This is a genomic window from Phenylobacterium sp., from assembly GCF_041691455.1.
In the GTDB taxonomy this organism is placed as follows: Bacteria; Pseudomonadota; Alphaproteobacteria; order Caulobacterales; family Caulobacteraceae; genus Phenylobacterium.
Genome location: NZ_JBEPUO010000027.1, coordinates 1 through 45,507, shown reverse-complemented (window position 1 = coordinate 45,507; position 45,507 = coordinate 1). Strand labels below are relative to the sequence as shown.

The following is a 45,507-nucleotide window of genomic DNA, read 5'->3' as shown; positions in this document are numbered from 1 at the left end:
CCTCGCGCGGCAGGTCCATCAGCACCATCCGCGCCTTGCCGGTGTAGACCACCGCGCCGCCCAGATAGTACTTCGACGCCCCCGCCACGCTGAGCAGCGCCGCCGAGATCAGGCCGGCCGACGAGCTCTCGGCCACCGCCACGGTCTCGCCGCGGACCTTCAGCCGCTCGCCCAGGACCTCGGCCAACTCGAAGAGCGTCTGCATCGGGATCCTCGCCTGTTCCCGAACTCTTCGCCCGCCGCGCTCACCCGGGCAACCCGCCTTGCGAGCGAAGCCGCTTGGCGGCAGCGACCATGTTGACCAGGGCCGGGCGCACCTCCTCCCACTTGCGGGTCTTCAGGCCGCAGTCGGGATTGACCCAGAGCTGGCTGGGATCGAGCTCGGTGGCCGCGCGGGCCAGGAGGTCGGCCATCTCGTCGACGCTCGGCAGGCGCGGCGCATGGATGTCGTAGACGCCCGGGCCGATCTCGTTGGGATAGCGGTAGCGGCTGAAGGCGCCGAGCAGCTCCATCTTCGAGCGCGCGGTCTCGATGGAGATCACGTCGGCGTCCATCGCCCCTATGGCGCCGATGATGTCGTTGAACTCCGAGTAGCACATGTGGGTATGGATCTGGGTCTGGTCGCCGACGCCCGAGGCCGTCAGCCGGAAGCATTCGACCGCCCAGCCGAGATAGGCCGCCCACGCCGTCCGCCGGAGCGGCAGGCCTTCGCGCAACGCGGCCTCGTCGATCTGGATGATCTTGGCGCCCGCCCGTTCCAGGTCGACGACCTCGTCGCGGATGGCGAGCGCGATCTGCCGGCAGGTGGTGGCTCGCGGAATGTCGTCGCGCACGAAAGACCACTGCAGGATGGTCACCGGCCCGGTCAGCATCCCCTTCATCGGCCGCTCAGTCAGGCCCTGCGCATAGGTCCACCAGTCGATGGTCATGGCCTTGGGCCGCGCGACGTCGCCGAAGATGATCGGCGGGCGCACGCAGCGGGAGCCATAGGACTGCACCCAGGCGTTCTGGGTGAAGGCGAAGCCCTGCAGCTGTTCGCCGAAGTACTGGACCATGTCGTTGCGCTCGAATTCGCCGTGCACCAGCACGTCGAGGCCGATCTCCTCCTGCCAGCGCACGGCCGCCTCGGTCTCGCGGCGCAGGAACGCTTCGTACTCGGCGTCCGACAGGGCTTGCCGGCCGTGGGCCGCGCGGGCCTTTCGCACCCCTTGCGTCTGCGGGAACGAGCCGATGGTGGTGGTGGGATAGGCCGGCAGGTTCAGCCGCGGGGCCTGCAGCGCGCGGCGGGTGGCGAAGTCGCTGCCACGCCGAGCCATGCCGGCGCTGACCGCCGCGAGCCTCGCCTGCACCGCCGCGTCGTGGATCTTCGGCGAGACCTTGCGCGCCGCCACCGCCGCGGCCGAGGCCGCCAGCTGGTCCGCGACCGCCGTCCGGCCATCGGTGAGCGCGCGCCGCAGGACGTCCAGCTCCTCCAGCTTCTGGACCGCGAAGGCGAGCCAGGTCTTCACCTCCGGATCGAGCGCCGGCTCGGCGGCCAGGTCGATCGGCACGTGCAGCAGGGAGCAGGAGGGCGCCACGATCAAGTCGGCCCGCGCCGCGGCGACCGGCTCAAGGCGGTCCAGCAGGCCTGCCAGGTCCGAGCGCCACACGTTGCGGCCGTCGATCACCCCCAGCGACAGGGTGAGGTCCGCGGGCGTCTGGGCGAGCGCCAGGTCCAGCTGCTCAGCCCCGCGCACCAGGTCGAGGTGCAGGCCCGCGACCGGCAGGCGGAGCGCCGTGGACAGGTTCTCGCCGAGCCCGCCGAAGTAGGTGGCGAGCAGCAGCTTCAGGTCCGGCGCGGACTCGCAGAGCAGGCCGTAGGCGTCGCGGTATTGCCGCAGCTCGTAGCCGCTGAGGTCGAGCGCCAGGCAGGGCTCGTCGATCTGCACCCAGTCCGCGCCGGCCGCCGCCAACTGCCGCAGCACCTCCACGTAGACCGGCAGCAACCCCGGCAGCAGCGACAGGGGATCGAGCCCGGCCTCCTGGCTCTTGCCGAGCTTCAGGTAGCTCACCGGCCCCAACAGGACCGGGCGGGTGTGCAGCCCCAGCGCCTTGGCCTCGAGGAAGGCCGTCACCGGCTTGGCGTCGGTCAGCTCGAAGCTCTGCCCGCGGGCGAACTCCGGAACCATGTAGTGGTAGTTGGTGTCGAACCACTTGGTCATCTCGAGCGCCGGCAGGTCGCCCCCATGGCCGTGGGCGCAGGCCTCGTCGGCCGCCGCGCCATGGGTCCCCCGCGCCATGGCGAAATAGGTCGCCGGGTCGATCGCCCCGCCCTCCGGGCGATAGAGCGCCGGGATCGCGCCCACCATGACGCTGGTGTCGAGCACGTGGTCGTAGAGCGAGAAGTCGTTGCTGGGCAGGTGCTGCACGCCCAGCGCCCGCTGACGGACCCAGGCCGCGGCCCGCAGGCCCTCGGCGCTCTCCAGGAGGTCGGCTTCAGTTGTCTTGCCCGCCCAATGGCTCTCCAGGGCGGTCTTCAGCTCGCGGTGCGGGCCGATGCGGGGAAAGCCGAGGTTGGCGCTGATGATGGCCATAGGAGGTCTCCTGCGGCCGCACGGGGTGCGCACGGCCGGTCTGGTGGATCGGGGATCGATGGGGTTTGGAGCTTAGGGTCGAGCCGCGGTCAGCGCGGATCGACCCAGCGCATTCGTCCGGTCGGCGTTCGGGGCGGTAAGCGCATGAGCCACACCTGTTGAATTCGGAGGCGTGAACCGGCGGACGGGCGCGCCGCGGCGAAGAGCTTCGCCGGTGACAAGCCGCGACCGTCAGGACACCCCGCCCGAGGACGTTATCTGTCGCGGCAGGTCTCCTGGCTCGCGGGTCACGGCCTCCTGCCCTGGCCTTCCCGGCGCGAAGGCCAGTGGCGCGGAATGGGCAGTCGGCTCGCCGCTTACAGTTGCGGGGGCAGCCCCGGCTTGGGCGGCTCGCGCCGCCGCACCGGGTTCCCTCTTAGCTCCCGCCCCCGAGAGGACGGGAGAACCTCGACTTCAACATTGAAGCGCGACCGCGAACTCGCGTCAAGAGGATATAACGATATCCTTATATCTTTATATGAGCATGGCCGCGGACCTGTCGGGGCGGCTCGACGCGCCCTTCCCCCTTGGCGCAAGGGTGCTTCGGCGCCCATGATGCGGCCAATAAGAACAGGCGGCATTTTTCGGGAGGATATTTCATGGACGCCCAATCCCAGTGGACGGGCCTGGACGCCGGGCGCCTGGAGCGCATCGGCGAGCACCTGGAGCGCAACTACATCTCAAACGGCAAGATCGCCGGCTGCCAGGTCGGCGTCGCCCGCCACGGCCACATGGCCTACTTCAAGTCCTTCGGCCAGATGGACAAGGAGCGCGGCAGGCCCACCGCCGACGACACCATCTACCGCATCTATTCGATGACCAAGCCGATCACCTCGGTCGCGCTGATGACCCTCTACGAGCAGGGCTATTTCCAGCTCAACGATCCGGTCAGCCGCTACGTCCCCTCCTGGAAGAACCACCGCGTCTGGGTCTCCGGCGAGGGCGCGGACATGAAGACCGAGGCCCCGACCCGGCCCGTCTCATTCCGCGACGTGCTCTCCCACACCGCCGGCTTCACCTACGGCGGCGGCCTGCCCGGCGTCGGCCTGCAGCACCCGATCGACAAGATCTACCGCGACCTCAAGGTCCGTTCGGTGGGCGGCGCGGACACCATGCAGCAGTTCCTCGACAAGCTCGGCCAGGTGCCGCTGCGCTACCAGCCGGGCACGGCCTGGATGTACTCGCTGGCCACCGACGTCTGCGGGGCGCTGGTCGAGGTGATCTCCGGCGTGCCGTTCGACAAGTACCTGCAGGACAACATCTTCGGCCCGCTCGGCATGAAGGACACCTCGTTCTTCGTCGCGCCCGACAAGATCGACCGCTTCGCCGCCAACTATCAGCGCGGGCCGGACAAGCAGCTGAAGCTGGTCGACGATCCGGCCACCAGCGACTTCACCAGGGACCCTGGCTTCAAGTCCGGCGGCGGCGGCCTGACCGGCACGAGCGCCGACTACCTGCGGTTCTGCGAGATGCTGCGCCGGGGCGGTGAGCTCGACGGCGCGCGGATCCTGGGCCCGCGGACGCTGGAGGTCATGCACATGAACCACCTGCCGGGCGGCAAGGACCTGACCCAGCTCGCCATCGGCGGCTTCTCGGAGACCGCCAACGAGGGCGTGGGTTTCGGCCTGGGCTTCGCCTCGACCATGGGCCAGGTGCAGACGGGCACGCTGGGCGCGGGCGACTACTACTGGGGCGGCGCGGCCTCTACGATCTGCTGGGTCGACCCGAAGGAGGACCTATCGGTGGTCTTCATGACCCAGCTGATGCCGTCGGGGACCTTCAACTTCCGCGGCCAGCTGAAGAGCATCATCTACGCCTCGATCATCGACTAGCCATAGACCGCCGCAAGCTCGGCCGCGTGCCGGGCGATGGTGGTCCTCAGGCTCTCCGGCGACAGCACTTCGCACTCCGCGGCGAGGCTCAGGAGGTCGCGCGCGGCGTTCTGCGGACCCTCGATGGGGATCACCACCCGGAGACGCCCGTCCGGCTGCGGCCGGGCGCTCTGCTCGGCGGCGCGGGCGACCGCGGCGTTCAGGCGGGCCAGCCGCTGCAGGCCGCTGGGCGAGACCAGCAGCACGGCCTCGTCGGTCAGCAGGCTGTCCTCGAACGCCTTGGCCCAGCGCCGCCAATAGGCCGAGAGGTCGAACCCCGGCGGACGGACGGCGGCGGCCTCGCTGACCGTGGCTTGCAGGATGTTGGAGACGCGATAGGTCAGCGGCTTGCCGCCTGCCTCCGCCACCAGGTACCAGACGCCGCCCTTCAGCACGACGCCGAGCGGGCCCAGGTCGCGGCTCACCACCTCGCGCCAGCTTTCGTAGCGCACGGCGATGCGCCGGTCGGTCCACAGCGCCTCGGCGATGGTCTTGAGCAGCGGCCCGGGCTCGACGTCGCGGTACCAGGGCGCAGGATCTAGGTGGAACCGCTGGCCCACGGCGTCCGCCGCCCCCCGCGTCGAGGCCGGCAGGGCCGCCAGCAGCTTCAGCCGCGCCGCCGCCGTCGCTTCGCGCAGGCCGAGGTCCGCCGCCGGCCCCGGCAGGCCGGCCAGGAACAGGGCCTCCGCCTCCGGCTGGCTCAAGCCCGTCAGCTTGGTGCGGTAGCCGTCCATCAGCCGGAAACCGCCCGTGCGCCCCCGCTCGGCATAGACCGGCACGCCGGAGGCCGAGAGGTTGTCGATGTCGCGATAGATCGTGCGGACCGAGACCTCGAATTCCTCGGCCAGGGCCTCGGCGCTCGTCTGGCCGCGCGCCTGCAGGGTCATTAGGATCGAAAGGAGTCGGCTGGCGCGCATATTTGCATCCTAGCCGCAAAACCTGACGCTGGATGTCAGGTTTCGTGGTGTAGAACCGGATCATGACCAGCCCCCTCCTGTCGCTTGCCTCCCTGACCGTCGTCAGCCTGGTGACCGCCGCGGTCCCCGGCCCCAGCATCTTCCTGGTCATGCGGCTGGCCATGCGCCGCGGCCGCGGGCCGGCGATGATGGCGGCGCTGGGCACCACGGCGGGCTGCATCCTGTGGTGCGCCGCCGCCGCGCTGGGTCTCGCCGCCGTGCTGGTCACGGCGCCCTGGCTCTACACGGTGCTGCGCATCGCCGGCGGCCTCTACCTGCTGTGGTTCGCCGTCCAGCTCTGGCGCGCGCCGCAGGAGACGCCCGGCGCCGAGCCCGTCCAGCCCTCCGCGGCCGGCGGGGCGTTCTGGCGAGCGCTGATCGTCTGCTTGACCAACCCCAAGTCGGTGCTGTTCTTCGGCTCGATCTTCGCCGCCTACATGGGTCCCGACAGCCCGCTCTGGGTGCATGGCGCGGCCGTCGCCATCGTCTGCACCACCTGCATCGCCTGGTACGCCGCGGTCGCCTGGTTCTTCTCCACCACGCGGGCGGCCGCCTCCTACGCGCGGGCCCAGAAGCCGCTGGACCGCGTCGCCGGGGCCCTGATGGGCGCCTTCGGGCTCAGCCTGCTCTGGGTCTTCGATTGAGCTCGGCGACGCGCGGCGGTATGAGCCCGCCATGCCCATCGCCCAAGCCGACCTCGAAGCCATCCTGCGCGACGGCTTCCCCGACGCCGAGATTGTGGTCGACGACCTGGCCGGGGACGGCGACCACTACAAGGCCCGCATCGTCTCTGCCGCCTTCGCGGGCCTGCCCCGCGTGCGCCAGCACCAGCTGGTCTACGCCGCCCTGAAGGGCCGGATGGGCGGCGAACTGCACGCCCTGGCGCTCGAGACCTCCGCGCCCGCCTGACGCAGCCGCCTTGACCCCAGGAGCCGGGCTCCCTAGCTCTTGGACCTGAGATTTGCGCCGAAAGGGCGACCGATGACCGAGACCGTGACCGCCAATCCCGTCCACGACTTCATCGCCAAGACCGTGGAAGAGCATCCCGTGGTGCTGTTCATGAAGGGCGTGCCCGAGCAGCCGCAGTGCGGCTTCTCCGCCCAGGTGGTGCAGATCCTCGATCACCTCGGCGCCGACTTCGTGGGCGTGAACGTCCTGCAGAGCGACCCGCTGCGCGACGGCATCAAGACCTACTCCGACTGGCCGACCATCCCGCAGCTCTATGTGAAGGGCGAATTCGTCGGCGGCTGCGACATCATCCGCGAGATGTTCCAGGCGGGCGAGCTCAAGACCTTCCTGACCGAACAGGGCGTGCTCGCGGCCTAGCCGACGCGAGTGAGCGTCGAGGGGAAACCAGGCGGTCTTCTCGAGCCGCCGCCGGGCCGCAAGGTCTTCAAGCTCGACTTCGAGCCGACCCCATCCGACATCGATGAGAACGGCCACGTGAACAACGTGGTCTATCTGCGCTGGGCCCAGGACATCGGCACCGCGCACTGGCGCTCGATGGCGCCCGCCGAGGCGCAGGCGGAGTGGGCCTGGATCGCCCTTCGCCACGAGATCGACTACCGCCGCGCGCTGATGCCGGGCGAGACGGGCCACGCCCGCACCTGGGTCGCCGACCAGGTCCAGGGCCCGCGCTTCGACCGCTTCATCCGCATCGACTCAGGCGACGGCGCCATGTGCGCCCAGGTCCGCACCACCTGGGTGCTGATCGAACAGGCCACCGGGCGGCCACGGCGCGTGCCGCCCTGGATGCTGGAGCTGTTCGCGTAAGGGTCGCCAGGGACCTCAGGCGCCGCCCGCTAAGGAACCAGGTCCGCCAGGATGAGGCGGACCTCGCGGGCGCCGCCGTCCGCGGCCTGCACCGCCAGCCGCACCGCCGAACCGACCGGCCCCAGGAACCGCTGCTTCGCCTCGAAAGCGGCCATCGCCGCGGCCGGCTGGCCGTCGATGGCCGTGACCCGCTCGCCGGCCTTGATCCCGGCGCGGTCGGCGGGCGAGCCGGCGATCACCAGCGTCACCTTGAACGGCTCGGAGCCCACCTTCGCAAGGCTCAGGCCGGCCCGGTTGAACGCCCGCGGCGCCCGCGCGGGCAGCGGATCGAGCCAGACGACGCGGCGGCCATAGTCGAAGGTGACGTCGAACTGCGACAGGATCGGCTCGCCGAGGTTGGCGGCGATGTCACGCATGGACTCCGAGCCCCGCTCGACGACCCCGACATAGCTGACCAGCTCGCCCGGCAGGGCGTGGGGGCCCAGCGCCAGGGCGGCCCGGCCGACGGTCTGGCGATAGTCGCCGCCGACCCCGCTGCCGCTGGTGACCACGCCGGTGGCGAAGCGCGCGGCCAGGCCGTGATCGGCCGCCCAGCGCCCCTCCACGATGGCCGGACCGGCGTTGCCGGTGTCGAGCTCCAGCTCGCCCGGCCGCCCGAGCACGGCGCCCCGCGTCTGGGGCGCGTCCTCGGTGAAACGCAGCGGCAGGGCGGTTCCGGCGCCCGCATGCCGGAAGGCCTTCAAGGGCGTCAGGGTCATGGTGTGGCCACGCCGGTCCAGGTGGACCGCGAACCGCTCGAAGAGCTCCAGCCCCAGGAGGCCGGCGCGGGGCGGCCGGGCTCCCCGGTCGCTGGACGCCGCGTTCAACGGCAGCACCTTGGCCGACTGGCCGTAGAGGACCGCATCCCCGATGCGGAGTTCACGGACCTTGGCGAAGCCCGCCTTCACCACGCCCTGGCCGCCGCCCGTGGAACTGAAGGCCCCGGCAGCGTCGAGGCTGAGCGCCTTGGCCGTATCCGGCGTCAGGATCAGATGGCCGCCGGTGTCCAGTTCGAACGGATACGGGCCCTGGCCATCGACCAGGACCGGGACATAGATCCGATCGAGGTCGGCTTCGTAGACCACGGTGGCCGAACGCGCACCGCCCAGGATCCGGTGATCGGCCGGCGCCGGCGGTCGGGCGAACGCCGCCTCGGCGGGACGGCCCCGGCGCTCGATCGTGGCGAAGGTCAGGGTCTCGCTCTCCTCGTCCTCCGGATCGTCGATGCGCTCGACGGTGGCCACCCGCACGCCGCCCGCCAGGGTGGTCCAGCCGGAGTAGGTGTGGACGAGGCGGTTCTCCGAGAGCTGTTCGACAAACCGCTGCGGCAGCCCGGTCGCCGCATCGATCCAGAGCTCGACCGGCGATCCGCCGCGAGGCTTCACCCGCCAGACCGAGAGCGTCCGGCCGGCCTCGACGATCGTCCTCGGCGGCCCAATGACCGCATCGCCGGCGTCGGGACGGCACCAGCCCCGGCGCGCGATCCAGGCCTGGCTCCGCGCCGTGCGCCGGGCGAAGTCGGAGTCCAGGCCGTGCGATCCGCCGGAGACATCCTGCGCCCACGCCAGGGTTCCATCGAAGCCGGCGGCGGTGGACATGCCGCCGTAGTCCTTGCGCTGCCGCCAGCGGCCGCGGGCGGGGTCCAGGGTGAGCGAGACCGCGCCGTCCAGGCCGCCGCCCTTGATCTCGCCGGCCATCTCGATGACCCCGGCCCGCGGCCAGCCCGCGCAGCTCGCCCGGGGGATCCCCAAGGCCGCCGGCCGCGGGCCGAAGCCGCAGGTCAGCGCCCAGACGGCGAGCGGAAGCAGCAGGGGCGCCTTGCGCATGAGGAGACTCCGAACCAGACCGAAGGCGCCGTCCGGCACGAAGCACAGCCGGGAGGTTTCATGGGCGGGCCGCGGCAGAATCGACCCTGGCGCACAGGGCTTCGGGCGCACGTCCGAGGCGGCGAGGTTCAAGCGCTCAACTCCCCGGCTTCAGCTTGCGCCCGAAGAACTCCATCGTGGCGACCGTCCGGTGCATCAGCGGTTTGGACGTCCAGCCCGTGCGGTGGCGCAGGCCAGGGTAGGTCATCATCTCGAAGGCGATGCCCCGCGCCTGCAGGCCGTAGAGCACCCGCGTCGAGTTTTCGAAGATGACGTTGTCGTCGGCCATGCCGTGGACCAGCAGCAGCGCGCCGGGCTTCATCTCGCCGAGCCGCCCGGTCACCTGCGAGAGCCGGTAGCCCTCCGGATTGTCGGCCGGCGTGCCCATGTAGCGCTCGGTATAGGCGGTGTCGTAGAGCGTCCAGTCGGTGACCGGCGCCCCGGCGACGCCCGCCGCGAACGGCGAGTTGGGGACGGTCAGCAGCATCAGCGTCATGTAGCCGCCGTTCGAATAGCCGGTGACGCCCAGCCGGGCCGGATCGACGAAGGGCAGCGACCTCAGATAGGCCGCGCCCGCCAGCTGGTCCTCGACGTCGGGGCCGCCGGTCCGCCGGTCGATGGCGGTCTTGAAGGCCACCGAGCGGTTGGGCGTGCCGCGGTTGTCGATGCTGAAGAGGATGTAGCCGGCGTCCAGCAGCAGCTGGTCGGCGGGCGCCTCCCATTTCTTTTCCACGAGCGCGCCGGCCGGGCCGCCATAGACCTGCACGATCACCGGGTAGCGCGTCTTGGGATCGAAGCCGTAGGGCGTGCGCATCGACCAGTGCAGGGTCTGGCCGTCGGAGGCCTTGATCGTCCCGAACTCCGGCGCCCGCAGGCGATCGCGGTAGGAATAGAACGGGTGGCCCGCGGCCAGCGGGTTCTCCTCGATCCAGCGCACGAAGCTGCCGTCGGCCTTGTAGAGCCCGGTGCGCGGCGGGGTCTTGGGATCGGAGTAGGTGCCGGCGAAAGTCCCGCCGGTCTTGGCGACGTCGGCGGTCCACCAGCCGCCGGCCGGGGTCAGGGCCTTGGGCTCGCCGGGCTTGGCGTACGAGACCTCGTAGAGCCGCCGCTCGATGGGCGTGTCCTTGCTGGCCGCGAAGACCACCGCGTGGCGGGCCTCGTCGACGCCCTCGATGTCGGCGACCGGCCAGTCGCCGGAGGTGAGCTGGCGCACCAGCTTGCCGTCACCGGCGTAGAGGTAGAGGTGCTTGTTCCCGCTGCGCTCCGAGGACCAGAGAAATCCACCATCTTTCAAGGGCTTCAGGTCTTCACTTAATGGAACCCAATGCGGGCTGGTCTCGCTCAGAATGACCTTGGCGCCGCCCGTCGCCGGATCGACGGCCAGCAGGTCGAGCCGCTTCTGGTCGCGGGTCAGGCGCTGGACGTAGAGGATCTTGCCGTCCTTCGACCAGTCGGCGCGCGCCAGGTAGATGTCCGGGTTCGGGCCGAGGTCGACCTTCACCCGCGCGCCCGTCGCCACGTCGGCGACGTAGAGCCCCACCACCGCATTCGGCCGGCCGACGCGGGGGTAGCGCTGGTGAACCACCGTCCCGCCGGTCGCCCCGATGTCGACCCGGTCGATGACGTCGACGCCGGACTGGTCGACGTGGGCCAGCGCGATCTTCGTCTCGTCGGGCGACCACCAGTAGCCGGTGAAGCGGTGCAGCTCCTCCTGGGCGATGAATTCCGCGGTCCCCCAGCTCTTCAGCTCCGAGCCGCCGGTGCTCAACGCCCGCTCGGCCCCGCCGGCCAGCGGCATCAGGTAGAGGTTGTCGTCGCGGACATAGGAGACGAAGCCGCCCTTGGGCGAGATCTTGCCGTCGACCTCGTCGCCCGGCGTCGCAGTCAGCCGCCGGGTCTGGCCGCTGGCCCGCTCGTAGAGCCACAGGTCGCCCTGCACCGGCGCCAGGATATATTTGCCCTGTTCGTCCCAGTGGTACTCGACGACGCCATGGGTCTTGAGGCCCATCCGCTCGCGGCGGCTCTTCTCGGCCTCGGAGAGCTGGTGATCGCCGGGCGACAGCGCGCGCCCATCGATCAGCATGTGGGGCGCGCCGCCCTTCACGTCGGCGATCCAGAGGTCGGTGACGTCGACGTCGTCGGCCTTGCCCTTCAGGTAGGTCACCGCCGAGCCGTCCGGCGCCAGGGCGACGCCGCGGGCCTGCGGCCCGGAGAGGTCAGGGCTCGCGAACACCCGCTCGGGGGTCAGGACTTCAGCGTGGGCGACAGATAGCGACATGGTGGCGGCGACCGCTGCGATGATGAGCTTCATGGAATCCCCGAACCCCGGATGTGGCCCGACCACACCGGAAAGCCGTGGCCTTGCCAAGCGCTAGGTTCCGGGGCCCGTCCAGGCGGTCAGCGGGTTGAGCAGGAAGAACTGGGCGCGGGGATCGACGCCAAGTTCGGACCAGGGGAACACGATCTCCTGCCGGCCCATGACGAAGGACCGGCACATGTCCACCCGCTTGCGGGCGAAGGCCAAGGTCGCGCTTTCCGGCCTGCGTTCCACATAGAAGGTGAAGTCCGCCTTCCGGGTGCAGCCATTGGAGGCCACGCGGATCGTCAACCCGTCCTTTCCGGCCACCGCCGAATAGAGCGGCTCAAGCTCGGCCAGCGGCCCGCGCGGGGCCGCCGGCGGCGGGGCGAGCGTGGCGCAGCCGCCAAGCGCCAGCGCGGCGAACACAAAGAGCCTGCGATTCATCCCGCCCACTCCGCCATACGTCGCGCCAAAGCAAAAGGCCCCGGATCGCTCCGGGGCCTTCGCAAACGTTCGTCGAGATCCGGCGCCGGTTAGGACGCGTAGAATTCGATGACGAGGTTGGGTTCCATCTTCACCGGATAGGGCACTTCGGCCAGCTCCGGGATGCGGATGTACTTGGCGCTCATGCCCTTGCCGTCGACTTCGATGTAGTCGGGCGTGTCGCGTTCCGGCGACTGCAGGGCTTCCAGCACCAGGGCCATGTTGCGCGAACGCTCGCGCACCGAGACCACGTCGTCGGGCTTCACGCGGTAGGACGGGATGTTCACCCGCTTGCCGTTCACCAGCACGTGGCCGTGGTTGACGAACTGGCGGGCCGCGAAGGGGGTCGGCACGAACTTGGCGCGGTAGACCACCGCGTCCAGGCGGCTTTCCAGGAGGCCGATCAGGTTCTCGGAGGTGTTGCCCTTGCGGCGGGCGGCTTCCTCGTAGATCCGGCTGAACTGCTTTTCGGTCAGGTTGCCGTAGTAGCCCTTCAGTTTCTGCTTGGCGCGCAGCTGCAGGCCGAAGTCGGAGACCTTCTGCTTGCGGCGCTGGCCATGCTGGCCGGGGCCGTAGGCGCGCTTGTTGATCGGGGACTTCGGGCGACCCCAGATGTTTTCGCCCATCCGGCGGTCGAGTTTGTACTTGGCGCTGTGGCGCTTGGACATTCGGTTCTCTTCGTTCGACCCGAGCCGGCGCCCCCGAAACTGGAAGCGCGATTGCAACGGCGGCTATCGTGTCACCCGTCATAGCTCCGCAGCCGCTGGGCGGACCCGGCGGCGAGGAAGGCGGGGTGTATGCCCACCCGCCCCCTTGGAGTCAAGTTCGCACGCCCGTGCGGCGAGCAAGCGCGCGCGAGGCCTCCTGCGCCTCAGCCCACCAGCGGCGCACCTGTTCGCCGGCCTCGCCGGCGCGCGCCAACCCGATCGCCTGTCCGGCCCACAGCGACATCATCTCCGGGTCGCCGGCCTTGGCCGCGGCGGCCCGCAAGGGTTGGGTCAGCCGGTTCTGCACCGGATAGGCGGGCACGTCGTCCTCGATGGCCCGCATCTCTCTCATGAAGCGGTTTTCCAGCCCCCTTGCGTAGCGACCGGAGAAGGCGCGCGTAAGCCGGGTCGGATCGTCCGGCGCCTTGCGGATCGCCTCCTGCCAGATCGGGCCGGTGATCGCCTGTTCGCTCAGCAAGAACGCGCTGCCCATCTGGGCGGCCGCCGCGCCGAGGGCGAGCGTCGCGGCCACCCCGCGCCCGTCCATGATCCCCCCGGCGGCGATCACCGGCAGGCCGACGGCGGCCCGCACCGTCGCGACCAGCGCCATGGTCCCCACGAGGCTCGCCTCGACGTCCGCCAGGAAGTTGCCGCGATGGCCGCCGGCCTCCATCCCTTGGGCGCAGACGCCATCCGCGCCGGCCTCGGCCCACGCCCTGGCCTCGGCGACCGTATTGGCCGTGCCGACCACATAGCTTCCGGCCGCCTGCAGGGCCTGGATCCGCTCGCGGCTGATCATATCGAAGGCGAAGGAGGCGATAGCGGGCGCCGCGCGCAGGGTCGCCGCAAACTGCGCATCGAAGTCGTGGGCGAAGCGGTTGGGCCGCTCGGGCAGCGCGAGGCCCGCTTCGTCGTACCAGGGTCGCAGGCGTTCCAACGCGCGATCCAGGGTGTCCGCGTCGGGTGTCGGCTTGGATGAGACCAGGAGGTTGATCGCGAATGGCGCGTCGGTTCCGGCCCGCACCTTGCCGACCGCAGCCTCGATCTCATCAGGCGCGAAGGCGGCGACGGCGACAGATCCCAGGCCACCCGCCCGGCTCACCGCCAGGGCCATCTCCGGCGACGACGCCCCCGCCATGGGGGCCTGGATGATGGGAATCGCCAGGCCTTCGAGCAACGCCGCCAGGCTCATGTCTTTTCTCCTGTCTTGCCGCTGGCGGCCTTCTTCTCCGCCAGCTTGGCCAGCACGCGCCCTCGCCCCCTGGAGAGCGCTGTCACCACGCCGCGGAAGGTCCTCACCTCCTGGTCGGTGAAGCTGGCGCGGCCGAGCGCGGAGCGCAGGTTCTGCACCATGGAGGGCCGCTTTTCCGGCGGATGGAAGAAACCGGCGTTCTCCAGCTCCCGCTCGAAATGCTCATAGAGACCCAGCATCGCCGCGCCGTCGGCCGGCGGCGGGCCGTTGCGGAAGGCCTGCGGCGCCTCCTGGGCGACGGTCATTCGCCACTCATAGGCGTTGATCGCCACCGCCTGGGCGAGGTTCAGCGACTTGAAGCGCGTATCCACCGGCAAGGTCACCACCGCCTGGCAAAGCGCGATGTCGGCGGTCTCCAGCCCCGCCCGTTCGCCGCCGAACAGCAAGCCGGCCTTCAGGCCTTCGGCGATAGCCCCAGCCAGGTTCTGGGCCGCGGTCCGCGGCGTCAGGACGGGCAGCTGCAGCTCGCGCGGGCGCGCGGTCGTCGCATAGACCAGGCGAAGGTCGGCGACGGCGTCCTCCACGCTGGCGAACACCCGCGCGGCGTTCAGCGGCCAGTCGGCGCCGGAGGCCGAGGCCCAGGCGCGTTCCTGCGGCCAGCCGTCGCGCGGATTGACCAGCCGAAGCTCCGAGAGCCCGAAGTTCGCCATCACGCGGGCGGCCGCGCCAATGTTCTCTGCGAGCTGTGGCGCGTTCAGGATAATGACAGGGGTCGCAGGAGAGGCTTCGGCCATGACTGGGTTACAATCGCTTGGGCGCGTGAGCGCAAGTCTCGGCAGGCGCGATCTGCTGGTCGGGGCCGCGGGCCTGGCGCTCTCCGCCTGCGGCCGGAACCAGCCGCTCACGGCCTCGCATACTCCGCGGCTGGACATGAAGCGGCTCGACGCCGAGGTCGCAGCGATCGCCGCGCGCGCCCTGCCGGGGATCCTCGGCTTCGGCCTGATGAACCTCGAGAGCGGCGAGTTCTGGGTGCGGCTCGGCGACCGCACCTTCCCCATGCAGAGCGTCTTCAAGATGATCGTCGGCGCCGCAGCGCTCTCGGAGATCGACGCCGGCCGCCTGGCGCCGGGCGAAGTCATCACCCTGACCGACAAGGAGCTCTCGCCGCCCTGGTCGCCGATCGCCGACGCCTGGCCGGCGCGCACCGACTACACGGTCGACGAATTGCTGACGCTCGCGGTGAGCATCAGCGACAGCACGGCGGCCGATCTGTTGATGAAGCGCATCGGCGGGCCGGGGGCGGTCACCGCCTGGCTGCAGGACAAGGACGTCCACGAGGTCCGCGTCGACCGCTATGAGCGCGAGCTGCAGCCCGACGTGGCCGGCATGGCGTCCTTCCGGCCGGCCTGGAAGGGCGCGGCGGCCTTCGAGGCCGCCATGGCCACCATCCCCTCCGCGCAGCGCCTGGCCGCGATGCGCGCGGCCATGGCCGACCCGCGCGATTCCTCCACGCCGCGGGGCATGCTGGGGTTCCTGCGGCGCCTGGACCAGGGCGAGCTGATCTCGCCGGCCTCCACGCGCAAGCTGCTGTCGATCATGCTGGGCTCGCCGCGCGGCGCCGAGCGGATCAAGGCCGGCCTGCCGAAGGACGTCCGCTTCGCCCACAAGATCGGGACCTGGGGCGGCGCGCCGGGCGGCCTCAGCGAGGCCTATAACGACGTGGGGATCTTCACCCTGCGCGACCGGCGAAGCTATGCGGTGGCCGCCTTCCTGACCGGCTCGACGGCCCCCGAAGCCGCACGCGCCGCCCTCTTCGCCGACCTCGGCCGCACCGCGGTCCGCAGCGTCGGCTGAGATCGCGCCCCTGCAGCCTTTGCGTCCGCGCCGCCGGAGGCTATACGGCCCCAACCCGTAGAGTTCCCCGGAGCCCCTGCCCTCATGGCAAAGATCAAAGTCGCCAACCCGGTCGTCGATATCGACGGGGACGAGATGACCCGCATCATCTGGCAGTGGATCAAGGACAAGCTGATCTTCCCCTTCCTCGATCTCGAGCTCGACTACTACGACCTGGGGATGGAGCACCGCGACGCCACCGACGACAAGGTGACGGTCGAGGCGGCCGAGGCGATCAAGCGGCACGGCGTCGGCGTGAAATGCGCGACCATCACGCCGGACGAGGCGCGGGTGAAGGAGTTCGGCCTCAAGCAGATGTGGAAGTCGCCGAACGGCACGATCCGCAACATCCTGGGCGGCGTGGTCTTCCGCGAGCCGATCATCTGCAAGAACGTGCCGCGCCTGGTGCCCGGCTGGACCCAGCCGATCATCATCGGCCGCCACGCCTACGGCGACCAGTACCGCGCCACCGACTTCCTGGTCCCCGGGCCGGGCAAGATGACCCTGACCTGGAAGGGCGACAACGGCGAGACTATCGAGCGCGAGGTATTCCACTACCCGGGCTCCGGCGTGGCGCTCGCGATGTACAACCTCGATGACTCGATCCGCGACTTCGCCCACGCCTGTTTCGGCTATGCCCTGGCGCGAAAGTATCCGCTTTATCTCTCCACCAAGAACACCATCCTCAAGGCCTACGACGGGCGCTTCAAGGACATCTTCCAGGAGGTCTATGACGCGGCCTACGTCGACCGGTTCAAGGCCGAGGGCCTGACCTACGAGCACCGGCTGATCGACGACATGGTGGCCGCCGCGATGAAGTGGTCGGGCGGCTATGTGTGGGCCTGCAAGAACTACGACGGCGACGTGCAGTCCGACACCGTGGCCCAGGGCTTCGGCTCGCTGGGCCTGATGACCTCGGTGCTGCTCACCCCGGACGGCAAGACCATGGAGGCCGAGGCCGCCCACGGCACCGTCACCCGCCACTACCGCCAGCACCAGAAGGGCGAGGCCACCTCGACCAACTCCATCGCCTCGATCTTCGCCTGGACCCAGGGGCTGAAGCACCGGGCCAAGCTCGACAACAATCCCGAGCTGACCCATTTCGCCGACACGCTGGAGAAGGTCTGCGTCTCGACCGTCGAGTCAGGCTCGATGACCAAGGACCTGGCGCTGCTGGTCGGCGACACCCAGGGCTGGCTGACCACCGAGGGCTTCATCGACAAGGTGGCGGCCAACCTCGAGAAGGCGCTCGCCGCCTAAGGGGCTCCCGCTCGCGGAATCCGGACGCCATCGCGGGTTCGTTCTTGCTTCGTTCCATATCGCCGCTATCCTGGCGCCAGGAACGAGGGAGACGGACATGACCATCGGCTACATCACCATCGGCTACAACGACAAGGCGAAGGCCGTGGCGTTCTACGACGCCGTGCTGGGCGTGCTCGGCTATGAGCGCGGGCCGCTGGAGAACGGCTGGGCCTTCTATGGCAAGGGCGATGCGCCGGGCGTCGGCCTCTGCAAGCCGTTCGATGGCCAGGCCGCGCGCGGCGGCAACGGCGCCATGACCGGCTTCAAGGCCGACAGCCAGGACCAGGTGAAGGCGGCCTACGAGGCGGCGCTGGCCGGCGGCGGGACCGACGAGGGCGCGCCGGGCTTCCGCCCGCCGGAGGCGGTCAGCGGCTTCTACGGCGCCTATGTCCGCGACGGCGTGGGCAACAAGCTCTGCGTCTACGCGACGCTCTGACAGGCGCGCAAAGAAAAAGGCCGGGCGAACCCGGCCTTTTCCCCTTTTCTCGAGACCGTCGTCGCGCTTAGGCGGTGACCGCGGTGAGACGGCGGCGGCGGAGCATGCCGCCGGCCATGCCGAAGCCGCCGATCATCAGCGCCCAGCTGGCCGGTTCCGGCACGCCGGCCGTAACGGTCTGGGTGAGCGTCGCACGAACGTCGGCGTCGTTCCACGAACCGGAGTTCAGCTCGTTGTTCTGGTGACGATCGTCTTCATTGGCGTTGAACGTCTGGTTGCTCAGGGTGATGTTCAGCGACGTGCCGCCGAAATTCAGCACGAGCGGACCGTCCCAGGTCACCACACCCTCGTTGATCTGGCCGTTCAGGCCGTAGGTGTCACCGGTCACCGAACCGCTTTGGTTGCCCGGCGAAGTGAAATGGAAGTTGACGGTGATATCCTTGTGCTGAAGATCACTGCTGTCCAGCGAGCCTTCGTTCGTCCAGATATCGAACAGGTCGAAACTGGTTGAGGCGCCGTTCCCATTCAGCACGACCGAGAACGGGTTGTTGGCGTCATAGGCGGTCTCGATATCCAGACCGTTACTACCGCCATAGGCGCTGACGCTGTACGTCGCGATGTAGGTCGTCGCGCCAGCCGCTGTCGCCATGAGAGCAGCCGCCGCCGTGGCGGCAAGTGAAAGCATAATACGCATTTTTTTATCCCACCCTTTGTTACGTCGCACACCCCGCACGACGAAAAAACTCACTGCGAGCCGCAACGTTTGTTAACGCCTCATAAGCTGCACCATTCAGCAAAGCGTCCAGATTTGCTATTGCTTTCAACCCACAGGGGTTTTTTTGAGAAATTTTTCTTATGGTATATGGTTACTGCCTCGATGCTTGAGGCGATCGGCCGGCGACCTGCGAACCCGCCCGCCGTCCAGGCCTCGGCGGCGTGACACGCGCAAAGAAAAGGCCGGGCGAACCCGGCCTTTTCCTCGTCTAGATCAGACCTTGGAGTGCTAGGCGGCGACCGCTTGGCGGCGGCGGCGCAGAGCGGCGCCGGCCATGCCGAAGCCGCCGATCATCAGCGCCCAGCTGGCCGGTTCAGGCACGCCGGGAAGGCTGTCGTGAACCAGCTTGAAGGTGGCGTAGACGTCAGCGCCGTTATGCTGTCCCGGCGTGAAGCTGAGGAAGCCGGTGTTGAAGGTCTCGTTGCTTAGTGAGATCTGCAACACGCCGCCGTTGCCGAAGTTCAGCGTCGTCGGGTTGGTCCAGTTGACCGCGCCCTGGTCGAAGATACCGAGGACGATGTTGGTGTCCGTCGAACCGCCCGCCGAGCCGCCGAAGCCGGTCGGCAGCGTGAAGTTGAAGGCGACCGAGATCGGCTGGGCGACCAAGTCGTCGGGATTGACCGCAGTTTCCGGCGTCCAGATGTCGAAGAGGTCGACCGTCGTGGAATTGCCCTGCGTCAGGTTGAAGCTGACCGGGCCGTTGTCCGGCGCCGTGTTGATGATCAGGCCGGAGCCCTGGTTGGCCGTCACGTCGAACGTTCCAACAAAGGCTGTGGCGTTGGCGACGGTCCCGATACAGACCGCAGCCGCCGTCGCCGCTAGCGAAAGCAGTATGCGCATGTTTTTAGCCCACCCTTTTGCTTAAGTCATGTACCCGACATGACGGCGAAACCGGCATCGGATCGCTACGAACTGTTAACCACCGTGCCGCGATCCAGTCCAGCGAAGCTTCGATGTGAGCTAACAGTTTCAACCTACGGGGGATTCTCAGCACACGCTCAGCCTGTGCGAACACCGATTACAGTCGTCGTTCCCACGGTTGCTGTTGTCGTCACCCGCCGAGGGCGGCCTTGATGGCGGCCAGCGCCTCAGCGGTCTTCGAGGCGTCCGGCGCGCCGCCCTGGGCGAAGTCCGGACGTCCGCCCGCGCCCTGGCCGCCCATCGCCTGGACCGCGGCCTTGGCCAGTTCGACGGCGTTGAACCGGCCCTGCGCCGCGCCGGTGACCGCCACCGTCACCGCGGCCTTGCCCTCGGCCGAGCCGATCAGGGCGATGACGCCGTCGGGCAGCTGCTTCTTGAATTCCTCGGCGATCGGCCGCAGGTCCTTGCCGCCGACGCCTTCCATGACGCGGGCCAGGACCTGGACGCCGGCGATCTCCTCCGGTCCGGCCGCCGCCCCGCCGCCGCCCGATCCGCCGCCCATGGCGAGCTGGCGTTTGGCGTCGCCGAGGTCCTTCTCGAGCTGGCGGCGCTGGGCCTCCAGCGCGCCCACCCGGGCGGCGACTTCCGACACCGGCACCTTGAACTGGTCGGCGAGGCCCCTCGAAACCGCGGCCTGGTCGAGCAGCCAGCGGCGCGCCGGCTCCCCGGTCAGGGCCTCGATGCGGCGCACGCCCGCGGCGACCCCCTGTTCCTGGACGACCTTGAAGAGCGCGATGTCGCCGGTGCGCGCCACATGGGTGCCGCCGCAGAGCTCCACCGAATAGGCCCCCTCGCCGGCCAGCGACTGGCCGAGCGTCAGCACGCGGACGGTTTCGCCGTACTTCTCGCCGAACAGCGCCATGGCGCCGGCGGCCATGGCTTCCTTCGGGGCCATCAGCTCCGTCTCGGCCGGGAGGTTCTGGCGGACGACGGCGTTCACCTCGGCCTCGATGCGGTCGACCTCGTCCGGGGTCACCGGGGCGCCGTGGCTGAAGTCGAAACGGATGCGTTCGCCGTCGACCATCTGGCCCTTTTGCGTCACGTGGGGCCCCAGGACGTTCCGCAGGGCGGCGTGCAGCAGGTGGGTCGCCGAGTGGTTGGCGCGCGTCTGGGCGCGGCGGCCGGCGTCGACCGCCAGGCGCACGCGGGCGCCGGGCGCGAGCGTTCCTTGCAGGATCTCCAGGTCATGGACGAAGAGATCGCCGGCCTGTTTCTGCACGTCGCCGACCCGCGCCCGGCCCGGCCCCCCGTCAGGCATGTCCCACGCCGCCTCGCCCTGGTCGCCGGCCTGGCCGCCGCTCTCGGCGTAGAAGGGCGTGCGGTCGAAGACCGCCTGGACGCTCGCGCCGGCCACGGCGCCGTCGATCTCGCGGCCGTCCTGCACCAGCGCCAGGACCTCGCCCGTCGCCTCGACATGATCGTAGCCGACGAACTCCGTGGGGCCCAACCGGTCGCGGATAGCGAACCACTCGCCGGCCGCGGCCACCTGGCCCGAGCCCGTCCAGGCCTCGCGCGCCTGTTCGCGCTGGCGGGTCATGGCGGCGTCGAAACCGGTCAGGTCAACGGTCAGGCCCTTGGCCCGCACCGCGTCCTGGGTGAGGTCGAGCGGAAAACCATAGGTGTCGTAGAGCTTGAAGGCGGTCTCGCCGGAGAGCACCTCGCCCTCCTTCAGGCCGGCGGTCGCCTCGTCCAGCAGGCCCATGCCGCGGCCGAGCGTGCGGCGGAACCGCTCCTCCTCCTGGCGCAGGGTGTCGATGATGGCGGGCTCGGCGCGCTTCAGCTCCGGATAGGCCGCGCCCATCTGCTCGACCAGGGTCGGGACCAGGCGGTGCATCAGCGGATCGGCGGCGCCCAGAAGGTGGGCGTGGCGCATGGCGCGCCGCATGATCCGGCGCAGGACATAGCCGCGGCCCTCGTTGGAGGGCATGACGCCGTCGGCGATCAGGAAGCTCGACGAGCGCAGGTGGTCGGCGATCACCCGGTGCGACGGGCCGTTGGAGGCCCCGCCCGTCCCGCCCACCAGGTCGCGGCTGGCGGCGATGATCGCCCGGAAGAGGTCGATGTCGTAGTTGTCGTGCACGCCCTGCAGGACCGCGGCCACGCGCTCCAGGCCCATGCCGGTGTCGATCGAGGGCTTCGGCAGGTCCGTGCGGTCGCCGCCGGCCATCTGCTCGTACTGCATGAAGACCAGGTTCCAGATCTCCACGAACCGGTCGCCGTCCTCGTCCGGGCTGCCGGGCGGGCCGCCGGGAATGTGGCTGCCGTGGTCGTAGAAGATCTCCGAGCAGGGGCCGCAGGGGCCGGTGTCGCCCATCGACCAGAAGTTATCCGCGGTGGCGATGCGGATGATCTTCTCGTCCGGCAGGCCGGCGATCTTGCGCCACAGGTCCGCGGCGTGCTCGTCCTCGGCGTAGACGGTGATGAGGAGCTTGTCGGCCGGGAGCTCGAATTCCTTGGTGAGCAGCTCCCAGGCGTATTCGATCGCGCCTTCCTTGAAGTAGTCGCCGAACGAGAAGTTGCCGAGCATCTCGAAGAAGGTGTGGTGGCGGGCGGTGTAGCCGACGTTGTCGAGGTCGTTGTGCTTGCCGCCGGCGCGGACCGACTTCTGCGAGGAGGCCGCGCGGGGCCAGGGCGCGGCTTCGGCGCCGGTGAAATAGTTCTTGAACGGCACCATGCCGGCGTTGACGAACAAGAGGGTGGGATCGTTCTGCGGCACCAGGGGCGCGGAGGCCACCACGGCGTGATCCTTCGACTGGAAGTAGTCCAGGAAGTGGCTGCGGATCTCGTTCAGACTGGGCATTGGCCTTGGCGCTTTGACTGGAACAGGGCGAAGGGTCGTCCCGGCGCCCGACATCTAGGAACGGCCGCTCGTTTACGAAACTTGTGGGGGACCGCAAAGGAAAAGGACGCCCGGGCGAACCCGGACGTCGCGCCTTGCCAAGAAAGAGGACGCCCGGCCGAGGCCGGGCGTCCGGGTTCCCATGTCGAGCGCCGGCGCGGAGTGGCGCTGCGGGCTGTTGGCGGGGAAGCCCGCCGCGGATGCGGCGCTCGCCAGGGGAAGGCTTGGCGGGCCCTGAGGCCCTCAGGGCCGCTATTCGTCCTCGGGCTCGGGACCGCCGACCAGCAGCTCTTCCTCGATGACCGCCTTGGCGCCGCGGACCGCCTTTTCGATGTCGGCGGCGATGTCGGGGTTGGCCTTCAGGAAGTCGCGGACATTGTCGCGGCCCTGGCCGATGCGCTGGCTGGCGTAGGAGAACCAGGAGCCGGACTTCTCGATGACCCCGGCCTTGACGCCCAGGTCGATGATCTCGCCCAGCTTGGAGATCCCCTCGCCGTACATGATGTCGAACTCGACCTCGCGGAACGGCGGGGCGACCTTGTTCTTGACCACCTTCACGCGGACGTTGTTGCCGATGATCTCGTCGGCCCGCTTCACCGAGCCGGTGCGGCGGATGTCGAGGCGCACCGAGGCGTAGAACTTCAGCGCATTGCCGCCCGTGGTGGTCTCGGGGCTGCCGTACATGACGCCGATCTTCATGCGGATCTGATTGATGAAGATCACCAGGGTATGGGTCTTGGAAATGGACGCGGTGAGCTTGCGCAGCGCCTGGCTCATCAGCCGGGCCTGCAGGCCCGGCAGGCTGTCGCCCATCTCGCCCTCGATCTCGGCGCGCGGCGTCAGGGCGGCCACCGAGTCGATGACGATGATGTCGACGGCGCCGGAGCGCACCAGGGTGTCGGTGATCTCCAGGGCCTGCTCGCCGGTGTCCGGCTGGGAGACCAGCAGCTCGTCGAGGTTCACCCCCAGCTTGTGGGCGTAGGAGGGATCGAGCGCGTGCTCGGCGTCGACGAAGGCCGCGGTGCCGCCGGCCTTCTGGACCTCGGCCACCACGTGCAGGGCCAGCGTCGTCTTGCCGGAACTTTCGGGGCCGTAGATCTCGACGACGCGGCCCTTGGGAAGGCCGCCGATGCCCAGCGCCATGTCGAGGCCCAGCGAGCCGGTGGACACCGACTCGATCTCGACGATCTTGCCCTTGTCGCCCAACCGCATCACCGAGCCCTTGCCGAAGGCCCGATCGATCTGCGTCAGCGCCGCTTCCAGAGCGCGCTGCTTGTCGCCGTCTTCCTTGCCCACGAGCTTCAACGCCGTTGCCATGTCATCCACCCTCTATCCCACGATTCCGCCAACCGGACGCCAATGCGTCGCCCCCGGCACGGACTCAGATGTACGCATTTTGTTCCGGGTTGGCAAGATGTTCTCTTTTGGCCCTGTTTGGCGCTGGGCGGCAGAGCCAAGCGCCGCTAGGAAGGCCGCATGACCCAGTCCCGACCGCACATCCTCGTCACCGGCTCCACGCGCGGGATCGGCGCGGCGATCACGGAGGCGTTCGCGGGCCGGGGCGTCAGGATGGTCGGGCATGGGCGCGCCGGTGCGGCCGGGGTGATCGGGGCGGACCTGGCGGAGGCCGGGGCGGCGGATCGGCTGTGGGACCAGGCGCTGGCGGCGCTGGACGGGCGGATCGACGTGCTGGTGAACAACGCCGGGGTGTTCGAGGCCGTAGCGGTCGAGGCGCCCACGGCCGAGTGGCAGGCCGCCTGGGGGCGGACGATGCAGATCAACCTGCAGGCCTCGGCCGACCTTTGCCGGCGCGCGGTGCTGCACTGGCGCGAGCGCGCGGCTCCCGGGCGTATCGTCAATGTGGCGAGCCGCGCGGCCTATCGTGGGGATTCGCCGGCCCACTGGCACTATGCGGCCTCCAAGGCTGGGATGGTGGCCATGACCAAGTCGATCGCCCGCGGTTCTGCGGCCGACGGCGTCCTGGCCTTCGCGGTCTGTCCGGGCTTCACCATGACCGGCATGGCCGAGGACTATCTGTCGAGCCGCGGCGGGGAGAAGCTGCTGGCCGACATCCCGCTCGGCCGGGTCGCCGCGCCCGAGGAGGTGGCCGGCGCCGTCGCCTGGCTGGCGCTCGACGCGCCCGCCTCGATGACCGGGGCGGTGCTCGACATCAACGGCGCGAGCTACGTGCGCTAACACCCCCCACCTGTGGCGTTTTGGCCGCGGTCGGGGATTACGGCCGTACATTTCAGAACCGACGCCAAGCGGCCAGAACGCCGCCACAATCCAGCGTCGCAATACCCTCTCTGGCGGGGGCCGGTCCCACCCTTCTGAGTAGCGAAGGGCGCCCCCGGCCGGACCGCTGTCATGCCGTCGAAGACCGCCACCAGAGCGGCTCGCGCGGACAGAGGGAGACGACGTTCTCATGCTGCGTAACAAAAGTGTTTTCGCCACGCCCTGGTTGACGGGGGCCTCGGCTCTGGCCCTGATCTGCGCCGCCGGTTCGGCCTGGGGCCAGGCCCCAGCCCAGGCCCAGACCGGCCAGGCCCGGACTGGCCAGGCCCGGACCGGCCAGGCGACGCCCGCCGCCGACACGGTCAGCGAACTGGTGGTCACCGCCCAGAAGCGCGAGCAGAGGCTGCAGGACGTGCCGGTGGTGGTCACCGTGCTGTCGGGCGCGAAGCTGGCGGCCAACAACGTGACCTCGGTCGCCGACCTGGTGACCCTGACGCCCGGCCTCACCTCGACCACCAACGGCACCGAGGGCACGACCATCGCCCGCATCCGCGGGGTCGGCAACGTCGCCGACAACCCGGGCCTGGAGGACGCGGTCGGGCTCTACATCGACGGCGTCTACCGGCCGCGCAACGGGGTCTCGTTCAACGACCTGGGCGAGCTCAACGACATCGAGATCCTGAAGGGGCCGCAGGGCACGCTGTTCGGCAAGAACACCATCGCCGGGGTGATCCAGATCACCACCAAGCGGCCCAGCTTCACCTTCGAGGCGCAGGGCGAGGCGACGGTGCAGAACTACAATGGCTACGGCGGCTCGATCTCGGTCAGCGGGCCCATCGTCGCCGACAAGGTGGCGATCCGGCTCTATGTGGCCGACCGCCAGCGCGACGGCTTCGTGCCGGTCGTGCAGGCGCCCGACACCCACATCCCGGCCCAGAACGACGAGCACGTCTTCACCACCCGCGACCAGCTCCTGCTGCAGCTTTCCGACGATCTCGACGTCAACTTCATCGCCGACTACAGCCAGCGGCGCGACCACTGCTGCATCGCCGTCGACTTCCACAACGGCTCGCCCGCGACGGTGCAGAACCTGGTCTTCCCCGGCACCGTGCCCAATCCGGTCGATCCCGAGAACAAGACCGCCTTCCTCAACCGCACCAACCAGGACCTGATCACCGACCAGGGGATCTCGGCCGAGGCGCACTGGAAGACCCCGTGGCTGGGCAATGCGACGCTGACGTCGATCACCGCCTATCGGGACAGCAAGGAAAACGTCGGCGGCGACACCGACACCACCTTGGCCGACATCCTGGACTCCGACCCGGCGTTCAACTTCACCCGCTTTAGGCAATTCTCTCAGGAGTTCCAGTACCGCGGCTCCACCGAGCGGCTGAACTGGCAGGTGGGCTTCTTCTATTCGAACGAGCGCCTGGACACCCAGAATTTCCTGCAGAACGGCCCCGCGCTCGGCCCGTATCTGAACGTGCTGAGTGGCGGGGTGCTGCCGGCCAACGGCTTCCCGGTCGGCCAGGGCGCCACCGACCTCTATCACCAGAAGGAGCACTCCGAGGCGATCTACACCCAGGAGGAATTCAAGCTCACCGACCAACTCTCGCTGATCGGAGGCCTGCGCTACACCTGGGAGCACAAGGACCTGGCTTCGCTGCACGGCAACAACGACACGGCCAACCTCTGCGCCAACCTGCTGCAGGCGGCCACCGGCAGCCCGACGCCGATCCCGTTCTCGGCCTATGGCGCCTTCTCCAAGGCGACCTTCGGCACCGCCTGCCTGATCAACCCGGCGTTCAAGGGGGTGAACACCCACCAGTCGCTCGACGAGGGGGCGCTGACCGGCACCGCCAAGCTGCAATACAAGTTCAGCGACGAGGCGATGACCTACGTCTCCTATTCGCGCGGCAATCTGGTGGGCGGCTTCAACCTGGCCGAGACCACCCTGCCCTTCGGACCCGGCGGCGCGCCCAACACCTCGCTCGCGCCGGCCACCGACACCTCGTTCCCCGCCGAGAACGTCAACGCCTACGAGGCGGGCGCCAAGACCCAGTGGTTCGACAAGCGGCTCTCGCTGAACGCGGCGCTGTTCTACCAGAGCTACAGGGACCATCAGCTGAACGCCTTCACCGGCACCCAGTTCGTGGAGTTCACCATCCCCGAGGCGCAGACCGCGGGCGCGGAGCTGGAAGGCTATTTCGCCGTCACCCCGGACTTCACCCTGAACGGCGGGGTGACCTATGCCGAGACCACCTACCCCAGCGACGCCAAGAACAAGGCGGTGCTGCAGGCGCCGGGCTCGAACCTCTTCCTCTTGCCCGGCAGCCGGCTCTCCTACGCGCCCCTATGGTCGGCGACGCTGGGCGGCAGCTACCGGCATCAGGTCGCCGAGGGCTGGGACGGCTTCGTCAACCTCGATGCGAAGTACACCTCCAGCTACCAGGTCGGCTCCGACGAGGATCCGGTGAAGATGCAGCCGGGCTTCGGCCTGGTGAACGGCTCGATCGGGGTGACCAGCCGCGACAAGCACCTGGAGTTCAGCGTCTGGGGCACGAACCTGTTCAACCAGTTCTACAAGCAGACCGCCTACGACGGCGTGCTGCAGACCTTCTCGGCCCCGCCGGCCGCCAACCCGGGCGAGAACAACTACTACTACTTCCCCGGGGCGCCGCGGTTCTATGGCGCGACGCTGAAGGTCCGGTTCGAATAGCGGGGCGGGGCGGTTCGGCGACGCCGCCGGGCCGCCCTACCCGCCCGACCGCTTCAGCAAATCCGCCAGGTCGTCCTTCCAGAACGCCGCCCAGGTGTGGGTGCCGTGGCCGTGGGTGTCGGGGCCGGCGGGGATCAGCACGAACCGCCCGGCCTTGATGCGCTTGACCTCGACCTGGGCGAGGCCGAGCTCCGGCGGGTTGATGAAGTCGTCGCCGGAATTCACCCAGGTGAGCGGCGCCTTGATCTTCTCCAGGTCCGGCGAGGGGTTGTAGGTCCGCGAGGCGTCGAGCTGGTAGATCAGGTCGTTGGCGTCGAGGCTGGCGAGGTGCTTGGGGAGTTCGGTGGCGTACCAGGCGTCGACCTGCTCGCCCTTCGGCATGGCGAGCTGCATCGGCCAGGGCGACTGGCCGGCCAGCAGCAGCAGGTTCTCCGCGCCGCGCAGGCCCAGCATCGGCTGGGCCGCATAGTCGCCGCCCTTCCACGCCGGGTCGGCCTCGATAGCGTCGATGGACATCTTGCGCCACAGGCGGTTGCGGCCCGCGAGCGCCACGGTCTGGCAGGCCAGCGGCATCGCCGCCCGCGCGCCGTCCGGATACATCTCGGCGTACATGAAGCTGTGCATGCAGCCCATCGACGTGCCCATCACCAGGCGCAGCTGCCTGACCCCCAGGGCCTCGGTGACGATGGCGTGCTCGGCCTCGACCATGTCGGCGTAGTCGTAGCGCGGGAACTTCATCCGAAGCCCGTCGGAGGGTTTCGAGGACGCGCCGTGGCCGATGTCGTCGGGCATGATCAGGAAGTACCTGGCGGGATCCAGCAGGCCGCCCGGCGCGAACAGCACGTCGGCGAACTGCGGGGCGGTGAACTGGCGCCCGGAGCCGCCGGTGCCGTGCAGGATCAGGACCGCGTTCACGACCTGGCCCGAGGCGTCCTTCTTCGGCTGGCCGAGCGTGTAGTAATGCAGCTTCAGCGCCGGCAGGGTCTCGCCCGAGCGGAAGTGGAAGTCCCGAATCGCGAAGTCGTGCGGGACGAAGGGCGGCTCGGCGGCCAGGGCGCCGGTCGCAGCGGCCAGTCCGGCCAACAGGCCCACGAAAAATCCACAAAGCCCACGCATCCGCCGCTCCCCGTTTGAGTCTGCAGCCTAGTCGTCTCCGGTTAGGCGCGGAACCTCTGAGCGCCAGCTTTCGTTGTGTGACCCAAAGGGAGGGACAGATGTCCCGGACCCAGGAGCACCCCTATGCGTAAGAATCTTCTGCTCGCCGGCTTTGCCGTCGCAGCCCTCATCCCGTCGTTGGCCATGGCCCAGGAAACCTGCGAACAGCGCAGCAACAACCGTGCGGCCGGCACAGTCGGCGGCGCGGTGGTCGGCGCCCTGCTCGGCAGCGCCGTCGCCGGACACGGCGACAAGGGCACCGGCGCGGTCGTCGGCGGCATCGGCGGCGCGGTCGTCGGCAACCAGCTTTCCCGCGGCGCGCGCGATTGCCAGCACGCCTATGGCTATTACGACAACAGCGGCCGCTGGCACGCCAACTCCGTCGATCGCACCGCGGCGGCCGGCTACTACGACCGCAACGGCAATTGGGTCGACGGCCAGCCGAACGGCTACTACGACAGCCGCGGCATGTGGGTCGCCAACTCGGCCAGCGCCTACGGCCGCAACGTCTCCTACGACACCCGCGCCAACAGCTGGGATATCGACACCCAGATCAGCCGCATCGCCGACCGCATCCAGCGCGGCCGCAACGACGGCAGCCTGTCCCGCCGCGAAGCGCGCAGGGCGGACATGGCGTTGAACGACATCCGCAATGAAGAGCTGCGCAGCACCCGTGACCGCCGCCTGGACGATCGCGAGCGGGCGAGGCTGCAGGCCCAGATCGACGATCTGTCGACCCAGGTCCGGATGGATCGCCACGACGGCGACAACGCCCGCCGCTACTAGGTCTCGCGTCTCGAAACCTTCAGGCCCTCGGCTCGCGCCGGGGGCCTTTTGGCGTTTTAGGGTCAGGCCTTGCGGAGTTTGCGCACGCAGGCGCGCAGCAGCTGGGCGCGCTCGGTGCTGAGGTCGGAGGCCTTGAGCTCCTCGATCGCGCCGGCCAGGGGCTCGCCGCGATGGCGCGCGCCGAGTTTCCAGACCTCGGAGCGCACGTCGGCCTCGCTGACGCCGCCCGTGGTCATCCAGGAGAACAGGCTCATGCGCCGCGCCGGGCGGCTGCGGGCGGACAGGACAGGCGGATCATCATCGGGGCCTTTCGCCGCCGCGCGCCTGCCGGGCTCAAGGACCCAACGCGGCTTCGACGTGAAGCGACCCTAGCACGTTCGGCGCGCGGCGCGGGCTTTGACGCCGCGGCGCGGATGGAGTTGGCTTGCGCAGCACGTTCGGAGGCCGCCATGCCCGTCCATATCGCCCCCCTGACCCCCACCATCGGCGCCGTGATCGAAGGCGTGGACCTGTCGCAACCGATGTCCGACGACCTGGCCGCCGCGGTCCGCCAAGCCCTGCTCGACCACAAGGTGATCTTCTTCGAGGACCAGCAGCTGACGCCGGTGCAGCATCGCGACTTCGCCGCCCGGTTCGGGCCGCTGCACACCCACCCGCTCTATCCCGGGGTGCCCGAGGCGCCGGAGCTGTTCATCCTCGACAACCACACCGGCAACCCGACCGACAACGACGCCTGGCACACCGACATCACCTTCATCGAGACCCCGCCGATGGGCTCGATCCTCTACGCCAAGCACCTGCCGCCGCTGGGCGGCGACACGGTGTGGTCGGACATGCGGGCGGCCTATGAGGCGCTATCGCCGCCGCTGCGGGACTTCCTGGCGAGCCTCGACGCCGTCCACGACTTCGCCCGCGGCTTTCCGCTGCGGGGCAAGGTCGCGACCCTGGCGGGGGAGCAGAAGCACGCCGAGGAGCTCACCAACCATCCCCCCGTGTTGCATCCGGTGGTCCGCACCCATCCGGAAACCGGCGAGGACGGGCTCTTCGTCAACTACGGCTTCACCGAGCGGATCAAGGGCCTGAGGCGCAAGGAGAGCGACGCGATCCTGGGCATGCTGTTCGCCCACATCCAGCAGCCGGAATTCCTGGTCCGCTGGCGCTGGACGCCGAACGCGGTGGCGTTCTGGGACAACCGGGTGACCCAGCACTATGCGGTCAACGACTACCTGCCGCAGCGCCGGATCATGAACCGCGCGACCGTGCTGGGCGACCGGCCCTATCACCGCTCGCGCAGGCCGCAGCGCGTCGCGGCGGCCGCGGAATAGGCGCTAGGCGGCGGAGGCCAGCATGGCCTGGAAGGCCGCGAACAGGCGGTGCATGGCGGGTTTCTTGTAGGGGAACACCGCCTCCGGATCGAGGTCGTGGACGATCATCGCCACGTCGACCTCGAAGACCAGCAGGCGGCCGTCCGGCGCCTCGGCGCAGTCGATCCCGAAATAGTCGAGGCCCAGGCGGCGGTGCAGGGCCTCGAACGCCACGGCGTGGCGCGCCGCGAAGTCGGTGTCGAAATCGGCCATCCAGGCGGCTTCCTCGGCGCGGCGCTCCGGACGCTCCGCCATCTCGGCGCTGAGGTAGTGGACCATCCAGTGCGGCTGGACGGCGTAGTGGCTGGGGAAGGCGCGGCCGTCGATGAAGGCGATGCGCTGCTTGCGGAAGAGGCCGTCGGGGCCGCTGTAGTCCACGAAGGGCGAGACGTAGAATTGCTGCTCGTCGCGGCCCTCGAGATAGGCGGAAGCCGCCTCGCGGCCGTCGAGCTTCTCCATGCCTTGGCCGGCGTGGGTGCCGATCGGCCGGGCGATGATCGGCCAGGCGAGGTCGGCGCTGAGTTCGGAAGGCTGCTGCAGGCCGATGGCGAGGCGGGCGAGGTCGTCGCGGCCGACGCGGTGGGCGGCCGGCGCATAGAGGCTGGGCTCCCCGGCCAGCAGGTCGCTGACCCCGTCGCGGGTGAGGCCGGCGATGCGCGCGGCGTCGCCGTTCAGCACCTTGCGGCCGGCGAGCAGGCGCGCGCAGTTCGCGAGCACCGGCCGGTTCTCGGCGGACTCGCCAACCGCCAGGAAGGCCACGTCGCACTCGGGGATAAAGCTCAGGTCCGGGGTCTCGGCGTCCACGAAGCACAGGCGCAGGTCGATGTCGGAGCCCTGCAGCAGGAAGTCGATCGGCGTATTGGCCATGAAGTCGCCGAGCGTGACGAAGGCCGCCACCTTCAGGCCGTCGCCGCGCCCGTGCGGGCGGCGGTAGACGCGGTCGAACTGCAGGGCCGCGGCCTGCAGCTCCAGGCTCTGGTCGCGGTTGTTGGAGGCCTGGGCGATGATCGACATGTCCATCAGCGCCGCGGTGTCCGTCGGATTGGCGGTGACCCGGGCCAGCAGCTCGGTCCACAGCGGCCACAGGCTGGAGCCCTCGTAGGCCATCCGCAGGATCGCGGCGAGGCCGACGGTGACGTCGGAGCGCGGTTGCGGGCTCGGGGACTCTGGGGTGTAGACGGCGCTCATCGGGCGGCTTCCATGGCTAGGGCTTGCAATGCGCCTCGTCCGCGTTCGAGCACGGATTCCACGAGGCGTTCGATGTCTTCGAGACGGGTGCGGTGGTTGACGATCGCCGCGCGGATGGCCTTGCGGCCGCCGACGGTGGTGAGCGAGGGCGCGACTTGGCCGGCGGCCTGCAGGTCGGCGACGATCTCGGCGTTGAGGGCGTCCGACGCGCCGCGGGCGTAGCGGAAGCAGACGATGTTGAGCGCTACGGGGGCCAGGCGCTCGAGCTCCGGCTCGGCGTCCACTCGCGCGGCCAGGGCCTGGGCGAGCGCGCAGTTGGCGGCCATGGAGGCGCCCAGGGCGTCGGCGCCATAGGTCTGAAGCGTGAACCAGGTCTTCAGCGCCCTGAAGCCACGCGAAAGGTCGGGGCCATAGTCGCAAGGCCACCAGTCGCCGCCCGCCAGGCCGCGGTCGGCGCGGGCCAGGTAGGCGGCGGGATTGTCGAAGGTCGCCCGGTGCAGGGCGCCGTCGCGCACCACGATGTAGCCGGCGTCATAGGGGACGTGGCCCCACTTGTGGAAATCGAAGGCCAGCGAATCCGCCCGCTCGATCCCGGTCAGGCGCGGCGCGAGCTCGGGCGAGAGGATAGCGAGCCCGCCCAACGCCCCGTCCACATGGAAACTGATCCCCTCGGCGGCGGCGATGTCGGCCAGGCCGTCGAGGTCGTCGATGGCGCCGACGTCGACCGTGCCGGCCGTGCCGACGATCAGGAACGGCGTCAGGCCGAGGTCCCGGTCCCGGGCGATGGCGGCCTTCAGGGCCTGCAGGTCGATGCGGTGGTCGGTGTCGACGTCGATGAGCCGCAGCGCCCTCGCGCCGATCCCGGCCATGTCCAGGGCGCGCGGCACGCAGCCATGCACCGCCTTCGAGGCGTAGGCCACGAGGCGCGCGCCGTCGGCGCCCAGGCCCGTCCGCCGGGCGTCGAGGCCCAGCGCGCGGGTCCGGGCGATCAGCACCGCCAGGAAATTGGCCTGCGAGGTGCCGGTGACGAACAGGCCGCTGGCGCCCGCCGGAAAGCCGAACATCTGCCGGACCCAGGCGAGGATCTGGCGCTCGACCTCGATCGGCATGTGGTCGCGCCCGCCGAGGTTGGAATTGAGGCCCGCCGCCAGCATCTCGGCCAGCATGCCGACCGGGGTCCCGGCGCCCTGCACCCAGCCCATGAAGCCCGGGTGGGCGTTGCCGCTGCCGAAGGGGAGGATGTCGCGCTTGAAGGTCTGATAGGTCTGCGCCAGGTCGCCAGCCGCCGTGGGAAGTTCGCCGCGGAAGCCGGCGCGGGCCTCGGCCGGCGGCGCGCGCCAGACCGGTCCGTCGCGCAGCCCTTCCAGATGGTCGAACATGTCGTCCAGCATCCGGTGGCCCTGGGCGCGGATCTCGCGCCAGTCCTGCGGATCCAGGCTGGTGTCCAGAGGCTCGACTCTGGGGGCGGGTCGCGCAGCTGCCACTGAAGCTCCAGGTCCGGCGCAACGGGCCGGCGTTCTTTGGATGAGGTATCCGGCGTGGAGCTTCTTCACGGCGCCGCGGGCCGCCCACAACCGATGCGAGCGTCCAGGCGAACAGCAAGGCGCGGAAAGTGGGTAATGGACGGTTAATCGCCGACGATTTCGCCTATCCCGCGGGGGGATTCAGCGGGTCAATAGCGCTGTTCGACCGGGGCGACGCCCCACTTGGGCGGCGGCGGGACGTAGGCGCGGAAGGCCTCGATCGCCTCGGCCGTGCCATCGGCATAGATCAGCATGTCGGCGTACTGCTGGGTGGTGAAGCCGCTGTCGGCCATCTGCTGCACCAGGGCGCGCATGGCGTTGTAGTAGCCGTTCACATTGACGAAGCCGCAGGGCTTGGCGTGGAAGCCGAGCAGCGCCCAGGTCCACTGCTCGAAGATTTCCTCGAAGGTCCCCGGTCCGCCGGGCAGGCACAGGAAGCCGTCGGCGAGCTCGGCCATGGCCCATTTTCGCTCGTGCATCGAGTTGACGATTCTGAGCTCCGTCAGACCCTTATGGCCGATTTCCTGATTGACCAGGTCCGCGGGCATGACGCCAACCACCTTGCCGCCGGCGGCGAGCGCCGCGTCGGCGACCGCGCCCATCAGCCCGACCTTGCCGCCGCCGTAGACCAGCGTCAGCCCCGCCTTGGCGATCAGCGTGCCCGCGACGACCGCTTCCTCATGGAAGGCCGGGTCGTTTCCGGGGGCCGATCCGCAGTAGACACAGATGCTGTTCAAGGGCCGTTTTCCCACCTGCACGAGAGGAAATGGAGGGGCGCTCCAATAGGCCGATTGCGCGCTTGTGTCACGGTGCGGCTGGCCTACCGGCTTTTCGCCCGCTACATAGCTTGCACGGCTCGCCAAAATCGGCGGCCGGGCGCCTGCGTTTTTGCCGGCGCAAGACTCTATCTCGGTTAGGTCAGGCGAATGGCGAGCGGCACAGTCAAGTGGTTCAATACCGCTAAGGGCTTTGGTTTCATCCAACCGGACGACGGCGGAAGCGACGTCTTCGTCCACATCTCAGCGGTCGAACAGGCAGGCCTTCGCGGCCTGAACGAAGGCGACCTGGTCAATTTCGAACTCGAGCAGGACCGACGGTCCGGCAAGCTTTCGGCAGGCCAGCTGGTGGTCACGGGCCAGGGCGCGGCGCCTCCGCGCAGCGGCGGCGGTGGCGGCGGTGGCGGCGGTGGCGGCTTCGACCGTCCGCGCGGCGGCGGCTTCGGCGGCGGCGGCGGCGGGGGCGGCTTTGACCGTCCGCGCGGCGGCGGGGGTGGCGGCGGTGGCCGACCCTCCGGCGATCCGGCCGGGGCCGGCGCGGGCACGGTGAAGTGGTTCAACCCGACGAAGGGCTTCGGCTTCATCCAGCCCGACGACGGCGGCCAGGACGTGTTCGTGCACATCTCGGCGGTCGAGCAGGCCGGCTTGCGCGGCCTGAACGAAGGCCAGCAGGTCGCCTACGACCTCGAAGCCGACCGTCGCAGCGGCAAGACCTCGGCGACCAATCTTCGGGTCAACGACTAAGACGCGATGCGCCTCCCCCGTCCGCGGGGGAGGCCGTCCGCCTAGAACAGTCCCGCCGTCAGGTTGATGGTGAGGGCGACGATGATCGTGTTGAAGGCGAAGGCCACCAGGCTGTGGACCGTGCCCAGCTGGCGCAGCCCCTTCGAGGTGAAATCCGCGTCCGCCGTGGCGCAGGCCACGCCGATGACGATGGCGAAGTACATGAAATCCCAATAGTCGGGCGCCTGGGTGCCGGGGAAGCCGATCCCGCCGGCGTCGCTCGCGCCGTCGTCCTCGTCGACGCCATAGAACTCGTGGGCGTAGTGCAGGGTGAAGATCATCTGCACCATCAGCCATGAGGCGACGACGGTGACGAAGGCCAGCACGATGTGCTCCACCTTCAGGAAGCCGTGCGCGTCCTTGGCGAGCGAGAGTTCCACGCCCACCGCCCAGACGCTGGCGGCCGCGGCGATCAGGGTCAGGCCCAGGATCGCGCCCCGCCCCTCATCGTCCAGGGCCGCCTGGGTGCGGATGTCGGTCGGCGTGTGGTCCAGCATGTGGAGGAACATCGCGCCCAGGAAGGTCAGGGAGAGCGCATCCCAGCTGAGGATGAGCTTGGTGGAGACCTCCATGTGCGGCGCGAACCAGGCCAGGGCCGCCCCCACAGCCAGGCCGACAAGGATCGAGATCGTCAGGCGCGGACGAGGCCCGAGCGGCCCCAGCATCCGCCGCCATCCCAAGGGGTTGGTCTCCGCCATCCGCCGCTCCCACCACGAAGTTGCAGCATCGCGCGAGTCCGCCCCCCACCGCTAGCCGCGCGCGTCAGAGCCGCACGCGCCGTCCTAGGGCTTCGCGGTCACCGGATTGGGCCGCGCCACGCCGCCGCCCGGCAGCCGCGCCTCGTAAGAGCTGAAGCGCGTGTCGGGGCGCATGTAGTCGGTGGAGACATACTGGGCGCCCGAGGCGAAGGCCGCCTCGCGCGGGGCGGTGTCGTTCTTGCGGGCCTCCCAGGTGTCGGCGTCGGCGCGGGTGCGCACGATGAGGCCCGACTTCACGGCGGCCTGGATGCGGCTGTTCTCCTTGATCGGCTCGTTCAGGGTGATGTAGCCGGCGGCCGGCGAGGCTTCGTCGGTGTTCACGAACATCGCCCGGCCCTCCAGGCTCTTGCGCGCGCCGCGGTAGACCGCGACCACGTCGGGGGACTCGTCCATCGCCAGCATGATCTTGCCGCGCGCCTGTTTCAGGGTCGGCCAGGCGCCGGCCTGGACCGCCTCGCGCAGGGTCTTGTGCTTGCCCTGCACCTGGTCGGGCGTGATCAGCTCGCCGGGCTTGAAGACCGAGCGGATCTCGGCGTCGACCGCGTCCATCGCCTTGGCGTCGAAGGGCAGCAGCGGGACGGCGCCGGGGACCTTCAGCTGGTCCTGCTTCAGGTTGAAGATGATCAGGATCGGCACGTGGTCGGGGTGGGCCTTGGACCAGGCGCGCACCTCCTTGAAACAGTCGACCAGCAGCGGGCAGACCGAGCGGTAGTCGATGTCCGGGACGTGGATCACCTTCATCCCCGGCTTGCTCATCGAGGTGAGGTCATAGGGCGTTGTGTTGGGGGCCATCTTGCGGCCGAGCGGGGTCGAATAGCGGCCGCCTTGGGGATCGTAGACGAAGTCGAGCTCGAGCTCGCGGGCCCCGTCGTTGAGCTGCTCGGTCAGCGGAAGGTGGCTGTAGTCGAGGGTATCGGCGGCCTTGGGATTGCGGGCGCGCAGATTGGCCATCTCCAGCGGCGCGATGGCGATCTTGTAGCTGTTGTGGGTGCCCATGGCCTGGAGCTGGTTCATCTTCAGCGCGTCGACGGCCGCCCGGGTGCAGCCCGCCTGGCCGGACGGATGCTCCAGATTGCAGGACGCGGAGAGGGCCAAGGCGGCGGCGAACAGGGGGGTGATCATCGGGACACTCCAGCAGGCGTCGATGACGCCACTGTGAAGCCTAATCCCAGGCGGCGCCAGAAGCGGTCAGAACGACAATGCGCACTGGACACCGGCCGCGGCGCCTTCATGGCCCATCGGCCCCACGTCGCCCGCCGCGCGGACCTTGCAGCCATTGTGCGGCAGCCGGCCCAGGTAGGGCATCGGATCGGTGACGTAGCGCCCCGTGGGGTCGAGGTTGAGGCGAGCGGCCGCCTGGCGCTGGGCGCGCAGGGCGTCCGCGCCCAGCCGGTCCTGGCAGCGCCGGCGCTCCTCGGCGGACTGGCCGACCAGGGCCGTGGGCTCGCACCCGAGAAGGCCGCGGAGCGCCGGGCGGACGCCCTCGCCCTGTCCATTCGAGGGTTCGGCGGCCGGCCGCGCCTCCTCGCGGGCGTCCGGCGCGGCGGCCGGCGGGTGGTCGACGATGGGCGGGGCCGCGTGCGATCCGGTCGCGGGACGCTCCCGGCGCGGCTCGGGCGGCGGCTTGGGAGCCTGCGGCCGGAGCCTGGTCAGTTCGACGTTCATCACCGGCGTCTCGGCGGGCGTTGGCGTGACGCCGAGCCGCCAGATCAGGAACAGCAGGACAAGGACGTGAGCCGCGACCGAGGCCGAGATCGCCGCGGTGCGTCGGCTGGCCCGTTCCGCCCAAGGTTCGGCATACATCCGCGCCCGTCCCCACGGCCGGCTAAGCTTGGGGACAGGAGGCCGGTCGCGGGGTGTCGAAATGAAGGCCCGATCGGGGCCCGGAGCCTAGTCCCACGGAATGGCGACGGGCTCGCTCGGATGGCGGCCGGCCAGGACCTCGGGCAGCCGCGCGGCGAGGCCCAGCGGATAGACGCGATCCTCGCAGGCGGCGAGTTCGTCCAGGGACCACCAGCGCAGGTCGTCGACCAGCTGGCGCTCCAGCTCCTCCCAGCCCTCGCGGCTCGGTTCGCCGCCGGCGCAGCGGGCGACGATGTAGTGCTCGCGGAACATCACCAGCTCTCCGGTCGAGAGCGTCAGCGGCCCGTCGCGCCGCCAGATCACCGGGCCGAATTCCACCGCTTCGAAGCCGGTCTCCTCGCGGACCTCGCGCGCGGCGGCCTCAAGCATCGTCTCGCCGGGGTCGGCGCCGCCGCCGACCGTGAACCAGGCGGCCTGGCCCTGCGGCGCGCCGGGCATGCGGCCCTTCATCAGCAGGATGCGGCCTTCGGGGTCGAAAAGCAGCACCCGCACGGTCGGTCGGTCGCGCAGTGGCGGTCCGCTCATCCGCCGCTCACCAGCGCCAGCCACGCATCCTCGGTGATCACCTGGACGCCGAGCTTGGTGGCCTCGGCAAGCTTGGAGCCCGCGCCCGGGCCCGCCACCACCAGGTCGGTCTTCTTGGACACCGAGCCCGAGACCTTGGCCCCCAGCCCCTCGGCCTGGGCCTTGGCCTCGTCACGGGTCATCTTCTCCAGCGCGCCGGTGAAGACGATGGTCTTGCCGGCCACGGCCGTGTCGGTCTTCGGCCGCTCGGCCGGGATGACCCGCAGCTCGGCCATGAGGTTGTCGACCAGGGCTCGGTTGTGGTCCTCGCCGAAGAAGGCCGCGATCATCCGCGCGGCGACCACGCCGACCGCGTCCACCGAGGCGACCTCGCGGAAGGCCTCGCCGGGCGTGCCGGACGCGGCCTGGATTGCGGCGGTCTCGAAGGCGGCCCAGTCGCCATAGCGCAGTTCCAGCGCGGCGCGGGCCTTGGAGTTGAGCTTGGGGATGGCGAGACGCAAGGCGCCATCGAGCGAGATCTCCGGCGGGATCAGCATCGGCTGGCGGGCGAGGGCAAAGGCCAGCACCGCCTCGACCGCCGTGGGCCCCAGCCCGTCGAGGTCTGAGAGTTCGGCGTAGGCCGAGCCGGCAGTCTGCTCCGAGGCGGCCTTCGAGATCTCGACGAAGCGTTCGGCGGTCTCGAAGTGGCGGGCGAGCGCCAGGGAGGTGGTCTCGCCGATGTGGCGGATGCCGAGGCCATAGATGAAGCGGTCGAGCGCGATGTCGCGGCGCGCGTCGATCCCGGCCACCAGGTTGGCGACGCTGGTCTCGCCATAGCCGTCGGTCTCCTTCAGCTCGGCGATCTTCGCCGCGTCGCGGGCGAGCCGGAAGATATCGGCCGGTTCGAGGATCCAGCCGCGCTCGTTGAAGGCGGTGAGCTGCTTTTCGCCCAGCCCCTCGATGTCGAAGGCCCGGCGGGAGACGAAGTGGCGCAGGTGGGCGAGTTTCTGGAACGGACAGGCGAACTCGCCCGTGCAGCGGCGGACCACGGTCTCCGCGCCGGAGGCGGTGGTCTCCTTGGCGATCTCGGTGTGCAGCGGGCACGGGCAATGGGTCGGGAAGGCGAAGGGCTTTGCGCCCTTGGGCCGCTCCTCCAGCACCACGCGGACGATTTGCGGGATCACGTCGCCGGCCCGCTGCAGGATCACGGTGTCGCCGACCCGGACGTCCTTGCGGGCGATCTCGTCGGCGTTGTGCAGGGTGGCGTTGACGACCACCACGCCGCCCACCGTCACCGGATGCAGCCGCGCGACCGGCGTGATGGCGCCGGTGCGGCCGACCTGAATGTCGATCGCCTCGAGGATGGTGCGCGCCTGCTGGGCGGGGAACTTGCGCGCGATCGCCCAGCGCGGGGTGCGGGTGACGAAACCCAGCCGCTGCTGCCAGTCCAGGCGGTCGACCTTGTAGACGACGCCGTCGATGTCATAGGCGAGCTTCGGCCGCAGGGCCTCCATCCGGCCGTAGGCGGCGAGCAGGCCCTGGGCGTTCTCCACCCGCTCGCTTTGGGGCGTGGTCTGGAAGCCCCAGGCCTTCAGCTTCTGCAGCGCCTCCCATTGGGTCTCGGCGAAGGGGCCGCTCAGCAGCCCCCAGGCGTAGGCGAAGAAACTCAGGGGCCGGGTGGCGGTGATCCGGGGGTCGATCTGGCGCAGGGAGCCGGCAGCGGCGTTGCGCGGGTTGGCGTAGGTCTTGGCGCCCGCCTCGGCGTTGGCGGCGTTGAGGGCGGCGAAGGCCTCGTGGCCGAGATAGACCTCGCCGCGGACTTCGATGACCTCCGGCCAGCCCGAGCCCTGCAGCCGCTTGGGGACGCCCGCGATGGTGCGGACGTTCTGGGTGACGTCCTCGCCCGTGCGCCCGTCGCCGCGGGTGGCGGCCTGGACCAGCAGGCCGTTCTCGTAGCGGATCGAGCAGGAGAGGCCGTCGATCTTCGGCTCGGCCGTATAGCCCACGGTCTCCTCGGCGGAGAGGCGCAGGAAGCGGCGGATGCGGGCGTCGAACTCGACGGCCTCCTCGTCGGCGAAGGCGTTGTCGAGGCTGAGCATCGGCACGCCGTGGGTCACGGCCTGGAACTGCTCCGAGCGCGCCGCCCCGACCTTGAGCGATGGCGAATCCTCGCGCACCAGCTCCGGGAACCGCGCCTCGATCTCCAGGTTGCGGCGTTTCAGGGCGTCGTAGTCGCCGTCCGAGATCGTCGGCGCATCCTGCTGGTGGTAGCGCAGGTCGTGGCCCGCGATCTCCTCGGCCAGCCGCGCGAGTTCGGCTTCCGCCTGGTCGGAGGTGAGGTCGTCGACGGGGATCGAGGCGCGAGAATCCATGCCGTTATCTAACTCAACTGCGGCGCGGCTTCACGAGGCCAGACAGGCCGTCACGACGTCAGGTCGTTGAGCGATGACGGTGTAATAGGCTCGGAGCGCACTGTCCGGCCGGGTGCGGCCCTGCTCAAGGTCGCGCAGGCGGGCGAGGTTGATCCGGTACGCACGGGCGAACTTGGCCTGACTGAGACCGGTGCGTTCCCGCACCTCACGCAGGAAGTTCACGTCGTCGAAGATCTGCAGCTCCACCTCGGTGAGCGGTGGGTTGTCGGGATCGGAGAGCGCTGCGGCGGTGATCTCTTCGTCCGTCAAGGCGTCGAGGCGCGCCCTCTGAGCGTCGGTCAGCTTTGGAGGGTTTTTCGGGTCGAGCGTGAATCTAACGATCGCCATATCGCCGCATCTCCTGAACGTTGGACCGCCGCGCGGATATCATCCGCACAGCGCCATCCCGAACCGTGTAGACGACTGTGAACAATCGCCCTTCGATCCGGCCCACGGCCTCGCGGCGACGTTCATCGTCCACAGTGCGGCTGACATCAAAATCCCGATGTGTCGGATCCGATAAGACCGCCGTGGCGTAGGAAAACGGGATGCCATGTTTCCCGCTCGTTGGCGGCGTCCTTCGTCGGATCCCAATCGAAGTTCACAATCAGGCCGCGTGCAAAATATACGGAATCTCCGTATGTTTTGCAAGTTCGTCGCTAAGCATCCATCAGCGCCCTCGCCGCAGCGCGGGCGGCGTCGGTGATTTCGGCGCCGGCCAGCATGCGGGCGATCTCCTCCTCGCGGTCGGCGGCGGAGAGCACCTCGACGGCGGTGCGGACGCGTTCGCCCTCCCCGGCCTTGGCGATCCGCCAGTGGGCCTCGGCGCGGGCGGCGACCTGGGGGGAATGGGTGACGACCAGCACCTGGGCGTCCGCCGCCAGCCGTTTGAGGCGCAGGCCGACGGCGTCGGCGACCGCCCCGCCCACGCCCTGGTCGACCTCGTCGAAGATCATCAGCGGCTGAGGCCCGGCGCCGCGGCCGGCCAGGGCGGCCTTGAGCGCCAGCGCGAAACGGGCCAGTTCGCCACCGGAGGCTATGGCCGCCAAGTCGCCGAACGGCGCGCCGGGATTGGTGGCGATCTCGAAGGCGACCCGGTCGAGGCCGGTCGGCCCGGCCCTGTCCTCGGCCTGGGCTGCGACCGCCACGCGGAAGCGGGCCTTGTCGAGCTTGAGGGGGCTGAGTTCGGCCGTGACCGCCTGGGCCAGGCGGTCGCCGGCGGCGGCGCGGGCGGCGCTCAGCCGGCCGGCCTCGGCGAGATAAGCCGCGCGCCCGGCGGCCACGGCGGCTTCGGCGGCCTTCAGCGCGTCCTCGGAGCTTTCCACCGCCCGCAGCCGTTCGGCGAAGCGGGCGCGCAGACCTGGCAGGTCTTCGACGGGGACATGCAGCTTGCGCGCGAGGCCGCGCAGGTCGAACAGCCGCTCCTCGGCCTTCTCCAGGCGGTCGGGCTCGAAATCGAAGGCCGCGGCGGCGGCGTCGACGGCGGCCTCGGCCTCCGCGGCCTCGATCAGCACCCGGTCGAGCGCGCCTTGCGCCTCGGTCAGGCGGCGGACCGCCGTCCCGGTTTCCGCGGCCCCGGCCAGCAGCGCGCGCTCGTGGGCGCGGCTGAGCGCCCGCACCGCGCCGGCCACCCGGGACGAGAGGCCGTCGAACACCTCCCGCGCGCCGGCGATGTCGGCCAGCGCCTTTTCGGATGCGCCGAGGATCGCGCGCTCCTCGGCCAACTCTGTCTCCTCGCCCTCGCGGGGATCGAGCCGGTCGAGTTCGGCCAGTCGCAGGGTCAGTTCCTCGGTCTCGGCGGCGGCGCGCGCGACATCGGCCCGCAGGGTGTCAGCCGCCTCGCGGGCCTCGCGCCAGTCGCGCCAGCGCTCGGCGACCGCGCGGCCTTGCGCTTCCAGACCGCCGAAGGCGTCGAGCATGGGGCGGTGGGTGCGCGCGTCGAGCAGGCCCACGGTCTCATGCTGGCCGTGCACCTCAAGCAGCGCCTCGCCGACCTCCTTCAGGACGCCGACCCCGGTCGCCTGGTCGTTGACGAAGGCGCGGCTGCGGCCGTCGGCGGAGAGCGTGCGGCGCAGCACCAGGTCCTCGTCGCGGGCATAGGAAAGCCCCTTCTCTTCCAGGAGGTCCCAGACCGGGTGGGTCGGCGCGGGCGCGAAGACCGCGGAAGCCGCCGCCTGGGCCGCGCCGCGCCGCACGAGGCCGGCCTCGGCGCGCGCGCCGACCGCCAGGCCCAGGGCGTCGAGGATGATCGACTTGCCCGCCCCCGTCTCGCCGGTCAGCACGGTGAGGCCCGGCCCGATGGAGAGATCCAGGGCCTCGATCAGCACGACGTCGCGGATCCACAATCCGATCAGCATGGCGGTCAGGATCGCCCGGAATCAGCGGCCGGAAAACGCGCCGCCACGACGCAGTTGATCACTTTTTGTTCTCATTGCCAACCAGCGCCGCGGCGACCCGCGAATCTGGCGGTCGCAGCCTATTTCGTCGGCGTGGGCGTCGGGTCGGGATCGGGTCCGCTGACGTCCGGCTTATGCCCGGTGAAGGGGATGTGGGGCATGTGGAAGAAGCCGCGTTTCTTCTTCGGCGCCGCGTCGTCGGCCGTGTCCGCCTTCGCCGGAGGGGCGTCGGCCACGGCAGGGGTCGCGGCGGGCGCGGCGTCGGTGGCATGCACGGTGGCCATGGCCGAGGCGGTGGTCTGCAGCCCGGCGGGCGGCAGGACGGTGCGCGACTTGTCCTTGGTCATCGGCACGTGGAAGACGCTGCGCTTGGAGCTCACCGCCGGGATCACCGCGGGCCTGAGGCCCTTGGAGGTGAGCAGCCTGTAGGCGTCCTCGTACCAGACGTCGCCGGGGTAGTTGTAGCCCAGCACCGCGCCGTTCTTCTTGGCTTCGTCGAGCAGGCCCAGCGTCAGATAGGCCTCCACCAGCCGGTAGAGCGCCTCGGGCGCATGGCTGGTGGTCTGATAGCGGTCGACGACGGTCTTGAAGCGGCCGATCGCGGCCAGGGTGTCGTTCTGGCGCAGGTACCAGCGGCCGATGGTCATTTCCTTGCCGGCCAGCTGGTCGTTGACCATGTCGATCTTCAGCCGGGCGTCCAGCGCATATTCGGTGTGCGGATAGCGGGTGGTGACCTCGCGCAGGTTGTCCAGCGCCTGGCCGGTGGCGGCCTGGTCGCGGCCGACGTCGACGATCTGTTCGAAGTAGCAGACGGCCTTCAGATAGTGGGCGTAGGCCGCGGCCTGGTTGCCCGGATAGAGCGAGATGAACCGGTCGGCGTCGGCGATCGCCTCGGCGTAGTTGTTGGCCTGATAGTGGGCGAAGGCCTGCATCAGGATCGAGCGGCGCGACCATTCCGAATAGGGGTGCTGGCGCTCGACTTCCTGGAAGTAGTCCACGGCCTGGGCCCACAGGTGCTTGTCCATGCGGTCGGCGCCGGTGGAGTAGAGCAGTTCGACCGGGCGTTCCTCATAGGCGAGCCGGGTCTTGGGCTTCTTGGCGCCACCGGAGCAGGCGGTGACCGCCAGGGCGCAAAAGACGGCGACGAGCGCTGGGCGAGCCCACGAATTCCGAAGCAAGGACACCATCACCTCAAAGGACCAACGCGCGCCCCCACGCGAGAAATCGCTTCTACACTAGGGGGCGGACAGAGCAACCGAATGCGCGGTCGCAGGTTGCCCGACGATCATGGCCGGACCGCGGCCTTAGACCGCGATGGCGATCTCGTCGACGAAGGTGCGGATGCGCCAGGCGTCGGGCCGGGCGGCGAGCGCCCGGACCAGCTGGTTGTTGATGCCATGGCCGGCCAGCTCGCCCTCGAAGCGGCCGAGGATCGGTGCGCCCAGCACATAGAGGTCGCCGATGGCGTCCAGCGCCTTGTGGCGGACGAACTCGTCGGGACGGCGCAGGCCCTCGGGGTTCAGCACCCGGTCGCCCTCGATCACCACGCAATTCTCCAGGGTGCCTCCCCGCGCGAGACCCATGGCGCGCAGGGCCTCGACCTCGTGCAGGAAGCCGAAGGTGCGGCAGTCGGCGAGCTCTTGGCGGAACACCGCCTCGTCCATCGGCATGTCGACTTCTTGGCGGCCGATGACGGCGGTCGGGAATTCGATGGCGAAGGCGACCTCGAATCGCATGGCCGGCTTCAGCGCCGCGCGCTTGTCGCCGTCGGTCACTTCCACGGTGTCGATGATCTCGATGAACCGGCGGGCCGCGGCCTGCGGCCGGCGCCCGGCGCGGTCGAGGATCTTGATAAACGGCCAGGACGAGCCGTCCATGATCGGCATCTCCGGCCCGTCGAGTTCGACCACGGCGTTGTCGATGCCGGACATGACCAGCGCCGCCATCAGGTGCTCGATGGTGGCGACGGTGACGCCGGCCTGATTGGTGATCACGGTGCCGAGCTGGGTCTTGCAGACCGACTCCGGCGTCGCCGGAACCCGGTTGTCGCGGTCGGTGATATCGACGCGGACGAAGCTGATGCCGGCGTCAGGGCCCGCGGGCCGGATGGCGACCTGGGTGTATTCGCCGGTGTGCACGCCCACGCCGGCGAACAGGGCCGGAGCCTTGACGGTGTGTTGGAACGCCCCGCTCTGGAAACCGTCTGCCGCCACTCTGGGACCTTCCCTAGACTGGGGTGCTAACCCCGATGACCGAGGAGCGCCCACCTGTGCCGTTAAGCAAGTTGGTGCGACGCAGCAAAACAATCCCTGTTTCGCAATGTTTCGGTGTCTGGAAGGTTAACGCGGCCTTGCCAAAACGCAGCGCCGCGGAGGTCTTTCGGACCTCCGCGGCGGCGCGAAGAACGCGAATGGAAACAGCTAGTTGGCAAGCCGTCGCAGGAACGACGGGATCTCCAGATCCTCGCCCTGGTGAACCTCTTCTTCCGGCAGGGCGGCTTCGACCGGCTGAGCGCCGCCTCGGCTAGCCGCGGGACGCGGCTGAGCGGCCTGCGGGGCCGGCGCGTCGTAGCGCGGACGGCTGCCGAAGATGCTGAGGAATCCGCCCCGCGGGCGGCGCTCCTCATAGGCCGGCTCGGCGAACAACGGCTCGTCCTCATCCTCGGCGACCGACGGATCGACGATGCGGGTGACCGGCTGGATCACCACCGGCTGGGCGGCCACGGGCGCGGCGTAGAGGTCGGGCTGTTCTTCTTCGACGGCCTCGGCGGCCATCACCGGTTGGGGCTGGCGGACCGGCTCGGGCGTCACATAGGCCGGAGCCGCGGCCGGGGCTTCGGACGGCTCGGTCGCCGCGACGCGGGCCTCGGGCATGCGCAGCGGCGGGGCGGTCATCGGCCGGCGCTCGAGCTTGGGCTCGATGGCGGCGATCGAGGCGCCGTCCATGCCGGTGGCGACCACGCTGACGCGGATCATGCCGTCCAGCGACGGGTCGAACGCCGCGCCGAAGATGATGTTGGCTTCCGGGTCGACCTGTTCGGAGATGGCGTTGGCCGCCTCGTCGACTTCCAGCAGGGTCATGTC

Annotated in this window: 40 protein-coding genes, 3 pseudogenes and 1 riboswitch; of the genes and pseudogenes, 14 read left to right on the top strand and 29 right to left on the bottom strand. The window is 69.7% G+C overall.

Annotated elements, in window-relative coordinates; translation table 11 throughout:
- Together ACESMY_RS19920 and metE are read right to left on the bottom strand one after the other, a co-directional pair.
- Positions 1–205 (bottom strand): CinA family protein (locus ACESMY_RS19920; protein ID WP_372786363.1); only part of this gene is annotated, 205 nt, incomplete at its 3' end.
- A 40-nt stretch (positions 206–245) separates the two neighbouring features.
- Positions 246–2,573: a 5-methyltetrahydropteroyltriglutamate--homocysteine S-methyltransferase gene (gene metE, locus ACESMY_RS19915; RefSeq protein ID WP_372786362.1), complete on the bottom strand. Its 2,328-nt coding sequence runs from the start codon at positions 2,571–2,573 to the stop codon at positions 246–248.
- A gap of 247 nt (positions 2,574–2,820) precedes the next feature.
- Positions 2,821–3,038, bottom strand: a riboswitch (cobalamin riboswitch).
- A 173-nt stretch (positions 3,039–3,211) separates the two neighbouring features.
- On the opposite strand from metE, the gene ACESMY_RS19910 reads away from it, so the two are divergent.
- Complete coding sequence (locus tag ACESMY_RS19910) at positions 3,212–4,444, top strand: serine hydrolase domain-containing protein (RefSeq protein ID WP_372786361.1); 1,233 nt, start codon at positions 3,212–3,214, stop codon at positions 4,442–4,444.
- Here ACESMY_RS19910 and ACESMY_RS19905 read toward each other — a convergent pair.
- On the bottom strand, positions 4,441–5,400 hold the full coding sequence (locus ACESMY_RS19905) for a helix-turn-helix transcriptional regulator (protein WP_372786360.1): 960 nt from the start codon (positions 5,398–5,400) through the stop codon (positions 4,441–4,443). The two genes, ACESMY_RS19910 and ACESMY_RS19905, sit on opposite strands and share 4 nt — an antisense overlap.
- A gap of 62 nt (positions 5,401–5,462) precedes the next feature.
- Here ACESMY_RS19905 and ACESMY_RS19900 point away from each other — a divergent pair, with 62 nt between their 5' ends.
- From ACESMY_RS19900 to ACESMY_RS19885, 4 genes are all read left to right on the top strand, one after another.
- Complete coding sequence (locus ACESMY_RS19900; RefSeq protein ID WP_372786359.1) at positions 5,463–6,083, top strand: LysE family translocator; 621 nt, start codon at positions 5,463–5,465, stop codon at positions 6,081–6,083.
- 31 nt (positions 6,084–6,114) lie between these two features.
- Positions 6,115–6,348 (top strand): BolA family protein, encoded by a 234-nt coding sequence (locus ACESMY_RS19895; protein WP_372786358.1) that lies wholly within the window; start codon positions 6,115–6,117, stop codon positions 6,346–6,348.
- Between the two features lie 72 nt (positions 6,349–6,420).
- Positions 6,421–6,765, top strand: coding sequence for a Grx4 family monothiol glutaredoxin (gene grxD, locus ACESMY_RS19890; RefSeq protein ID WP_372786357.1), 345 nt, complete (start codon positions 6,421–6,423; stop codon positions 6,763–6,765).
- A 9-nt stretch (positions 6,766–6,774) separates the two neighbouring features.
- Positions 6,775–7,212, top strand: a complete 438-nt coding sequence (locus ACESMY_RS19885) for an acyl-CoA thioesterase (protein ID WP_372786356.1) — start codon at positions 6,775–6,777, stop codon at positions 7,210–7,212.
- Between the two features lie 29 nt (positions 7,213–7,241).
- Here the strand turns inward: ACESMY_RS19885 and ACESMY_RS19880 are convergent, their stop codons facing one another.
- The 6 genes from ACESMY_RS19880 to ACESMY_RS19855 all read right to left on the bottom strand — a co-directional run bounded on the left by ACESMY_RS19880 (position 7,242) and on the right by ACESMY_RS19855 (position 14,591).
- Positions 7,242–9,077, bottom strand: a complete 1,836-nt coding sequence (locus ACESMY_RS19880) for an aspartyl protease family protein (protein WP_372786355.1) — start codon at positions 9,075–9,077, stop codon at positions 7,242–7,244.
- Between the two features lie 136 nt (positions 9,078–9,213).
- Positions 9,214–11,427, bottom strand: coding sequence for a S9 family peptidase (locus tag ACESMY_RS19875; protein WP_372786354.1), 2,214 nt, complete (start codon positions 11,425–11,427; stop codon positions 9,214–9,216).
- A 60-nt stretch (positions 11,428–11,487) separates the two neighbouring features.
- Complete coding sequence (locus tag ACESMY_RS19870; protein ID WP_372786353.1) at positions 11,488–11,859, bottom strand: hypothetical protein; 372 nt, start codon at positions 11,857–11,859, stop codon at positions 11,488–11,490.
- An 89-nt stretch (positions 11,860–11,948) separates the two neighbouring features.
- Positions 11,949–12,566 carry a 30S ribosomal protein S4 gene (gene rpsD / locus ACESMY_RS19865; protein WP_372786352.1) on the bottom strand — a complete coding sequence of 206 codons (618 nt, stop codon included), beginning with the start codon at positions 12,564–12,566 and terminating at the stop codon, positions 11,949–11,951.
- Between the two features lie 151 nt (positions 12,567–12,717).
- A complete protein-coding gene (locus ACESMY_RS19860) occupies positions 12,718–13,797 on the bottom strand; it encodes an NAD(P)H-dependent flavin oxidoreductase (RefSeq protein ID WP_372786351.1) in 1,080 nt (359 codons plus the stop codon).
- A complete protein-coding gene (locus tag ACESMY_RS19855; RefSeq protein WP_372786350.1) occupies positions 13,794–14,591 on the bottom strand; it encodes an RNA methyltransferase in 798 nt (265 codons plus the stop codon). Before ACESMY_RS19855 ends, ACESMY_RS19860 begins: the two co-directional genes overlap by 4 nt.
- Here ACESMY_RS19855 and bla point away from each other — a divergent pair.
- The 3 genes from bla (at position 14,590) to ACESMY_RS19840 (ending at position 17,428) form a co-directional block, all read left to right on the top strand.
- Positions 14,590–15,651, top strand: coding sequence for a class A beta-lactamase (gene bla / locus ACESMY_RS19850; protein WP_372786349.1), 1,062 nt, complete (start codon positions 14,590–14,592; stop codon positions 15,649–15,651). The two genes, ACESMY_RS19855 and bla, sit on opposite strands and share 2 nt — an antisense overlap.
- Positions 15,652–15,735: 84 nt before the next feature.
- Complete coding sequence (locus ACESMY_RS19845) at positions 15,736–16,950, top strand: NADP-dependent isocitrate dehydrogenase (protein WP_372786348.1); 1,215 nt, start codon at positions 15,736–15,738, stop codon at positions 16,948–16,950.
- Between the two features lie 97 nt (positions 16,951–17,047).
- On the top strand, positions 17,048–17,428 hold the full coding sequence (locus tag ACESMY_RS19840; protein ID WP_372786347.1) for a VOC family protein: 381 nt from the start codon (positions 17,048–17,050) through the stop codon (positions 17,426–17,428).
- Between the two features lie 67 nt (positions 17,429–17,495).
- Here ACESMY_RS19840 and ACESMY_RS19835 read toward each other — a convergent pair whose 3' ends face one another.
- The 4 genes from ACESMY_RS19835 to recA all read right to left on the bottom strand — a co-directional run bounded on the left by ACESMY_RS19835 (position 17,496) and on the right by recA (position 23,280).
- Entirely contained in the window at positions 17,496–18,122 is a 627-nt protein-coding gene (locus ACESMY_RS19835; RefSeq protein WP_372786346.1) for a PEPxxWA-CTERM sorting domain-containing protein, read from the bottom strand.
- Between the two features lie 309 nt (positions 18,123–18,431).
- A complete protein-coding gene (locus ACESMY_RS19830) occupies positions 18,432–19,043 on the bottom strand; it encodes a PEPxxWA-CTERM sorting domain-containing protein (protein WP_372786345.1) in 612 nt (203 codons plus the stop codon).
- 211 nt (positions 19,044–19,254) lie between these two features.
- Complete coding sequence (alaS, locus tag ACESMY_RS19825; RefSeq protein ID WP_372786344.1) at positions 19,255–21,924, bottom strand: alanine--tRNA ligase; 2,670 nt, start codon at positions 21,922–21,924, stop codon at positions 19,255–19,257.
- 291 nt (positions 21,925–22,215) lie between these two features.
- Complete coding sequence (recA, locus tag ACESMY_RS19820; RefSeq protein ID WP_372786365.1) at positions 22,216–23,280, bottom strand: recombinase RecA; 1,065 nt, start codon at positions 23,278–23,280, stop codon at positions 22,216–22,218.
- 159 nt (positions 23,281–23,439) lie between these two features.
- Between recA and ACESMY_RS19815 the strand changes: the two genes are divergently transcribed.
- Positions 23,440–24,159, top strand: a complete 720-nt coding sequence (locus tag ACESMY_RS19815) for an SDR family NAD(P)-dependent oxidoreductase (RefSeq protein ID WP_372786343.1) — start codon at positions 23,440–23,442, stop codon at positions 24,157–24,159.
- A gap of 229 nt (positions 24,160–24,388) precedes the next feature.
- On the top strand, positions 24,389–26,917 hold the full coding sequence (locus ACESMY_RS19810; protein WP_372786342.1) for a TonB-dependent receptor: 2,529 nt from the start codon (positions 24,389–24,391) through the stop codon (positions 26,915–26,917).
- A 36-nt stretch (positions 26,918–26,953) separates the two neighbouring features.
- On the opposite strand, the gene ACESMY_RS19805 is transcribed toward ACESMY_RS19810, so the two are convergent.
- Complete coding sequence (locus tag ACESMY_RS19805; RefSeq protein ID WP_372786341.1) at positions 26,954–28,033, bottom strand: alpha/beta fold hydrolase; 1,080 nt, start codon at positions 28,031–28,033, stop codon at positions 26,954–26,956.
- Between the two features lie 123 nt (positions 28,034–28,156).
- Here ACESMY_RS19805 and ACESMY_RS19800 point away from each other — a divergent pair, with 123 nt between their 5' ends.
- On the top strand, positions 28,157–28,858 hold the full coding sequence (locus ACESMY_RS19800; protein WP_372786340.1) for a glycine zipper 2TM domain-containing protein: 702 nt from the start codon (positions 28,157–28,159) through the stop codon (positions 28,856–28,858).
- Positions 28,859–28,920: 62 nt separating this feature from the next.
- Here the strand turns inward: ACESMY_RS19800 and ACESMY_RS19795 are convergent, their stop codons facing one another.
- Positions 28,921–29,112 (bottom strand): hypothetical protein, encoded by a 192-nt coding sequence (locus tag ACESMY_RS19795; protein WP_372786339.1) that lies wholly within the window; start codon positions 29,110–29,112, stop codon positions 28,921–28,923.
- 195 nt (positions 29,113–29,307) lie between these two features.
- On the opposite strand from ACESMY_RS19795, the gene tauD reads away from it, so the two are divergent.
- Positions 29,308–30,183 carry a taurine dioxygenase gene (gene tauD / locus ACESMY_RS19790; RefSeq protein WP_372786338.1) on the top strand — a complete coding sequence of 292 codons (876 nt, stop codon included), beginning with the start codon at positions 29,308–29,310 and terminating at the stop codon, positions 30,181–30,183.
- 3 nt (positions 30,184–30,186) lie between these two features.
- Here tauD and ACESMY_RS19785 read toward each other — a convergent pair whose 3' ends face one another.
- From ACESMY_RS19785 to ACESMY_RS19775, 3 genes are all read right to left on the bottom strand, one after another.
- A complete protein-coding gene (locus ACESMY_RS19785; RefSeq protein WP_372786337.1) occupies positions 30,187–31,410 on the bottom strand; it encodes a RimK family alpha-L-glutamate ligase in 1,224 nt (407 codons plus the stop codon).
- Positions 31,407–32,894 (bottom strand): aspartate aminotransferase family protein, encoded by a 1,488-nt coding sequence (locus ACESMY_RS19780; RefSeq protein WP_372786336.1) that lies wholly within the window; start codon positions 32,892–32,894, stop codon positions 31,407–31,409. The genes ACESMY_RS19785 and ACESMY_RS19780 overlap by 4 nt, the downstream gene beginning before the upstream one ends.
- A 188-nt stretch (positions 32,895–33,082) precedes the next feature.
- Positions 33,083–33,670: a TIGR00730 family Rossman fold protein gene (locus ACESMY_RS19775; protein ID WP_372786335.1), complete on the bottom strand. Its 588-nt coding sequence runs from the start codon at positions 33,668–33,670 to the stop codon at positions 33,083–33,085.
- A 189-nt stretch (positions 33,671–33,859) separates the two neighbouring features.
- Here ACESMY_RS19775 and ACESMY_RS19770 point away from each other — a divergent pair.
- Positions 33,860–34,057, top strand: a pseudogene (locus tag ACESMY_RS19770) (cold-shock protein); the annotation flags it as partial.
- A gap of 198 nt (positions 34,058–34,255) precedes the next feature.
- The gene (locus ACESMY_RS19765; protein WP_299538599.1) at positions 34,256–34,453 is read left to right on the top strand and encodes a cold-shock protein; all 198 of its coding nucleotides are present in this window, start codon (positions 34,256–34,258) and stop codon (positions 34,451–34,453) included.
- Positions 34,454–34,494: 41 nt separating this feature from the next.
- On the opposite strand, the gene ACESMY_RS19760 is transcribed toward ACESMY_RS19765, so the two are convergent.
- From ACESMY_RS19760 to ACESMY_RS19710, 11 genes and pseudogenes are all read right to left on the bottom strand, one after another.
- The gene (locus ACESMY_RS19760; RefSeq protein ID WP_372786334.1) at positions 34,495–35,190 is read right to left on the bottom strand and encodes a DUF1345 domain-containing protein; all 696 of its coding nucleotides are present in this window, start codon (positions 35,188–35,190) and stop codon (positions 34,495–34,497) included.
- An 84-nt stretch (positions 35,191–35,274) separates the two neighbouring features.
- On the bottom strand, positions 35,275–36,372 hold the full coding sequence (locus ACESMY_RS19755) for a phosphatidylinositol-specific phospholipase C1-like protein (RefSeq protein ID WP_372786333.1): 1,098 nt from the start codon (positions 36,370–36,372) through the stop codon (positions 35,275–35,277).
- A 66-nt stretch (positions 36,373–36,438) separates the two neighbouring features.
- Positions 36,439–37,053 carry a hypothetical protein gene (locus tag ACESMY_RS19750; RefSeq protein WP_372786332.1) on the bottom strand — a complete coding sequence of 205 codons (615 nt, stop codon included), beginning with the start codon at positions 37,051–37,053 and terminating at the stop codon, positions 36,439–36,441.
- Positions 37,054–37,140: 87 nt separating this feature from the next.
- Entirely contained in the window at positions 37,141–37,638 is a 498-nt protein-coding gene (locus ACESMY_RS19745) for an NUDIX hydrolase (protein WP_372786331.1), read from the bottom strand.
- Positions 37,635–39,989, bottom strand: a complete 2,355-nt coding sequence (gene ligA / locus ACESMY_RS19740; protein WP_372786330.1) for an NAD-dependent DNA ligase LigA — start codon at positions 39,987–39,989, stop codon at positions 37,635–37,637. The genes ACESMY_RS19745 and ligA overlap by 4 nt, the downstream gene beginning before the upstream one ends.
- Before the next feature lie 30 nt (positions 39,990–40,019).
- On the bottom strand, positions 40,020–40,376 hold the full coding sequence (locus tag ACESMY_RS19735) for a helix-turn-helix domain-containing protein (protein ID WP_372786329.1): 357 nt from the start codon (positions 40,374–40,376) through the stop codon (positions 40,020–40,022).
- On the bottom strand, positions 40,363–40,578 hold the full coding sequence (locus tag ACESMY_RS19730) for a BrnT family toxin (protein ID WP_372786364.1): 216 nt from the start codon (positions 40,576–40,578) through the stop codon (positions 40,363–40,365). Before ACESMY_RS19730 ends, ACESMY_RS19735 begins: the two co-directional genes overlap by 14 nt.
- Positions 40,579–40,687: 109 nt before the next feature.
- Complete coding sequence (gene recN / locus ACESMY_RS19725) at positions 40,688–42,385, bottom strand: DNA repair protein RecN (RefSeq protein WP_372786328.1); 1,698 nt, start codon at positions 42,383–42,385, stop codon at positions 40,688–40,690.
- A gap of 350 nt (positions 42,386–42,735) precedes the next feature.
- Positions 42,736–43,611, bottom strand: a pseudogene (locus ACESMY_RS19720) (outer membrane protein assembly factor BamD); the annotation flags it as partial.
- A gap of 117 nt (positions 43,612–43,728) precedes the next feature.
- Positions 43,729–44,637 carry a UDP-3-O-acyl-N-acetylglucosamine deacetylase gene (gene lpxC, locus ACESMY_RS19715; RefSeq protein WP_372786327.1) on the bottom strand — a complete coding sequence of 303 codons (909 nt, stop codon included), beginning with the start codon at positions 44,635–44,637 and terminating at the stop codon, positions 43,729–43,731.
- Positions 44,638–44,844: 207 nt separating this feature from the next.
- A pseudogene (locus ACESMY_RS19710) lies at positions 44,845–45,507 on the bottom strand (cell division protein FtsZ); the annotation flags it as partial.

Coding starts and splice junctions, on each gene's coding strand:
- bla (WP_372786349.1), top strand. CDS start 14,590: ATGACTGGGTTACAATCGCTTGGGCGCGTGAGCGCAAGTCTCGGCAGG.
- ACESMY_RS19875 (WP_372786354.1), bottom strand. CDS start 11,427: ATGAAGCTCATCATCGCAGCGGTCGCCGCCACCATGTCGCTATCTGTC.
- ACESMY_RS19840 (WP_372786347.1), top strand. CDS start 17,048: ATGACCATCGGCTACATCACCATCGGCTACAACGACAAGGCGAAGGCC.
- recN (WP_372786328.1), bottom strand. CDS start 42,385: ATGCTGATCGGATTGTGGATCCGCGACGTCGTGCTGATCGAGGCCCTG.
- ACESMY_RS19845 (WP_372786348.1), top strand. CDS start 15,736: ATGGCAAAGATCAAAGTCGCCAACCCGGTCGTCGATATCGACGGGGAC.
- ACESMY_RS19735 (WP_372786329.1), bottom strand. CDS start 40,376: ATGGCGATCGTTAGATTCACGCTCGACCCGAAAAACCCTCCAAAGCTG.
- ACESMY_RS19750 (WP_372786332.1), bottom strand. CDS start 37,053: ATGTATGCCGAACCTTGGGCGGAACGGGCCAGCCGACGCACCGCGGCG.
- ACESMY_RS19785 (WP_372786337.1), bottom strand. CDS start 31,410: ATGAGCGCCGTCTACACCCCAGAGTCCCCGAGCCCGCAACCGCGCTCC.
- grxD (WP_372786357.1), top strand. CDS start 6,421: ATGACCGAGACCGTGACCGCCAATCCCGTCCACGACTTCATCGCCAAG.
- ACESMY_RS19760 (WP_372786334.1), bottom strand. CDS start 35,190: ATGGCGGAGACCAACCCCTTGGGATGGCGGCGGATGCTGGGGCCGCTC.
- ACESMY_RS19905 (WP_372786360.1), bottom strand. CDS start 5,400: ATGCGCGCCAGCCGACTCCTTTCGATCCTAATGACCCTGCAGGCGCGC.
- metE (WP_372786362.1), bottom strand. CDS start 2,573: ATGGCCATCATCAGCGCCAACCTCGGCTTTCCCCGCATCGGCCCGCAC.
- ACESMY_RS19900 (WP_372786359.1), top strand. CDS start 5,463: ATGACCAGCCCCCTCCTGTCGCTTGCCTCCCTGACCGTCGTCAGCCTG.
- alaS (WP_372786344.1), bottom strand. CDS start 21,924: ATGCCCAGTCTGAACGAGATCCGCAGCCACTTCCTGGACTACTTCCAG.
- ACESMY_RS19810 (WP_372786342.1), top strand. CDS start 24,389: ATGCTGCGTAACAAAAGTGTTTTCGCCACGCCCTGGTTGACGGGGGCC.
- ACESMY_RS19815 (WP_372786343.1), top strand. CDS start 23,440: ATGACCCAGTCCCGACCGCACATCCTCGTCACCGGCTCCACGCGCGGG.
- tauD (WP_372786338.1), top strand. CDS start 29,308: ATGCCCGTCCATATCGCCCCCCTGACCCCCACCATCGGCGCCGTGATC.
- ACESMY_RS19805 (WP_372786341.1), bottom strand. CDS start 28,033: ATGCGTGGGCTTTGTGGATTTTTCGTGGGCCTGTTGGCCGGACTGGCC.
- ACESMY_RS19830 (WP_372786345.1), bottom strand. CDS start 19,043: ATGCGCATACTGCTTTCGCTAGCGGCGACGGCGGCTGCGGTCTGTATC.
- ligA (WP_372786330.1), bottom strand. CDS start 39,989: ATGGATTCTCGCGCCTCGATCCCCGTCGACGACCTCACCTCCGACCAG.
- ACESMY_RS19855 (WP_372786350.1), bottom strand. CDS start 14,591: ATGGCCGAAGCCTCTCCTGCGACCCCTGTCATTATCCTGAACGCGCCA.
- ACESMY_RS19910 (WP_372786361.1), top strand. CDS start 3,212: ATGGACGCCCAATCCCAGTGGACGGGCCTGGACGCCGGGCGCCTGGAG.
- ACESMY_RS19870 (WP_372786353.1), bottom strand. CDS start 11,859: ATGAATCGCAGGCTCTTTGTGTTCGCCGCGCTGGCGCTTGGCGGCTGC.
- ACESMY_RS19795 (WP_372786339.1), bottom strand. CDS start 29,112: ATGAGCCTGTTCTCCTGGATGACCACGGGCGGCGTCAGCGAGGCCGAC.
- ACESMY_RS19755 (WP_372786333.1), bottom strand. CDS start 36,372: ATGATCACCCCCCTGTTCGCCGCCGCCTTGGCCCTCTCCGCGTCCTGC.
- ACESMY_RS19895 (WP_372786358.1), top strand. CDS start 6,115: ATGCCCATCGCCCAAGCCGACCTCGAAGCCATCCTGCGCGACGGCTTC.
- ACESMY_RS19745 (WP_372786331.1), bottom strand. CDS start 37,638: ATGAGCGGACCGCCACTGCGCGACCGACCGACCGTGCGGGTGCTGCTT.
- recA (WP_372786365.1), bottom strand. CDS start 23,280: ATGGCAACGGCGTTGAAGCTCGTGGGCAAGGAAGACGGCGACAAGCAG.
- ACESMY_RS19800 (WP_372786340.1), top strand. CDS start 28,157: ATGCGTAAGAATCTTCTGCTCGCCGGCTTTGCCGTCGCAGCCCTCATC.
- rpsD (WP_372786352.1), bottom strand. CDS start 12,566: ATGTCCAAGCGCCACAGCGCCAAGTACAAACTCGACCGCCGGATGGGC.
- ACESMY_RS19860 (WP_372786351.1), bottom strand. CDS start 13,797: ATGAGCCTGGCGGCGTTGCTCGAAGGCCTGGCGATTCCCATCATCCAG.
- ACESMY_RS19880 (WP_372786355.1), bottom strand. CDS start 9,077: ATGCGCAAGGCGCCCCTGCTGCTTCCGCTCGCCGTCTGGGCGCTGACC.
- ACESMY_RS19835 (WP_372786346.1), bottom strand. CDS start 18,122: ATGCGTATTATGCTTTCACTTGCCGCCACGGCGGCGGCTGCTCTCATG.